This window comes from Rhodovulum sp. DZ06 (genome assembly GCF_050586345.1).
Taxonomy (GTDB): Bacteria; Pseudomonadota; Alphaproteobacteria; order Rhodobacterales; family Rhodobacteraceae; genus JBOCEF01.
Genome location: NZ_JBOCEF010000029.1, coordinates 1 through 56,128, shown reverse-complemented (window position 1 = coordinate 56,128; position 56,128 = coordinate 1). Strand labels below are relative to the sequence as shown.

The following is a 56,128-nucleotide window of genomic DNA, read 5'->3' as shown; positions in this document are numbered from 1 at the left end:
CCGCGAGGTCGCCCTCCAGCCCGTCGGCATAGACCGGCTCGGCCCGCATCCGCGCGCCGGGGCCCGAGAGATAGGCGCGCCCGGTCTCGGAGCGGGGCGGTTCGGCGCGTTCGGTGATGGTGTAGCCGTCCTGCCCCGCGGCGTCCTGCGCCGGGGCGGAGAGGGGAAGGACGAGAAGCGGTCCCAGCGCCAGCGCGGCCGCGGCGGCGCGCCTTGCGGGGAACCGGCCCGGGGGCCGTGCCGAAACGTCGGCGAAGGGGTCGGTCATGTCTGCGCCGCTCCGCCGAAGGTTTGGGCCGTGGCCCCAATAGAAGCGCTCGCCCCGCCCGTTTCAAGGGGCGAGGCGTGGCTGCAGTACTTGTGGAATTGTTCGCGCCCCCGCCGCGGGTCCGGGCCGCGGGTCAGACGACGGCGAGGTGGTTGTCCCAGGCCAGCGCGTGGCCCCGCGCCGCGCCGGTCCCGCCCGGGAAGGCGATGCGCCCGGCGCCGCTGCTGGTCATGAAGCCGGGGCCGCGCCCCGGCGCCACGCCGCAGACGTCGGGGTCCAGCACCGCCTCCTGGAACGCGCCGTCCGCGGCGGCGAAGACATGCATCCGCCCGCCGCGGGGCGAGGTCACCGCCACCCGCGTCCCGTCGCCGGAAAACGCGACCGAGCCGCCATAGCCCTGCATCGCGAGATGCTCCGCCCCCGGCGCGGCGCAGAGCCGCGCCTCGCTTTCGCCCGCCGGAACCAGCCCCAGCAGCGGCGCGTCCCGCCGTTCGTCCTGGCGCTGCATGGCGAAGGCCACCAGCCCGTCGCCGCGGACCGAGAGGTGGCGGATCGAGCTGAGCCGCATCTCCTCAGCCAGCGCCAGGGCGCCGGTGATCCCGCCCCCCGGCGACAGCCAGGCCAGGTTCGGTTCCATGAAGGGGATGTTGAGCTTGGCCCGCCCGCTGTCGGGATGGGTCATGATCCCGCCATTGGCCACCGCGAACCCGCCCGAGGGCAGGCGCAGGATCTCGTGCGGGCCGACCCCGCCCGAGGGGAGCTCGTCCACCCGTTTCCCGTCCTGCCAGATGCCGATCCGCCCCTCGCCCGCCTCGTAGTCGTTCTCGGGGGTCAGGAGCGTCGCGCCGTCAGCGGTGAAGGCGCCGTGGCCGTAGAAATGCCGTCCCGCGGGGGCGTCGAGGCGCTGCACCACCTCGCCGGTCAAACAGTCGATCACCAGCGCGAAGGAGCCCGGGCGGCGGGCGAAGGCCACCGCGAGGGGCTTTCGCGGGTGGGCGGCGGCGGCATGGCCGCGGCCGGGCAGGGGGAGCGAGAACAGCGACTCGCCCGCCGCCGACAGCCCGTGCAGCCGGTAGGCGCCGCTCGCATCCCGCCCCGCGGCCAGCACCGCGGGCGCGCCTGCCGCGGCCCAGCCGAGGCGCGGCGCGATGGCGGAGGAGAGGGCGGCGACGAGGAACCCGCGTCTTGTGGTCATGGGAATGTCCCTTCTGTGACGAGGGGGGCCGCGCCCCTCAGTCCCCGTCCAGCGCGTTGAACCCGGCCGAGACGCCGAGGCCCTTGCCGATCTCCTCCGCCGCCGCGGCGCGGGCGTCCTCGACCGCGGTTTGCAGGGCCTCGAGGCGGAAGCGCCCCATCGGCTCGGTCACCTTGGCGAAGGAAGGGTCGTTCAGCTCCGCCGCCGCCTTGCGGGCGCGGGCGAAGGCGGAGGCGGTGCGCGGGGCGCCGCCCAGCGGGCCGGAGAGCGCGGCGTGCAGCTCGTCCAGCGCGGCCAGCGCCGCCTCGACGTTATGCTGCGCCCGCCCCGAGCGATGCGCCTCGGCCCGCATCGGGCGGGGGCGGTCGAGCGTGCCGAGGGGGCGGCCCAGCCGCACGTCGGCGATGAACTGGAGGCCCGCGTCGAGCGCCTTGTAAAGCTCGCGCGCGGCGTCCTCGGCCGCCGGGTAATCGCCGCCGTCATGGGCGATCAGCATCGGGCCTCGGGTCGCGCGCCAGGCGGCGTCCAGCTCGGCCGCGATGCGGGCGATGTCGGCGGCCTGGGCGCGGACCAGGGCGCAGGCGCGCTCGGGGGGCGCGGCGGAGACGTCCTTGTCGAACATCAGCCGCTCCATCGCGTAGAAGCCGCGCCCGGCGATCGAGCTTTCGGCGAAGGCCGCGGGATCAGCCAGCGGGTCGGCCCCCTCCGGCGCCTTCAGCAGCTTGCCCAGCGTGCGCGGGGTGAAGCCCTTGGCGTCGGGCCAAAAGGCGAGGGCGAAGGCCCGGTGCCCGGCCTCGGTCGGGCCGAAACGCAGGTGAGACACGGCCAGCCAGGCGTCGAACGCCGCCCCCCAGGCGGCGCGCAGGGCGGGGGCGTCCGGGGCGCAATCCGCCCGCGCCGCGGCGTCCAGCGCGGCGGCGGCCTCGGCGAAGCGGGCGAAGCCGGGCAGGGCGTGGCGGTCCACCGCGGCGCGGATCGCGGCGTCGCGGGCCTCCTGCCGCTGCTGCACGGCGGCGGGCGCGGGGGCGGGGGCGTCTGCGGCGGCGAAGGCGGGCGCCCCGGCCAGCAGCATCAGCGCGGCGAGGGCGGCGGCGGGGCGGCGGGCGTTTGCGTACATCACAGCGACTCCAGGAAGGCGATCAGGGCGGCGCGGTCCTCGGGATCCGCTTCGGCGACCGCGTCGCGGGCGGCCTCGGCCTCTCCGCCATGCCACAGCACGGCCTCGAGCAGCGACCGCGCCCGCCCGTCATGCAGGAAATAGCTGTGGCCCGAGACCTGCTCGGTCAAACCGATGCCCCAGAGCGGCGGCGTGCGCCATTCGCGCCCGTTCGCGCGACCCTCGGGGCGGCCGTCGGCCAGGCCCGGGCCCATGTCGTGCAGCAGAAGGTCCGTGTACGGCCAGATCAGCTGGAAGCTCTGCTCGGGCCGGTCTTCGAGCCGCGCGGTGACGTGCTTGGGGGTGTGGCAGGCGGCGCAGGCGAAGGCATGGAACAGCGCCTTGCCGCGCAGCACCTGGCTGTCCGCCGCGTTCCGGCGGGCCGGGACGGCGAGGTTGCGCGAATAGAAGGTCACGAGGTCCAGCCCCTCGGCGTCCACCTCGAGCCCGCCCCCGACGCCGCCCGGATCGCCGCCATGGGGGGCGGTGCGGCAATCGGCCTGCGCCTCGGTGCACTCGCCCCAGCCGCCGGGGTGGAGGGGGTTGGAGATGCCGATATCCCCGGTGAAAGCGTCCGCCGATTGCTGGCGCACGGTCGGCGCGCCGGCCTTCAGCCCGAAGCGGCCCAGCATCGGGACGCCGTATTCGCTGCTGATCGCCACCTGCACGCGGCCCGAGATGCCGTCGCCATCGGCGTCCTCGGGGTCGGCGCGGGCGATGATCTCGGCCGCCGGGATGGCTTCGAGCAGCCCGAGCCCCAGCATCTGCGGCGCCACGCGCGGCGACAGCATCGCGTCTTCGGCGAGGGGACCGTAGCCCAGGTCCTCGGCCCGCCAGTCGGGGCGGCGCAGGGTCGCCGTCTCGCCGCCGCCGAGCGTCACCTCTTCCTCGGTCCAGCTCACGGCCAGCCGGTATTCGGGGGCATGGCCGGGCAGGGCGAAATCCTGCATCTGGCGGCCATAGACCGGCTCGGGCGCGTCGGCGATCCAGCCCTCGATTTCTTCGGCCAGCGTGTCATCCGAGGCCGCGGGGACCGAGACGCGCAGGAAGATCGACACCGCCGAATCCTCGGGCCCCTCGGGCGGATGCCCGCGCCCGTCCTTCAGGTGGCACCGCTGGCAGGCGCGCGCGTTATAGAGCGGCCCCAGCCCGTCCGACGCCTTGGTCGAGGACGGCGAGGACACCCAGATCTTGCGGAACAGCCCGTTGCCGACCTTGAAGCGCAGCTCATCCTCGAACGCCAGGTTGGCCGAGGGCTGGGAGAACGCGTCGCGATTGGCGCGCGCGCGCACGGTCGCGGCCCCGCCGGAGTTTTCCTCGAACGGCTCGGGGGCGCTGAAATCTTCGGGGGCGGCGGTCACGGCGGCGATCCGCGCCGCCTCTGCCGCGTCGCGCGGGATGGCGGAGAGGTGCAGGTCCTGCGCGACGGTCTGGGGAAGGGACGCGGGCCCGGCGAGGGCCGGAAGGGACTGCGCCCCGGCCAGGACGGCCAGGGCGCAGATCGAACGCGTAGCGGGGCGCATGGTCACTCGGCCTCGTCCATCTTGGACGCGTTGAGCAGCGCGTAGTTCTGCCCGCCGAGCCGCCCGTAGAGGTCCAGCTGGGTCTCGAGGAAGTCGATATGGCCTTCCTCGTCGGCCAGGAGCTCGTCGAAGAGCTGCTTGGACACGTGGTCCCCGACCTCGTGGCAGTATTCGCGCGCTTCCTTGTAGAGGGCGCGGGCCTCCTGCTCGGCCGCGAGGTCCGCTTCCAGCGTCTCCTTCGGGTCCTGGCCGATCCGCAGCGGGTCGAGCTTCTGCAGGTTCGGATGCCCTTCGAGGAACAGGATGCGCTGGATCAGCCGGTCGGCGTGGTGCATCTCCTCGATGCTTTCCTCGCGGCTCTTCTTCGCCATCGCGCCGAGGCCCCAGTCTTCCTGCAGGCGGTAATGCAGCCAGTACTGGCTGACCGCCGTCAGTTCGCTGCGCAGGGCGCGGTTGAGATACTCGATGACCTTTTCGTCGCCTTTCATCGGGCGGGTCCTTTCGTCTGGCTGCCGCGCCGCCGCCTGAACGGCGCGCCGGCGGGTGGCTGGGGCCCCCGGCTTGCGGGGGCGGGAGTTAACAGATGGTTTAAAAGCGGCGCTCAGCCAGCCGCCGCCTTCGCCTTGCGGCGCAGGTTCCGCAGCTCGGCCGGAACCGGGTGGTTCGGGTTCGCCCGCATGGTCTTCACGAACAGCTTCATGCAGTCGCCGCAATCGGCCTTGCGGCCCAGCGCGCGGTAGATCTTGCCGGGGGTGATGACGCAGTCCGGGTCCGACTGGCGCATCCAGTCGATCGCGGCGTTGATCTGCGCGTCGGTGGTTCCGGTGCAGGAGCAGACGATCATGCGGGGCAAGCCTTTCTGGCGCTGGGCTGGAGAGGGAGGGGCCCCGCCCCCGCCGCGCCCAGGGGAGAGCGCGCGGCGGGGGCGGGGCTGCGCCCGGGCGGGCGCAAGGGACGAAGCCCGCCCGGGATCGGCCCGCCCGGCCCTCCGCGCCAGGGGGGGAAGCGCGCGGCGGCCGGGGGGCGATGGGATCAGCGACGCCGGGGGCGGGTCACTGGAACACGGCCGAGGGGCTGTCGAGGCTGTCGGAGCCTTCCACCGTGAGCCCGCCCGCGGCGCCCAGCGCCTCGGCGATCTTCTCGATGGTCCCGGTCTGGTCGATCAGCGCGTTCACCGCGCCCATCACCAGCGCCTCGCCGCGCGCGTTCCCGGCGGCCAGCATCCGGTCATAGGCGTAGCCCGCCTCGGCCGCGGTGCGGATGTCGCCCAGCGCCAGCATGGTCGTCGCCAGCTTCGCCTGCATCTCGGCGTCCAGCGCGGGGTCCGCGGCGGCGGCGAGGTCCGACAGCGACGGGCCTTCCGTCACCGTGCCGTCCACGCCCACGTAACGGCCCAGGTACACGTTCCGGATGCCGAGCCCGTCGTAGTAGTGGCTGTTATGGGTGTTGTCCGAGAAGCAGTCATGCTCCTCCTCCGGGTCGTTGAGCATCAGCCCGAGGCGCATCCGCTCGCCCGCCTGCTCGCCATAGGACAGCGAGCCCATGCCGGTCAGCATGGCCGAGATCGCGGCGTCCGGGTCGGCCAGCAGCGCGGCGCGGGCGGCGCCCTCCGCGGTCCACTGCCCGGCCATCCAGCCGAGGTCCGAGATCAGCAGCTCCACCGCGGCGCGCAGGTAGTCGGCGCGGCGGTCGCAATGGCCGCCGGTGCAGGCCTCGCCCGCCGCGTAGTCCGTCCAGGGCCGCTCGCCGGCGCCCGGGCCGGTTCCGTTGAGGTCCTGGCCCCAGAGCAGGAACTCCACGGCGTGGTAGCCGGTGGCCACGTTCGCCTCGATCCCGTCGGCCTCGTGCAGCGTCTCGGCCAGCAGGGTCGGGGTGATCTCGGAGGCGTCGATGGACTGGCCCGACAGGGTGAAGTCCGGCGTCGCGATCACGTTCAGGGCGCGCAGCGCGTTCTCGTCCGAGGCGCCGCCATAGCCGCCGTCCACGTAGTCGATCAGGCCTTCATCCAGCGGCCAGGCGTTCACCTTCCCCTCCCAGTCGTCGACGATCGGGTTGCCGAAGCGGAAGGCCTCGGTCTGCTGATAGGGCACGCGGGCGGCGATCCAGGCGGCGCGGGCGGCGGTCAGCCCCTCGGGGGAGGGCGCGGCGAGGAAGGCTTCGACGGCCTCCTGCAGGGTCTTCGCGGTCGCGAGGCTGTCGCCATAGGCGGCGGCGGCGATGTCGGCATAGGCCGCGGCCACGGCGGCGCGGTCCGGGGCCTCGGCCAGCGCGGGGGCGGCGAAGGCGGCGGGCAGGGCGGCGAGGGCGAAAAGGCGGGGCGTCGGCATGGGCGCGGCGGCTCCTGTCAGTCTGGGCTGGGGCGCCGCGATCCTCGCGGCCGCTCCCTGGCGGTTGGGTCTTGCGGCGCGCCGGGGGAGCGGCGCGCCGGGGTGGGAAACCTTCAGTGCACCCGGCGCGGGACCGGGCGGCGGGGGGCTTCGGCGCGGCGGCGCGGCTCGGGCGCGGCGCGCAGCGCGAGGCGGCGCAGGGCCACGGCCAGCTCCTCGGCCACCGCCAGCGCCAGCGGCGCCATCTCGGCCCGGATCAGCAGGCTGGCCATCAGCATCGCCTCCTCCCGCTCGCCCTCGGCGGCGCGGGACAGGAAGGCGGCCACGACCGCCTCGTCCGAGCCGACGCAGGAGCAGGACTTCGAATGGCGCATCAGCGGGCGGCGGCCATGGGCGCCGAGCAGCGCGCAGAGCCGGTCGAGCGCCTGCACCGCCGCGGCCCCGTGCCCGAGGCCGAGCAGGGCGGCGAAATCGGCGGTGGCGCGGGCGCGCCCGGCCTCGCCGTCATGCCAGAGGCGGAAATACATCACCGCCGCGGTCTCGAGCGGCGAGAGCTCTTCCATCCGGCTCACCGGGGCGGCGCCGCGCGGGGGGCGGGCGGCGGACTCGGCGGCGTTCGCGTCGAACGGATCGGGGGGGAAGGCGCCGTCAGGCATGGTGCGGACCTCGTCAGCCATTGGGGGGATGGGCGATCTGGTCTGGCTGTCCCCCCTCCGGCCTGGGCCGGATCGGGGCTTGGCTTGACGGGGCTATTTCTGACTGAAACGCTCGGATACGTCAATCCGATAATTTTTGTCGGGATTGCCGCGCCGCCGCTTCGCGCGCCCGCGGAGACGCGCGGGGCGGGCGGGGAAGCGTGGCGCGGCGGTCAGGGCGGTCCCCCGAACGCAAACCGCCCGCGCCGGGGGAAACCGGCGCGGGCGGCGTGGCGCCGGGGCGGGGCGGGCTCAGGCGGCCTGCAGCGCCTCGGGCGAATCGAAGGCATAGGCGTCCATGGCGATCACGCCATAGTTGGTCGAGGCATGGATCCGCTTGCCCGCGGCCCCCTCGCCCCCCGCGCCCATGGCGACATAGAGCGGCAGGATGTGGTCGTCCGAGGGGTGATTCCACCGCCCCCCTTCCAGCCCGTCGGGCCCGGCGAGCACCGCGTCCCAGTCCCCGCCCTCGAGCGCCCGGCCGAGCGCGTCGGCGAAGCCGCGGGCCTCGTCCCGCTCATCCTCGATCCGCGGGCGGGACATCATGAAGGCGCGCAGGTTATGCGTCGCGGCGCCTGAGCCGATGATCAGCACGCCCTCGTCCCGCAGCGGCGCCAGCGCGCGGCCATAGGCGTAGTGCCAGGCGGCGCTCTGCCCATGCACGACGGAGAGGGACGCGACGGGGATCGTCGCGCCGGGGTCCATCAGCTTGAGCGGCGTCCACACCCCGTGGTCATAGCCGCGGGCGGGATTCTCGCGCACCGATCCGCCCGCCTCGCGCAGCAGCTCGGCGGCGCGGCGGGCCACGTCGGGGGCGCCGGGGGCCTTGTGGGTCATCTGGTAGAGCGCGGGCGGGAAGCCGCCGAAATCATAGATCGTCTCGGGCGTCTCGGCGGTCGACACCTCCGGGCTCATCGTCTCGTAATGCGCCGAGACCACGAGAATCGCCTTCGGCCGCTCGGGCAGGGCGTCCAGCAGCCCGCGCAGGAAGGTCGAGGCGGGGCGGTCCTCGAGCGGCAGCGTCGGCGCGCCGTGGGACACGAACAGGGCGGGAAGGGCATGGGTCATGGGCTTGGTCCTCCTTTACGGAACCACGCCCCCAAGGTCGGGTCTGGGCGGCCGTTGCGCAATGGGCCGCGCGCCGTCGCGGCGGGCAAGGATCGTCCTCCATGTGGAAACAATGACCCTTAGACCTTCGTCGCGCTTGCCCGGACGCCTCGCCTCCCCGAAGCTGCACATCAGACCGGGGCGCCGCCTCGCGTCCCTGACCTGCGACCATATCTGGGAGGATAGAGCTATGGCCTGGACCGCGCCGACGATCGAAGAATTCGCCTGCGGCATGGAGATCAACATGTACTTCCCCGCCGAGGGCGAAGACGACCTGTTCTGATCTTCCGGCAGGCTGACAGCCGGCCCCACGGGAGTCCCGCGCGATGAAGATCATCGTCCTGGGCGCCGCCGCGGGCGGCGGCCTGCCGCAATGGAACTGCGGGTGCCCCAACTGCGTCGCTGCGCGGTTGGGGCGCCTGCCCTCGCTCAGCCAGTCCTCGATCGCCGTTTCGGCGAACGGGGAAGACTGGGCGATTCTCAATGCATCCCCGGACATTCGCGCCCAGATGCAGGCGACGCCGGCGCTTCACCCCACGGGGCCGCGCGTGTCGCCCCTCAAGGCCGTGCTGGTGACCAATGGCGACATCGACCATGTCGCGGGCCTGTTCACCCTGCGCGAACGCCAGCCCTTCACCCTGTTCGCCACCGCCGGGATCCACGAGGTCCTCGCCGCCAACCCGATGATGACCGCCGTCGCCCCCGACGTGGTCCCGCGCGCCCCCGTCGCGCTGGGCGTTCCGTTCGAGATCGTCGCGGGCGTGGAGGCGGAGCTGTTCGCGGTGCCCGGCAAGGTGCCCCTCTACCAGGAGGGGGAGGTGGTCGACACCCAGCTTGAGGGCGAGAACACCGTCGGCGTGCGCCTCTCTGCCAACGGCAAGACCGCCTTCTACATCCCCGGCTGCGCCGCGCTGACCCCGGCGCTGGCCGAGCGAATCCGCGGCGCCGCGCTGGTGATGTATGACGGCACCCTCTTCGAAGATGACGAGATGATCCGCATGGGCCTTGGCGTCAAGACCGGCGCCCGGATGGGTCACATGTCGATGACCGCCAGCCTCTCGGCCTTCGAGGGCCTCGGCGTCGCGCGGCGCGTCTTCGTCCACATGAACAACTCGAACCCCGCCCTCGACCCGGACTCGGAGGCCCGCCGCGTGGTGGAGGCCGCCGGCTGGACCGTGGCCCAGGACGGGATGGAGATCACGCCATGAGCCTCGACGACGCCATGAGCGGGGGCCGCCCCGCCCCCCGCGCCCCCCAGTCCCGCGAGGCGTTCGAGGCGCGGCTGCGCGCCATCGGGGCCGAGCGGTACCACGACCTGCACCCGTTCCACGACCAGCTCCATGGCGGCGGCTGCACCCCCGACCAGGTGCGCGCCTGGGTGCTGAACCGCTGGCAGTACCAGGCGACGATCCCGATGAAGGACGCCGCCTTCATGTCCCGCGTCGAGGACCCATCCCTGCGCCGCGCCTGGCGCTCGCGGATCGAGGATCATGACGGCACGGACGAGAACCCGGGCGGCATCGTGCGCTGGCTGAAGCTGGCCGAGGCGGTGGGGCTGGACCCGGATTACGTGGCGTCGGGGCAGGGCGTGCTTCCGGCGGTGCGCTTCGCCTGCGACGCCTACCTGCATTTCGTGCGCGAGAAGCCGCTGCTCGAGGCCGTCGCCTCCTCGCTGACCGAGCTCTTCGCCCCCAAGATCCATGCCAACCGGATCGAGGGGATGCTCCAGCACTACGATTTCGCGAACGACGTCTCGATGTCCTATTTCAAGAAGCGGCTGACCGAGGCGCCGAAGGACGTCGCCTTCGGCCTCGACTGGGTGCTGACCCATGCGGACACGGCTGAAAAGCAGGACGCGGCGGCTGCGGCGCTGGAGTTCAAGACCAACATGCTGTGGGCCCAGCTCGACGCGATCGAGCACGCCTATGTCACCCCCGCCCGCATCCCGCCGGGCGCCTGGCGGCCGGGCGAGGGGATGCTGTGAACGCGCCGGCTTCCGCTCCCGTGTCTGGGACCGCCCCGCCCCCCGTCATCGACGCCGCCGCCCGTCCCGCCCTGCTGCGCGGCGTTCGGGTGCACCGGGACGAGGTCCGGGGCGTCTGGGCGCTGCTGGCGCCGGAACGGGTGCTCAAGCTCGACCCCATCGCCGCCGCCGTGCTGTCCGAGATCGACGGCGAGCGGACTTTCGGCGAGGTCGTGCAGGCGCTGGCCGACAAGTACGACGCCCCGGCGGAGCGCATCGCCGCCGACGCCTCGCGCCTGATCCTGACGCTGGCCGACCGCGTGATGGCGGAGGTGCGGGCATGAACGTCGCCGCCCCCACCCCCGAGGCGGATCGCGTGATCCCCGCGCAGCCGCCCATGGCGATGCTGGCCGAGCTGACCCATCGCTGCCCGCTCTCCTGCCCCTATTGCTCGAACCCGCTGGAGCTGGCGAAGAAGGACGCGGAGCTGACGGCCGACCAATGGGCCGACATCTTCCGCCAGGCCGCCGCGCTGGGCGTGCTGCAGCTCCATCTCTCGGGCGGGGAGCCCGCGTCCCGGCGGGACCTCGAGGAGATCCTCAAGGCCGCGGTCGATGCGGGGCTGTACACCAACCTCATCACCTCGGGGATCGGCCTGACGCCGAAGCGGCTGGCGCGGCTGGCGGAGATCGGGCTCGACCACGTGCAGCTCTCGGTGCAGGGCGTCGAGGCGGCGGATGCGGATGAGATCGGCGGCTACAAGGGCGGTTTCGCCCGCAAGATGGCGGTGGCCGAGGAGATCGCGCGGCTCGGCCTGCCGCTGACGCTGAACGCGGTGATGCACGCGAAGAACCTCGACCGGCTGGAAGAGACGGTGGCGCTGGCCGAACGGCTCGGCGCGCGGCGGCTGGAAGTGGCCTGCGTGCAGGTCCATGGCTGGGCGCTTCGAAACGTCGCGCAGCTTCTGCCGAGCCGCGAGCAGGCCATCGCCGCGCGCGACATCGTGCGGGCCGCGCGGATGCGCCTGAAGGGCCGCATGGTGATCGACTTCGTGCCGCCCGACTACCTGTCCGAGTTCCCCAAGGCCTGCATGGGCGGCTGGGGCTCCACGGGTCTCAACGTGGCGCCGGACGGAAAGGTGCTGCCCTGCCATGCCGCCGAGACGATCCCGGGCCTTCGGTTCGAGAACGCGGCCGAGACGCCGCTGAAATGGATCTGGGAACGCTCGGCGGCCTTCAACGCCTATCGCGGCGACGACTGGATGCAGGAGCCGTGCAGCAGTTGCGAGCGCAAGGCGCAGGACCATGGCGGCTGCCGCTGCCAGGCGATGGCGCTGGCCGGGGATGCGGCGGCGACGGATCCGGTCTGCTCGAAATCCCCCCACAAGGGCGCGGTGCTGGAGATGGCCCGCAAGGGCGATCCGGCGGCCCCGCTGGTGTACCGCGAGGCGGCGGGCTGAGGGCATGGACCCGGCGCGGCGTGCGGCCCTCGGGGCGAAGCGTGCGGCGGCGGGGCAGGCGCGGGAGGCGGCGCGGGATGCGCAGGCGCTGCGCCTGCCCGTCTTCCTGTCCGAGGCGCTGGGCCCGGCGGTCCGCCCGATCCCGCCTGCCGAGGTGCGCGCCCTGTGGCAGGCGCTCGGCGACCGGGCGGGGTTCGGCACGCATGGCCTGTGCTTCGTCCCACCCGAGGCGCCCGGCGCGCTGGTGCAGAGGGACGGGGAAAGCCGCGCGGCCTTCCTGGCCCGCATCGCGCCGCTGGTCGCCGGGGAGCCGCCCTGCGCGGTGATCGAGGACCTGCGCGACGCGGGCCTGCGCTGCGCCCCCGAAACCGCGCTTGGGGAATTCGACACGCTCTGGCGGGAGCTCCCGGGCCACATCGCGATCATCGGCGCCGGGATGCGCTGGGCGCTGCTGGTTCGCGGGACCCTGCCGGTGGAATTCGTGCGCCTCGACCCGCCCGCCGCGGGTGCGGGTGCTCAGGGGGGCGAGGCCCCCCATTCGCGCCCGCAAGGCGGCTGACGCCGCCCGCGCGCCGCCTGAAGCCGGGCGCCCGGCGGCGGGGTTGGAGGGGGGAGCGCGAGGGGGGAGGAAGGGGCCGGCGAGGCCCCTTCCTCCCCCCTCGCATTCACCGCGCCGCCGCGGCCTCCAGCGCCGGCCCGAGGAACTCCATGCTGACCTTCACCGGCAGCCGCCAGGCGTCGAAATCGTTGTAGAGCCCGGCGAAGACCACCATCACCAGCCCCATCCCGGGGTTCACCGAGAACCGCTGCCCGCCATTGCCGAACCCCGCCACCCAGGCGCCGCCGCCCGCGGGCATGTACCAGTGCAGCCCGTAGGACAGCTCGCCCAGCGGCACGTGGGGGTGGAAGCTCTCCTCCAGCCAGGACGCGGGCACGACCTGCGCCCCGTCCCACGCGCCGCCCGCCAGGATCATCTCTCCGATCCGGGCCAGCCCGCGCGCCGTCAGCCGCAGCCCCGAGGCGGCGGCGGGCGTGCCGTCCGGGCCCTCGGCCCATTCCCACCGGGTGATCCCCAGCGGTTCCAGCAACTTCGCCGCCGCGTAGTCGGGCAGCTTCATCCCCGATCCGCGCTCGATCAGCCCGCCCAGCAGCGCCGTCGCCCCGCCCGAATAGGTCCAGCGCCCGCCGGGCGCCTCGATCACGTCGCGCGACAGGACATAGGCCAGCGGATCGGGCGACAGCACCATCGCGATCTCGGAATTGCGCGGGTCGGTATAGGGCAGGCTCTCGTCCCAGTCCGTGCCCATGGTCATGGTCAGCGCGTGCCGCACCAGGATCCCGGCGCGGCGCGGATCGGCCTCGAGCAGCGCCTCGTGCCCCGGGAACCCGGCGTAGAGGGGCGCGTCGAGGCCGGGCACGATCCCCTCCTCCAGCGCGATGCCGTAGAGCAGCCCGGTGATCGACTTGCTGACCGAGCGCAGGTCATGGAGCGTGTCCGGCCCGTGCGCCACCACCCCCAGGTCCCGGCCCCAGGCCTCGTCGGCGCCGTCGAAATAGGCCTCGGCGAAGACCGCGCCGTCCTTCAGGACCAGCACCGCGTGCAGGCCCTCCAGCTCTCCGGCCGCCTGCGCGGCGCGCAGCGCTTCCTCCATACCGTTCTCCCCCGCGGGCGCGCGCAGCGGCGCGCCCAGAGCCAGACCCGCAGCAAGCGCGGCGATGAAAAGCGTCTTCAACACGTGGCTGTCCCCCTCGGCGTCGCCCGGCGAAATGCGCCGGGGCGAGGCCGCGGCGCCCGGCGGGCGCGCAAGGGCGGCCGCGGGCGCGGTCCCACATCCGCCGCCCGCCGGGCCGGGGACGGCCCCGTCCCGGCCCGGGCCCCTGCGAGCGCCCGACCGGGATCCGGATCGCCCGGCCCCCTGCAACCATAAGGCCCGCGCGGGCCCCGAGTCGCAAGGGGCCGCCCGGATCCCCTCCGGGCGGCCCCCTCTCTCATCCGCGGCGCGCCCCGCCTCAGAACGGGATCTTGCGCATGTCCAGCGTCGCCGCCCCGACCGGGTGCGACCAGGGCGAGCGCATGTTGATCCAGCCCGGGGTGTGCGCCATCGGGTCGAACCGCGCCAGCAGCCGGCCCTCGGCCTCGAGCGCATTCACCGGCCGCGTCTCGGGCGCCCTTCCGCCGGGGTGGTAGGTGCGGTAGGTGCAGCCGCCGAGGGAGCGCCCGTTCTCCCGGTCCACGATGTCGAAGACCAGCGGCGCGTGCGGCGGGATCGTCGGGTGCAGGCAGCTCGGCGGCTGCCAGGCGCGGAAGCGCACCCCGGCGATCCAGTTCGACCCGCCCGCATGGGTCAGCGGCACCTCGATCCCGTTCACGGTCAGCGCCGCGCCCGGGGGCAGGTCCTGGTCGATCTTCACCTGCACCCGCTCGACCGAGCTGTCGACATAGCGCACCGTGCCGCTCGAGGATCCCTCCTCGCCCAGCACCAGCCACGGCTCCAGCGCGGTGCGCAGCTCGATCTCCACGCCCTCCACGCTGGCGCGGCCCGCAAGCGGGAAGCGGAACTCGTGCTGCGCGGCGAACCAGGCCGGGTCGAAATGCACCCCCAGCGCGGTCGAAAGCTCGGACAGCACGTTGCAGAAATCCTGCCAGCAGAAATGCGGCAGCAGGAACTTGTCATGCAGCTCCGGGCCCCAGCGCTTGAGGGGCAGCCCGCAGGGCTCCTCCCAGAACCAGGTCAGCAGCGCGCGGATGATCAGCGCCTGCGCCGAGGACATGCGCGGATGCGGCGGCATCTCGAAGGCGCGGAACTCCACCAGCCCCAGCCGGCCCGCGGGCCCGTCCGGGGAGAACATCTTGTCGATGCAGATTTCGGTCCGGTGGGTGTTGCCGGTCACGTCGCACAGAAGGTTGCGGAACAGCCGGTCCACCAGCCAGGGCGGCGTGTAGGCCCCCCGCGGCGGCATCTGGTTGAGCGCGATCTCCAGCTCCTCCACCAGGTCGGCGCGGCTCTCGTCCGTGCGCGGGGCCTGGGAGGTCGGGCCGATGAACAGCCCGTTGAAGAAGTAGGAGAGCGACGGGTGGTTGTTCCAGTACCGGATGATGCTGGCGAGCATGTCCGGGCGGTTGAGGAACGGCGACTGGTCCGGCGTGGCGCCGCCCACGACGATGTGGTTGCCGCCGCCCGAGCCCGTCGGCTTGCCGTCGAGCTGGAAGGACGACGCGTCGAGCCCGAGCTGCCGCGCCTCCTCGTACACCGCCTCGGTGATGCGGACATGTTCATCCCAGGAATGGGACGGGTGGATGTTGATCTCGATGACGCCGGGATCCGGGGTGACCATGATCTTGTTCATCCGCCAGTCCGAGGGCGGGGGATAGCCCTCGACATGCACCGGCATGCCCAGTTCCTCCGCCGTCTCCTCGATGGCGTTCAGCAGGTCGGCGTATTCGGCGCCCGAGCCGGTCGGGGGCAGGAACACGCAGAGCGCGCCGTCCCGCGGCTCCACCGTCAGGGCGGTGCGCACGGCCGGGGCGGTCAGGAAGCTTCCCATCGGCACGCCGACGGTGGGGATCTGGGCGCCCTTCCTGACGCGGATGGTCTGCGCCTCGCCATGCTCGTCGATGACGTCGATCTCGTCATACTCGACCGCGCCCGGCTCGGCGCCCGCCGCCATCACGTCCTCGATGGACATGTCGAGCGGGATCCAGCCCGGCGTCCCGTTGGCGCCGTAGCCCCAGACATAGCCGAAGGGCGAATCGCCGGCCGGGCCCGCGACGTAATCGGCGCCCTCGGGGCCGGTCGCGGCGGCCTCTTCCCAGACCTCCTTGCCGCCCTTGATCACCTTGCGGCGCACGCGGCGCTGCATCCGGCGCGGGGTGGGCATGTCGTCGGACATGTCGAACGGGTCGCGCTGGGTCTGCACCTGGCGCTCGTCCTCGGGCAGCCAGGTCAGCGAGCCGAGCGGCAGGCGGAAGCCCGCGGGGCTGTCGCCCGGGACCAGCATCAGCTTGCCGCGGCGGGTGGCCCATTTCTCACTCCACCAGCGGAAGCGGCGCCGGGGCCGCTTGCGGATCCGCCCGTCCGAGGCCTGCGCCAGCTGGATCGGCAGCACGTAGGCGCTGGGCGTGGTCAGCCCGCGGCCGAACACCTTCGCCAGGCGCGCGCGCTCCTCCGGCTCCTCGAGCTTGCTGTCCTCGGGGTCGACATTGAGCGGCAGCTGGCTTTCGCGCAGCACGAAGGCGGCGCCGTCCTCCCAGGCGGGCTGGCCGGCGTCGGAGGGCAGGTCGAGATTCTCGCACAGCCGCTCCATGAACCGGCGCGCGTCGTCTGCGGGCGGCGGCGGGGCGCCTTCCTCGGGGACCGAGGCGATCAGGTCCGGGTTGGACCACATCGGGATCCCGTCCGTGCGCCAGTAGAGCGAGAACGCCCAGCGCGGCAGCTGCTCCCCGGGGTACCACTTGCCCTGGCCGTAATGCAGCATCCCGTCGGGGGCGAAGTGGTCGCGGAACTTGCGGATCAGCCGGTCGGCATAGGAGCGCTTGGTCGGCCCCACCGCGTCGGTGGTCCATTCCGGCGCGTCGCGGTCATAGGCCGAGACGAAGGTCGGCTCGCCGCCCATGGTCAGGTTCAGCCCCGACTGCCGCATCCGCGCGTCGATGGCCTTGCCCGCCGAATCGATGCTGCGCCACTGCATGTCGGTCAGCGGCTTGGTCACCCGCGGCGGCTCGCGCAGGCGGGTCACCTCCATGAAGTGACCGAAGTGAAGCTCCTCGGGCTCCAGCTTCTCATGCGCGCCCGACACCGGGGCCGCGGTGCGCGGCTCGGGCGTGCAGGCGAGCGGGATGTGCCCCTCGCCCGCGAACAGGCCCGAGGTGGGGTCGAGGCCGATCCACCCGGCGCCGGGCATGTAGACCTCGGTCCAGGCGTGCAGGTCGGTGAAATCCTCGGTCGGACCGGCCGCGCCGCCGTCGATGGGCGCGAGGTCGGCGGTCAGCTGGATCAGGTAGCCGGACACGAAGCGCGCGGCGTAGCCGTAGTGGCGCAGCATGTTGACCAGCAGCCAGCCCGAGTCGCGGCAGGACCCGGTGGCCTTGACCAGCGTCTCCTCGGGCGTCTGCACGCCCGGTTCCATGCGGATGTTGTAGCCGATGGCGCGCTCGACATACTGGTTGATCGCCACCAGCCAGTCGATGGCGCTGCCGCCCGGCTGCGGCGCGTCCTTCACGAACTGGGTGAAGCGCGGCGTCATCTGCGGCTTGCGCAGGTAGGGCGCGAGGTCGTGCAGGTCGTCCTCGGCGTATTTCGCCGGAAGCTCCTGCCAGTCCTCCTCCAGGAAGAAGTCGAACGGGTTGATCGCGTCCATCCGCGCGATCAGGTCCACCGTGATCTCGAGGTGGTCGACCTTCTCGGGGAACACCAGCCGCGCCATCCAGTTCGAGAACGGATCCTGCTGCCAGTTGATGAAGTGATCGTCGCCCACGTCGATGTTGAGAGAGTAGCTCTCGATCGGCGTTCGGGCGTGCGGCGCCGGGCGCAGCCGCACGATATGCGGCCATAGCTTGATGTGGCGGTCGTAGCGGTAGGTCGTCCTGTGCGTCAGCGCGACGGAAATGGCCATGCCCTTGCGTCTCCTTCGATGCGGCGGCGTTCACCATAGCCCACGTATCGCGGCGCCGCAAAACAAGGCGCCATGACGCAGGTGCGAATATCTATGGCGCCCGCCGGGCCGTGTTGCTAGCGTCAACGACATGTGGAACGAGATGGGCACATTGAGCGCGCCGCGGCCCGAGTATCGGGAGGTCGCGCGCTGGATCGAGGAACACGGGATCGAGGCGCTTACGGCTCGTCGAGCCGAGGCCGAGGCCCTGTTCCGACGGGTTGGCATCACATTCGCCGTCTATGGCGAGGGGGGGGATCCCGACAGGTTGATTCCCTTCGACCTCATCCCCCGCGTCTTCGGCGCGGCGGAATGGGACGTGATCGAGAAGGGATCTATTCAACGCGCGAAGGCGCTGAACGCCTTCCTTGTCGACATCTACAACGACGCGGCCATCGTCGCCGACGGGAAGATCCCCGGCGACCTGGTCTTCCATAACGAGGCGTTCCTGCCCGCGATGAAGGGCGTGCGCCCGCCGGGCGACGTGTTCAGCCACATCATCGGCGTCGACCTGGTGCGCACCGGGCCGGACGAGCTGTTCGTGCTCGAGGACAACTGCCGCACCCCCTCGGGCGTCTCCTACGTGCTCGAGAACCGCGAGGCGATGACCCGGCTGTTCCCGGACATGTTCGCCTCGGGGCTGATCCGGCCGGTGGACACCTATGCCGACATGCTCGCCGACGCGATGGCCGAGGTGGCCCCGCCCCTCTGCGACGACGAACCCACGCTGGCGATCCTGACGCCGGGGCATTTCAACTCGGCCTATTACGAACATTCCTTCCTCGCCGACCAGATGGGCATCTTCCTGGTGGAGGGGCAGGACCTCTTCGTCGACAAGGGCCGGGTCTGGACCCGCACCATCGACGGGCCGCAGCGGATCGACGTGATCTACCGGCGCATCGACGACGAATTCCTCGACCCCAAGGCCTTCAACCCCGACAGCGTCCTGGGCGTGCCGGGGATCATGGAGGTCTACAAGAACGGCGGCGTGACCATCGTCAACGCCCCGGGCGCGGGCGTCGCGGACGACAAGGCGGTCTACCTCCACGTCCCGGACATGGTGGAATACTATCTCGGCGAAAAGCCGATCCTGCCGAACGTTCCGACCTGGAAATGCGGCGAGCCGGACGACTGCAAGCACGTGCTCGCCAATCTCGGCGACCTCGTGGTGAAAGAGGTCCACGGCTCGGGCGGCTACGGGATGCTGGTGGGCCCGCGCTCCACCGACGCCGAGATCGCCGCCTATGCCGAGCGGATCAAGAACAACCCGGCCGGGTTCATCGCCCAGCCGACCCTCAACCTCTCCACCGCCCCGACGCTGACCGATGACGGCATCAAGGGCCGCCATGTCGACCTGCGCCCCTTCGTCATCACCGGCAAGGAGACGCAGCTGATCCCCGGCGGCCTGACCCGCGTCGCGCTGCGCGAAGGCTCGCTCGTGGTCAATTCCAGCCAGGGCGGCGGGGTCAAGGACACCTGGGTGCTGACCCGCTGAGGGTCGCCCCGCGAAAGAGAGAGGAGGCCGCACATGCCGATGCTCAGCCGCACCGCCGAGGGCCTGTTCTGGATGTCCCGCTATGTCGAGCGGGCCGAGAACGTGGCCCGCCTGCTCGATGCCGGACGCCGCATGAACACCCTGCCGAGCCCGGGGGGCGAGGCGACCCATGAATGGACCTCGGTGGTCATCGCCGCCGGGTGCTCGGACACCTATCCGCGCCCGCTGAACCAGGCGGACGAGGCGTCGGTGGCCCATCACCTGATCTTCGACCGGGACAACCCGTCCTCGATCCGGTCCTGTTTCGAGATGGCCCGGTCCAACGCCCGCGCCATGCGCACCGCGATCACCGCCGACATGTGGGACGCGGCGAACGAGGCCTGGTCCTCGATGCGCGCGCGGTCCCCGGCCGTGGTGGCGGGGGGCGGGCTGGCCCCGTTCCTCGACTGGACCAAGGCGCAGGCCCAGCGGTTCCGCGGCGCCGCCGACGACACCATGCTGCGCGACGCGGGCCACCATTTCGTCCGCCTCGGGCAGTATATCGAGCGGGCCGACGCCACGGCGCGGATGCTGGACGTGAAATACCACGTGCTGCTGCCGCGCGGGGCGGAGGTCGGCGGCGCGCTCGACCACGTGCAATGGGTGCAGATCCTGCGCGCGGCCAATTCCCAGCGCGCGTTCCGCCATGTCTACCGCCAGCGGGCGCGGCCGGACCTGGTGGCCGATTTCCTGATCCTCAACCGCGCCTCGCCGCGGTCGATGGCGCATTCCTACAAGATGCTGGTCCGGCATCTCGACGGGATGGGCGAGGATGACGGGCGCACGCGCGCCAGCCTCGAGGAAGCGGCGGCGACGCTGACCCGCCTGAAGGCGATGAAGATCGAGGAAGTGTTCGAGATCGGCCTGCACGAATTCCTGACCGAGTTCATCGAGGGCAACCACCGGCTCGCGGTGGCCATCGCCGACGATCACGGCTTCGGCCCGAATTCGGCCCGGGCCGCCCGACCGGCGGCGCGCGTCCGGGCCGCGGGGCTCCGGTTTCGTCCCCCGGCCCGGTTCGGGCCGCCTTCCACGCCCCGGGCGCATCTGCTAGGGGAGGCGGGCCTTCCCGAAACCAACCCAGGTTGGACTGACCGATGACCTATTGCGTGGCCCTGAAGCTGGACGAGGGGCTCGTCTGCCTCTCCGACACCCGCACCAATGCGGGCCTCGACAACATTTCCAAGTATCGCAAGATGCACACCTGGAGCGTCCCGGGGGACCGGGTCATCGTGATGATGACCGCCGGCAACCTCGCCGTGACCCAGGCCGTGGTCAGCTCGATCCAGGAGGCGATCGACGCGGACAAGGAAGGGATCGAGACGATCTACACCGCCCCGACCATGTTCCGGGTGGCCGAGGTGGTCGGGACCGAGATGCGCAACGTGTGGAACACGCACAGCCAGATGCTGGGTTCGGCCGCCGATGCGACGATCATCCTGGCCGGCCAGCGCGCCGGGGGGCCGCTGCGGCTGTTCATGGTCTACTCGGCGGGCAATTTCATCGAGTGCTCCGAAGACCATCCCTTCCTGCAGATCGGCGAGCACAAGTACGGCAAGCCGATCCTGGACCGGGTGATCCGCCCCGAGACGCGGCTGAACGACGGGGTGACGGCGGCGCTGCTGTCGATGGATTCGACGCTGCGGTCGAACCTGTCGGTGGGGATGCCGCTGGACCTGGCGGTGATCCGCAGGGACGCGTTCGTGTTCGATCCGCTGGTGCGGATCGAGGAGGACGACGAGTCGTTCCGGGAGCTGAGCGGGGCCTGGTCGAACGCGCTCCGCGACAGCTTCGTGAAGATGAGCGGGATTTCCCCTGCGGCCTGGCGGGCGGAGGAGCACGAGCAGACGCTTCTGCCGCTGGGCGATTACGTGGCCCCGCCCTCGGAGTCCCCGGCCCAGATGGAGAGCGGCCAGCGCTTCGACGACGCGCCGGTCTTCGTGGACCCGGACGATCTTCCCCCGCCGTCGGCCCCCGCGGGCGGGGACGTTCCCCGGGGCTGATCGGGGCAGGCGCTGGCCCTGGCCTGGTCTGGCCTGAACTGATCTCGCCTGGCCTCGGCTGGGCGGGAGCGGGCCGGGGAGGCTTTGAGCCTTTCGCCGGCCCTCCGCGTCCAGTGCGGGCTGCGCGGGGCGGTGCGATGCGGCCTCCGCGCGTCGGGCCGCACCTGGCCTCCGCGCCGCCTGTCGGTGCGTTCCCCCTTAGATACGTCTAGATACGTCTCCGGTCTGCCCGGCGCTTGTCGCGCGGCGCCGGACCGCGCCGGGAACATGGACCGCCCGGCGCTGCGCCCGGGGCAGGTCGCCACGCCACGCCACACCTCTCCTGTGCGGCGCGGTGCGCCGGCCTCGGGGCTGGACCCGGCTCCCCCGACGCCCGGGGCCGCGCCTCTGCCAGGGCATGATGATGGGCGCCGCGCCGCTTGTTGAGCGGGGCGCTTGGCGGGCGCGACCGGGCCTGCGGGAGAGGCAGGGCCGTGCAGGGCGGTTGCGCCACCCGGCCCAGCTTCGGCGCCGGCGGCCCCCGCCGTTTCGCGCGGCTCGCGGGAACACGGGGCAGGGCAGGCGTGCGGCTTGAAACTGCGTCGCCGCCCAAGGCGGGATGCTCGGCCAATACGGCGCGGCTCCGGGAGGGGCGTGGGCAGGACCTGGCCGGCGAGCCTGCGGCGGCGGCGCTTGTCGGTCTGTCGCGCCGTCGCCCAGGGTGGCCGGCGCAGCCCTCAGCGGATCACGAAGTCGGTGTGGATCAGGCCCGAGGCCTTGATCGTCTGCAGGATGTCCATGATCTCCAGCGCGCTGAGGCCGATGGCGCTCAGCCCCTCGACGACGTCCTGGACCGTCGCCTCCTCCTCGGGGCGCAGGGTGGCGGTCGGCCCTTGCTGGATGTCGACATTGTCGATCGGCAGCACCACCGTCTCGCCCTCGGCGAAGGGGTTGGGCTGTGCGGCGACGAACTGGCGCTCTGCGTTTATCTTGATGCCGCCGTGGGTGATGCTCATGTCCGGCAGCGGAATGGCGCCGCCGACCACGATGGTTCCGGCGCTCTGGTCCATCACGATCACCGCGCGGCTGTCGGGGCGGACCTGCACCCGCTCGACCCGCGCGACCAGCTCGGTCAGGGACATGCCGGCGCGCTGGGCGCGCAGCTCGATCGTGCGGGAGTCCACGGCCCTTGCGGCGACGCCCAGCCCCGCGCGCTCGATCGCCTCGGCGGCGGCCATGGCGGTGGTGAAGTCCGGGTTGCGCAGCGACAGGGTCATCTTGTCGAGCGTCTCGAACCCGAAGGCGACCTCCCGCTCCACCGAGGCGCCGCCGGGAATGTCGCCCACCGTCGGCACGCCGATGCGCTGCGCGGCGTTCTCGGTCTCGGCCGCGATGCCGCCGGCCACGATGGGGCCCTGCGCCACGGCGTAGATCTGCCCGTCGGCGGCGTTCAGCGGGGTCATGATCAGCGTCCCGCCATGAAGCGAGCTCGCATCCCCGATGGCCGAAACCGCCACGTCGATGCGCCCGCCCGCCCGTGAGAAGGGCGGCAGGTTGGCCGTCACCAGCACGGCGGCGATGTTCTTGGGACGGAAATTCTCTCCCGTCACGTTGACCCCGAGGCGTTCGAGCAGGTTGGACAGCGCCTCCTCCGTGAAGGGGCTGTTGCGAAGCGAATCGCCCGTGCCCGCCAGCCCGACCACCAGGCCGTAGCCGACCAGGTCGTTGCCGCGCACGCCCTCGAAGGTCGCGAGATCCTTGAGGCGCACCGGCGGCCCGGCGCCGAAATCCATGAAGCCGCGCGGCGCGGCCTGTCCGAAGCGTGCGCCGGCCTGACCGGGGCGGGCGCCGTCCTGCATGCCCTCTTCCGCCGCGGCGACATCTGCATGGGCGGGCAGGGCGATGCTCAGGACAAGGGCCGCCAAGGCGGCGAGGAGGCGGTGCATGCGGCTCACTGGATGAATCGGACGAAGCTGAGGGAGCGGGTCATGTTCTGGACGGTCAGCGCGGTCTCCAGCGCGCCCTGGATGCCGGTCAGGCGCGAGGCGGCCTCGTAGGGGTCGATGCCGACCACGTCGTTGAGGCGCATCTCCATCTGGGTGCGGGTGGTTTCGGCGTCGGTCTCGGCGCGCACGGCCTGTTCCTGCAACCCGCCCATGTCCGCCGACAGGTCGACCAGCCCGGGCTGGGCGCCGATCAGCGAGGCGGCGGCGAGGCTGAGGCTGTCGCCGACATCGGCGTCGGCCTGGGGCAGCCGCCCCTCCACCGTGCCGACCGCGAGGGCGAGGCCGAACAGCGCGCGCCGGAACGGGATGTCGAGGGCCGAGACGTCGAAATCCGCGTACTCGCCGTCATTCACCTGCATGCGGGTCGCCGAGGCGTCGCCGTTATAAGCGTCCGTTTCGTAGCCGCCGCCGGCGCCCAGGAACCAGTCGCGCAGCTGGTTGCGCATGTCGGCCGCGTCGGCCGCGCCGGACACGGCGGTGAAAGCGGCGTCGAGGATCTCCTCGGGCGGTTTCAGCGCCGCCTCGCCGACATTCGCGCCGGCGAACAGGCTGCGCCCGGCATACCGGGTGTTCAGCGCGCGCACCGAGGCGCCGAAGGCGTTGCGCGCGGTGTCGGCATGGCGCTTGGCGGTGGCGAGGTCGCCGCGCTGGGTCGCCGCCTCGATGTCCACGGCCAGGCCGTCGGTCGAGGCGCGCACCTGTTCGATGGCGTTGAGCGTCGTCTCGGCCCGTGCGCCGGCGCGCCGGGCCGCGGCGCTGAAGGCGGCCTTCGAGGCCGCGCCGGTTTCCAGGAGGTAGAGCTTGCGCATGTCCCCCCCGGCGGCCGCCGACAGGTCCTCGCGCTGGCCGGTGGTCAGCTCCCGCCCCGCGGAGGCGAGCTGCCTGGAGAGGTTGCTGGTCCGCAGGCGGAACAGCTGGTTGGAGAGGAGGTCGGGGACGCCGAGATTGGACATGATCAGATCTCCAGAAGGCGCTGGATCAGGGTGTCGACGGTCTGCAGAACCCGCGCGTTGGCGGCATAGGCCTGTTCGACCAGCAGCAGTTCGGCCAGCTCCTGGTCCGTGTCGACGCCGATCAGCGCGGCCTCGGCGGTGGCCGCGACCTCGAGCTGGGCGGTGCGCGAGTTGCGCATGTCGGTCGCCGCGGCGTTGGATTCGGCCACGGTGGCGGCAAGCTCGGCCGCGAGATTGCTGGAGGAATAGTCGCCGCCCACGCCCGCGTCGGCGGGGGCCGTGCGGGTGTCGGTCAGCGCATCCAGCATGCTGCGCAGGATCGAATCGTCGCCGGTCGGTCCCTCGGACACCGCGTTCACACCGTCGCGGATGCGCCAGGCCAGCCCGCCTTCCGCGGGGTCGACCGCGGCGTTCAGGCTGATCTGCCGGGCCGCGCCCTCGGGGCTCAGCGGGTCGAGCGCGAGGCTGCCGACGGTGAACAGGCCCGGGTCGCCGGGGGCCAGCGTCGGGTCGGCCGCCGGGTCCTGGAAGCGCGAGATCAGGTCCGCGGCATAGGCGTCGATCCGCGCGCCTTCCTCGACCCCGATCACGTCGCGCACTGTGAAGCTGGCTGACAGCGCGCCGCCGTCCAGCAGCCCGCCGCCGCGGCCGATCTCGATGGTCTCGCCGTTCAGCGTCAGGCCCGAGAGCGCGCCGCTTTCGACCGTCATGTCCTGGGTGATGACGCCGGTGGGCTGGAAGCCGAGCTCGTAGGACTTGCCGTCCACCAGCGCGCCGCCGCCCTTGCCGTAGACGGCGATCTGGCCGCCGCCGCGCGGGTAGGTCTTGATCGGGATCAGGCTCGAGACCTGGTCCACCAGGCGCTGGCGCTCATCCTCCAGCGCGGTCAGGTCCCCCCCGGAGGCGGAGCGGATCTGGATCTCCCGGTTGATCTGCTCGATCTGCTTGAGCGAGCTGTTCACGATGTTCACCTGCCGCGCGATGGTCGCGTCCGCGTCGACGCGGATCCGCGCGGTCTCGGTGGAGATGTTGTTGATCGTGCGCGTCAATTCCCGCGCGGCGCCGGCCACGCGGGACTGGAGAGACGCGCTCTCCGGGCTGTCGGCGAGATCGCGCAGCGCGATCTCGAACCCCGAGGCGCGGGCGGCGAGGCTGGTGCTCGACCCCGGCGCGCCCCAGGCGTCGGCCGCGCGCGCCCGCGCGGCCGCCACCACCCCCGCCTCGCCGTTCTCGGCCTCGAGGCGGCGGCGATCGGCCGTCGCCCGCGGGTCCGCGGCGCGCTGCATCCCCTCGACCCTGACCCCCGCGCCGATCCCTTCGAGATTTGCGGCGCCGAGCACCAGCGACTTGCGCGTGTACCCTTCGGTCATCGAGTTGGCGACGTTGTTGGAGATGACCTCGGCCGCCCTGGAGGAGGCGGTCAGGCCGCTATAGGCGTTATGGAGGGCGGAGGTGATGCTCATGACGTTCTCCGTGATACGGCCGGGACCTCAACCGGGCCGTCAGCGCTTGATGTTGGTCGTCTCCTGCAGCATCTCGTCCACGGTCTGGATGACCTTGGCGTTCGACGAGTAGGCGCGCTGGGTTTCGATAAGGTCCGTCAACTCGCCCGCGATGTCCGCGGTCGATTCCTGGAGCGCATAGCCGACGATGCTGCCGGTGGGGCCGCCGCCTGCATCCCACAGGTAGAGGGAGCCGGAGGCCTGCGTGAGGGAGAAGGTCTGGTTGTCCTCGGCCTTCAGCCCGTTCATGTTCGGCACGTCCGCAACGGGGATCTGGTAGATCACGCGCGTGTAGCCGGTGTCGTAGATCGCCGAGAGATACCCGTTCTCATCCACCTCGACCGAGGTGAGGGTGCCGACCGGCGTGCCGTTCTTGGTCACCGAGGTCGGCGCGAATTCCGCCGACAGCTGCGTCAGGTGCGAGGACGAGCCGGGCGAGCCGATCTGCAGCTGCATCGGGCCGCCCTCGACATTCACCTCGATCACGCCGTCGATCGGGTCGTAGGTGCCGCCCGAGAGCGGCGTGACGGAGAGCACGGCGCCGCCGGTGCCGCGGCTGTCGTCGAACACCACCTCGAACTCCGCGATCGGGTTCAGGGCCGGATCGGTGGCGCTGTCGTTCAGCGACATCGTCCAGGTGTTGGACGACCCGGTCGCCGGGATCGTCGGGGTGAAGGAGGCGTTCAGCGTCTGCGACGCGCCCACGTTGTCGAAATATTCCACCGGCACCGACAGCGTCGCGCCGGACGCGCCCGCCTGGGTCTGCGAGGCCGGAAGGTTCACGCCCAGTTCCATCTCCGTGGTCGGAGAGGCGGCGAAACGTTCCGAGTAGATCTCCACCGGCACCAGGCCCGCGGAGCTGTCGCGCGCCTGCACCGGGATGTTGCCGTCCGCATCCGCCGGCCAGCCGAGCAGCGCCAGGCCCGGCCCCGAGGAGGTGCGCAGCAGGCCATCCTTGTCCGGCCGGAACGACCCGGTCGGCGTCAGCAGCAGCGGCAGCTGGCCGACCGCGCCGTTCACCGCCGCCACCTGCGCCACGGGCAGCATGCCGCGGCCGGAAATCGCGATGTCGAGGGGGTTGTCCGAGGAGATCAGCGCGCCCTGCGCGTCCACTTCGCGAATCGCGGAGGAGCGGACGCCGCCGGCGGTGTAGGTGCCGCCGCCGCCATTGCCGATGGCGAGCGAATAGAAGTCCACGTCGGCCCGCTTGTAGCCCTTGGTCTTCGAGTTCGCGATGTTGTCCGCGATCGTCGCGAGCTTGCTGGCATTCACGCTCAGGCCCGTAACGCCCGCATTGAGCGAAGATGAGATGGTCATCGCATTCCCTTGGCTGCTCCGCCGACATTGTGTCGGCCCACATTCTGCGGAAGAGGACGCGGCGAACCCGTCGTCCCCTCGGCGCAAGGAAAAGCGACTCGGGGGCGGCGGGCGGTTCAGGCGCCACGTCCTGACGCACCGAAGCTGCGCGAAGAGTCTTTATCCCGCGTTAAGTCGCCTTGCGGCGTATCTCGAATGCGATGGAAGCCGCCGGGAAGGCGGTCAGAACAGCGAGCCCTGCGGATCGTCAGGCCCGGCTTTTTTCGTTGCCGCACGGGGCTTTCGCCGCGGCCTGGGCGGGGCTGGAACGGGCGGCTCGGCGGGCGCTTCGCCCGCCGGTTCGGGGGGCGGTCCCGCGGGCGCGCCCCCGTCGCCCGCCACCGCGCGCAGCGGGGCGCCCTCGGCCAGGTCGATCCGCAGCGCCGTTCCTTTCGGAGCCTGCGCCGCCGACTTAACCACGATCCCGCTTTCGGTGCGCACCACGGCGAATCCGCGGGCCAGCGTCGCCTTGTGCGAATAGCCCACCAGCAGCCGCGAAACCGCCCCGAGACGCTCCCGCCGCCGCTCCGACAGGCGGGCCAGCGCCGGGGCCATCCGCTCGGCCCGGTCCGCCAGGCGGTCGCGCCGCCGGGCCAGCGCGCCGGTCAGCAGCGCCGGGCCGAACCGCGCCGCGGGGCCGCGCGCCGCCAGCGCCCGGCGCCGCGCGGCGAAGGCCGACAGCGCCGCGGGCAGCCGCTGGGACAGGTGGTCGAGCCGCTGCGCCCGCTCGGCCAGGATCGCCTGCGGCCGGGGCAGGGCGCGGGACAGGTCCCGCAGCCGCCCCTTGCGGTCGGTCAGCATCCGCGCCGCCGCCCGCCGCCGCCGGTCCTCGAGCGCCGAGACCGCGCCCAGCAGCTCGGCCCGCACCGGCACCGCCATCTCGGCCGCCGCCGTCGGCGTCGGGGCGCGGACATCCGCGGCGTGGTCGATCAGCGTGGTGTCCGTTTCATGCCCGACGGCGGAGATCAGGGGAATCGCGCTCTCGGCCGCGGCGCGGACCACGATCTCCTCGTTGAAGCCCCAGAGATCCTCGATCGAGCCGCCGCCGCGCGCGACGATGATCACGTCGGGGCGCAGCGGGTGCCCCTCGGGCAGCGCGTTGAAGCCGCGGATGGCGGCGGCGACCTCGGTCTTGCAGCGCTCGCCCTGCACCGCGACGGGCCAGACCAGCACCTCGCGCGGGAACCGGTCCGAGACGCGGTGGAGGATGTCGCGGATCACGGCGCCCGAGGGCGAGGTGACCACGCCGATCCGCCGCGGCAGGAAGGGGGGGCGGCGCTTGGCGGAGGCGTCGAACAGCCCCTCGGCGGCCAGCGCCTGGCGGCGTTTTTCGAGCATCGCCATCAGCGCGCCGACCCCGGCGGGGGCGACGGACTCGATCACCAGCTGGTAGCGCGACTGGCCGGGGAAGGTGGTCAGGCGGCCGGTCGCGACCACCTCCATCCCCTCTTCCGGCTGCACCTCGAGCCGCGCGGCGACGCCCTTCCAGCACACCGCGGCCAGCACCGAGCGGTCGTCCTTCAGGTCAAGGTAGAGGTGCCCCGAGCGCGGCCGCGACACCCGCCCCACCTCGCCGCGCACGCGGACATGGCTGAAGGCGCCCTCGACCACGCGTTTGACCCCCTGCGACAGCTCGGAGACGCTGAATTCAGGGGCGTTGCCAGGGGGGGCGTCGGCCTCGGGGCCGTCATCGTCGAAGAGGTCGATCATGGGGGCGGAGCCTAGCCGCGCGCCGCCCCGGGGGCCAGAGGGGATCGGCGGGATCAGCGCCCCGGAAGCGCCACCGTGAGCGTCGTCGGCGCCCAGCCATGGACGCTGTCGCGCGCCTCGATCCGCACCTCGGAGACGCCGGCGGGAATGCGCACGCCGGAGAGGGCGCGGGTGAAGGGCTGCTCCGTCTCGTGCGGGTGCAGCAACGTGCGCGTGCCCAGCACCGCGCCGTCCGGGCCCAGCACCCGCCAGGCGTCGGCGTAATGGTCCCAGCCCGTGTCGCCATGGCGGAGCGTCACGTCGAAGCGCCAGCCCCCGGCCCCCTCGCGGGCTTCGGCGGCGACGATCTCCACCTCTCCGGCGAGGGCGGGCAGGGGCAGCAGGGCGAGGAGAAGGACGAGGCGCATGGGATCGGCTCCGGCGGTTGCGATGCGCGCAGACTACCGCGCCAGGCGCCCACGGCGCGCTCACGGATGGGCGAGGCGCGGTTTGCGCTTCCCCGCCGCCGCGCCTGCGGGCATCTTCTCGGCCATGGACGGGTTCGCCATCACCGCGCCGCTGCCCGAGAGGTTCCGCGAGGACGCCGCGGCGCTCTATCTCTCCGCCTTCGAAGGCAAGCTCGGCCCGCTGCTCGGGCGCGGGGGGCGGGCGCGCGCCTTCCTCGCCGACTGCATCCGCCCGGCCAACGGCATCGCCGCGCTCAGCCGCGACGGGACGGTCCTGCTCGGCGTCGCCGGCATCCAGGACCGGCGCGGGGGCTTCATCGGCGGCGGGATGCCCGAGCTGATCCGCCATTACGGCGCCCTCGGCGGCCCGGTCCGCGGCTTCGCGCTGACGGCGCTGGAGCGGGAGGCGCGGGCGGGCGCCTTGCAGATGGACGGGCTGTGCGTGGCCGAGGCCGCCCGCGGGCAGGGGGTGGGGGGCGCCCTGCTGCACGCCGTGGCGGCCGAGGCGCGGGCGCGGGGGCTGCGGCAGGTCCGGCTCGACGTCATCGACGCCAACAAGCGGGCGGCCGCCCTTTATCGCCGCCATGGATACGAAGACGTGGGCCGGACCGAGCTGGGCCCGCTGCGGCACCTGTTCGGCTTTCGCGCCGCGACCACCATGGCGCTCAGCGTCTGAAAACGCCGCGCGCCCGCACCCGCGTCCACCCGCACCTGCCCGCGCCCGCGCGCGACCTAGCCCGCCGCCGCGCCGTTGCAATCGCGCCATTGTGCGGCGCCGCGCGCGCGCGCCGCGCAGGCGCCCCCTGTCAACCCGCCGCGGGAGCGTGTAGAAGGCTCCGCCAATCCAAAGTTACAGGAGCAGGAGATGGGTTACCGGATCGCCGTCGTCGGCGCCACGGGCAACGTGGGCCGCGAAATGCTGAACATCCTCGCCGAGCGCGAGTTCCCCGTGGACGAGATCGTCGCCCTGGCGTCGCGCCGTTCGCTGGGCACTGAAGTCAGCTTCGGCGACAAGACCCTCACCACCAAGGACCTCGACGCGTTCGACTTCACCGGCTGGGACATGGCGCTCTTCGCCATCGGCTCGGACGCCACGAAGAAATACGCGCCCATCGCCGCCAAGGCCGGCTGCGTGGTGATCGACAACTCGTCGCTCTACCGTTACGAGCCCGACATCCCGCTGATCGTGCCCGAGTGCAACCCGGACGCGGTCGAGGGCTATTCCAAGCGCAACATCATCGCCAACCCCAACTGCTCCACCGCGCAGATGGTCGTGGCGCTGAAGCCGCTGCATGACCGCGCGAAGATCAAGCGCGTGGTGGTGTCGACCTACCAGTCCGTCTCCGGCGGCGGCAAGGACGCGATGGATGAACTCTGGCTCCAGACCAAGGGCATGTACGTGCCCGGCCAGGAGGTCGAGGCCAACAAGTTCACCAAGCAGATCGCGTTCAACGTGATCCCGCATATCGACAAGTTCATGGAAGACGGCTCCACCAAGGAAGAGTGGAAGATGGTGGTTGAGACGAAGAAGATCGTCGACCCGTCCATCAAGGTCACCGCCACCTGCGTGCGCGTGCCGGTCTTCGTCGGCCACTCGGAATCGATCAACATCGAGTTCGAGGAGTTCCTCGATGAAGACGAGGCCCGGGACATCCTGCGCGAGGCGCCGGGGATCCTGGTCGTCGACAAGCGCGAGGACGGCGGCTACACGACCCCGGTCGAATGCGTGGGCGATTTCGCCACCTTCATCAGCCGCATCCGCCAGGACTCGACCATCGAGAACGGCCTGAACCTGTGGTGCGTCTCGGACAACCTGCGCAAGGGCGCGGCCCTGAACGCGGTGCAGATCGCCGAGCTGCTCGGCCGCCGCTGCCTGAAGAAGGGCTGAGGCCCCGCGGGCCCGCCGCCCGCACGGCGCGGAAACACGGGCCGGGAACGCGGACCGGGAACGCGGACCGGAACAAAAGAAGGGGGAGCGCGGCGACGCGCTCCCCCTTTTCGCGTTCCGGGCGGCCCCCTCGACCGCCCGGAACCCCCGCCGGGCCCGGACGAGGCCCCCCTCGGCCCCCGTCCGGTCCGCCCGCCCGGCGCCGCCCATGGCCCCCCTCGGGCCCGGGCCGCATCCTGGCGGCGGGGCGGATCCCCGGCGGGATCCGCATGCCTCGCCGGGCGCCCCCTCGCGGGCGGCCCGGCCCGGCGCCGGTCAGGCGCCGTAATCCTTGCCGCCGCAGAACAGCGGCCGGTCGCTCGTCTCGATGGTCAGGGTCAGCTTCTCCGGCCCGGTCTCGAGCCGCGCCAGCACGGTGTCCTCGTCGCGGCGCATCGACCAGCAGATCTCCTCGCCCGGCGCATCGGCATATTGGAAACAGGTCCGGTCCGCGCGCGCGGCCAGCCGCCCGTCGACGCAGATCCCGGTGGGCGAGCTCCAGATCACCCGGTCGCCCCCGAGATGCTGCTCCGCCCCGATCACTTCCCCCGAGGCGTCGCGGTAGATCAGCGTTTTCGCAGCGGCGAAGCGCACGAATTCTTCGGCGTTCATTGAAATGGCGTCCGCCGGGCCGGCGGCGGCGTTCATCTGTGTGGCGGCGGCGCATACGGTCGCGACGGCCAAAATCCGTCCGACCGAGCGCCGGACTGCGCCCGTTCTGCATGTCATTCTTGTCGGTCCCTCTTCCCGCTTCCCTCAAAGCGATCCGATACATGAACAATAGAATGCACGCGGGGGGACGCCACAGTGAAATGGATGCAACGTCAATTTTAACGTTTTCGCGGCGGTGCAACTCGCCTCTTGGTGGTTCGCTTCACCACCTTCGCATTCGAAAAGGGGGTATGACGGGCGCCCGTATGGGCCGCCCGGTTTCTAAAGTCGCGCTGAAGCCAAGGAAACTGGCATGAGCGATACGCGAATCAACGCGCCGCCGTCTCCGTGCAATCGCGGGACGGGGTTCCGCTCCCCGGAACGTAAGGCTCCGATATTAATGAATCATTTCTCAGCCGCACCCGCATCACCCGTTCGTGGGAGAGGTCGGGCAGGATCAGCGCCGCGCCGTCGCCGCAGGGCGCGACCGCGCCCGCGATCCGGTCCTCGCCGATGCGGTGGTTCGAAAACCCGGCCCGGGCCGCGACCGGGACCAGCGCGTCGCCTTGCAACCGGAACACGCGCAGGATGCCGCGCAGGTGCGGGGTCTCGACCCAGGCGATCTCCACCGCGCCGTCGCCGTCGAGATCGCCCCACCCCGCGGGGGCGAGCCAGCGGAAGCCCCGCCCGATCGGCGGCGCGGCGGCGAGGCGCGCCAGGCGCGGGGTCCCGTTCGCCGCCCGCTCCAGCACCCACAGCGCCAGCCGCGCGCCGACCCCCGGCGCGCTTTCGACCGCGACCAGCGCGAGGCGGCCGTCGGGCAGCGGCAGGGGGCGGGGGGCCAGGTCCTCGAACACCGCCGGGGCGGGGAGCTCGGCGAAGGCGGTCTCGCCCGAGGAAAAGCGCAGCAGGATGCGGCTCCATTCCGGGGTGGGGCCGAGCACGTCATGGCCGTAGCGCCGGACCGCCCCGCCATAGCAGGCCGCCGCGGCGGGGGGCGGGGCGGGGACGCAGTTCTCCGGGCCGACGCGGGCGGCGGCCTCGGGGCCCCAGGCCGCCGCGTCCCAGCGGTCCCGGGCCGGGTCCTGCGCGGCGGCGGCCCCCGGACATGCAAACGCCGCCGCCATCAGGACGGCGGCGGCGCGTCGGCGCAGGCGCGCCCCCTGTCCCGGCGATGCGGGGCGGGGGGCGGGGCGCGTCATCAGATCTGCTTCTCGGGCATGCGGACCACCAGGCCCTCCAGCTCGGGCGTCACCCGCAGCTGGCAGGTGAGGCGGGAGTTCGGCTTCGGCTCGAACGCGAAGTCGAGCATGTCCTCCTCCATGCCCTCGCGCGCGGGCAGCTTCTCCACCCAGGCCGGGTCCACGTAGACATGGCAGGTCGAGCAGGCGCAGGCGCCGCCGCAATCGGCCTCGATGCCCGGCACGTCGTTGTCGCGCGCGCCTTCCATCACCGTCAGCCCCTCGGGCACGTCCACGACATGCTCGGTCCCGCCGAACTCGATGTAAGTGATCTTGACCATACCGTCCTCCTGTCCCTCCGGCGCCGAAAGCTATGGCGGCGGAGGGTTGTCATGTCAACACGCCGGGGCGGTCCCGACGCGCCCGAGTCGGGTTCTTCTGTGACCGCAGCCCGGCCCGGCGTCAATGGGACCCGGCGCTGCGCCGCAGGCGGAAGCGCCGGCGCGGCGCGGCGGCGACAGGATGGGGCGGGGGCAGGTCCTTCAGGAAGCGCCAGCCGAGGGGCACGGCGACGACGCCCACGGTCAGCGCCGCCAGCCCTTGCGCATAGACCGCGCCCGCGGCCCCGAAGGGCGCCGACAGGGCCAGGATCCACAGCCAGGTCGCCGCGCCGTCCCGCGCCCAGTTCACCGCCGAGGCGTAGATCGGACGCCCCAGCACGTTGTAGGCCGAGTTCACCACGAAGATGCAGCCCGCGAACAGGAAGCCCCCCGCGCCCAGCCAGGCGAAGGAGAGCAGCACCTCGCGCCCAGCGGGGGGCAGGTTGAACCAGCCCGCCGCCGCGTCCGCGCCCAGCGCCAGGATCGCCCAGGCGACGCATATATAGAGACAGCAGAACAGCAGCCCGTCGCGGAAGGTGCGCCGCACCCGCTCCATCTGCCCGGCGCCGTAGTTCTGCCCGAAGATCCCCCCGACCGAGGCCGAGAGCGCGAAGATCCCCCCGAAGGCCAGCACCGACAGGCGCACCGTCACCGACCAGCCCGCCATCGCGTCGGTCCCGTGCGCGGCCACCGCGTCGGTCAGAAGATAGTTGCTCACCGGCGTCGACATCTGCGTGAGGGTCGCCGGACCCGCCACCGCCATGATCGGCCCGAGGTTGCGGCGCAGCGCGCAGAGGGACGGGCGGGCGCAGAGGTCATGCACCTTCACCACCCCCCAGAACCCCAGCGCGCAGGAGGCCGCGCGCGCGAACACCATCGCCCCCGCCGCCCCGTCGATCCCGAGGCCCATGCCGATCGGCAGCCCGAAGATCTCGTCGAAGATCATCAGCGGGTCGAGCGCCACCGACACCAGCGCCGAGGCCGAGGTCACCAGCATCGCCCGTTTCGCATCCCCCTCGGCCCGCATGATCGACCCGCCGATCATCGCCAGCCCCATCAGCGGCATCGAGGGGGCCGAGATGGCGAGGAACCGCGCCGCCGCCTCCAGCGCCTCGCCTTCCGCGTTCAGCGCCCGCAGGATCGGGTAGCGCAGCGCCACCGCCGCCGCCGACAGCAGGGCGATGGCCAGGAAGGTGATGACATAGGCGGCCGAGGCGGCCTCGCGCGCCCGCTGCCGGTCGCGGGCGCCGAGCGCGCGCGACACCAGCGCCGTCGCGGCGATGGACGCCGCCAATCCCAGCGAGACGATGAAGAACTGGATCGTCCAGGCGAAGCCGACCGCGGCGGTCAGCGCCTCGTCCTGGAGCTGCGCAATGTAAAGGAGCGTCACCCCGTCCACGAGGAACATCAGCGTCAGCCCGACCGCCCCCGACAGGGTCATCACCGCCACGTGGCGCATGATGGACCCGCTGGTGAAGCGCCCCTCGGGCGCCATCGGCGGAGGGGGCGGGGCAGGGCTCGCGGTCGGCGCGGCGCCCGCCAGGTCGCTGTCGCTCATGCCCCGCTCACTCCGCCGCCGCCGCGGGCAGGGGACGGGCCAGCGCCGTCTGCATCCCCGGCGCCGGGTGGCGCGGGACCAGCAGGGCGAGCCCGAGGCTGCCGCAGGCCAGGATCGCGGCCAGCCCGAACACCGCGGCCGGAGAGCTCATCCACAGAAGGCCCAGCGCCGCGGGCAGGAACACCGCCGCCACGTGGTTGATCGTGAAGGCCACCGCCGCGGTCGGCGCGATGTCCCCGGGCGCGGAGATCTTCTGGAAATAGGTTTTCTGCGCGAAGGCCATGGCGAAGAGCAGGTGGTCGATGACATAGAGCGCGGCCGCCAGCCAGGCGGGCCAGTCGAAATAGTAGATCCCCGCATAGGCGGCGAAGACGGTGATCAGCCCGGCGTATTCCAGGCTCAGCGCCAGCCGCTCGCCGAACCGGGCGATGAACCGGCCGACCACCGGCGCGAAGACCATGTTCGCGACGTAGTTGATCAGGAACAGCGCCGTGACCTCGTGCACGTCGAAGCCGAACTTCTCGACCATCATGAAGGCCGCGAACACCACGAAGATCTGCCGCCGCGCCCCGGCGAAGAGCTGCAGCGCGTAATAGAGCCAGTAGCGCTTGCGCAGGATCATCTTCTTTTCCTGCGGGTGCGGCGACTGGAACTGCGGGTAGAGCGCCCAGGCCGCCAGCGCCACCGCGCAGGTCGCGATCCCGCCCGCGGCGTAGACGAAGCCGTAAGACAGGTCGAACGCCTTCCACGCGCCCACGATCAGCCCGTAGGCCACGAGGCTGCTGGCCGAGCCCGCGGCCAGGATCCAGCCCAGCGCCTTCGGGGCGTCCTCCTTCGGAAGCCATTGCAGCTGCAGCGACTGGTTCACCGTCTCGTAGTAGTGGAAGCCCAAGCTGCCGATGAAGGTGGTGATCAGCAGCCCCCCGAAGGTCGGGAAGGCCGCCGTCACCGCCGTCGCCGCCCCCAGCATCAGCAGGGAGATCAGCGCCAGCGCCTGTTCGCGCACGAACAGGATCACCGCGATCACGCCGATCGCCGCGAAGCCCGGGATCTCGCGCACCGATTGCAGCCAGCCGATGTCCTGCCCGTCGAACCCCGCCGCCTCGATGACGAAGTTGTTCAGCAGCGCGCTCCAGGTCGCGAAGGCCAGCGGCATCCCCGCCGCCATCAGGATCAGAAGGCCGAGCGGGCGGCGCCAGGCGGGAAGCGCGGCGGCGTCGGCGAGGGTCATCGGTTGTCGGGTCATAAGGCTCCCTTACTCCCGAATCCCGTTTCTGGCGAGCGGGTTTTTCGCCGCTGGCCCGGGGCGCCCGCGAGCATGGTTAATAATCCGAATCATGAATGTGAAATAATTCGTGGTTTGAAATCTGGTGTGGAATGCCTCACCTACCCTTCACGAAGTGGAAAATGTTCCGCGCCGAGGGGCGCTGATGGGGAATCGGAGGGACGCATGTTCGAAGATCTGGGTCTTGAGGGCTGGACGCCCGTCGAAGCCGCGCTGCTGCTCGGCGCCGTGCTGGGGCTGGTTTTCGGGCTGCTCGCGCAGCGCTCGCGCTTCTGCCTGCGCCGCGCGCTGGTCGGCGAGACCGGGGAGCGCCGCGGCGCCGCCGCCGTCTGGCTCACCGCCCTCGCCACCGCGATGATCGGGATGCAGGTCGCCGTCGCGCAGGAATGGATTTATCTCGAGGACACGCGCTTCGCGGCCGAGACCCTGCCCCTGGGGGCGCTGATCGTCGGCGGGCTGATGTTCGGCGCCGGGATGGTGCTGACCCGCGGCTGCGCCTCGCGCCTCACGGTGCTGGCCGCCTCGGGCAACCTGCGCGCGGGGCTGTGCGTGCTGGTCTTCGCCGTCGCCGCGCACGCCACGATGAAGGGGGCGCTGGCCTGGTTCCCGCCGCTGCTGGCGGGGGGCGAGCTGGAGATGGCGCCGACCCTCGACGCCGCGACCGGCCTGCCGGGCTGGGCCTTCGCCGCCGCGGTCGCCGCGCTGGCCGTCCTCGCCGCCGCGGGGCGCAAGGCCTCCGTGGGCGCGCTGGCCGCGGGCGCGGTGATCGGCCTGCTGGTCCCCGCGGCCTGGGTCGGCACCGGCTACGTGCTGCTCGATGATTTCGACCCGATCGCCTTCGAATCGCTCGCCTTCACCCGCCCGGGGACCGAGGCGCTGTTCTGGACCGTCGCCGGCACCGCCGTGCCCGCGGGCTTCGGCGTGGGCTTCATCGGCGGCGTGCTGGGGGGCGCCTTCCTCGCCGCCGCCGGATCGCGCGAGCTGCGCTTCGCCAGCTTCGAGGCGCCGGGCCAGGCGGGCCGCTACCTGCTGGGCGCGCTGCTGATGGGCGTGGGCGGCGTGGTCGCGGGCGGCTGCACCGTGGGCGCCGGCCTTGCGGGGGTTCCGACCCTCGGGGTCTCGGCCCTCGCGGCGCTGGTCGCGATGGCGCTCGGCGCGGTGCTGACCGATTTCGCCCTGGGCCTCGGCGCCCCGCGCGGCGCCCGGGCCGTCGCCGCAGAATAACCGCCATAACCGCCCCCCTGCACGCACCCGCTTCGATGATGTCGCGTCCCCGCCCGGGGGCGCGACATTCTCATTTCTGCGCATGTGATCTGAATCAAGGCGGGCCGCGCGGCCGCGATGGTATCCCCCGGCAATCGTTTTGAGCGGGCGCAGCACGTCGCCCGCGCCTTCGGGGGGACGCGCCATGGATCTCGAACCCATCATCGAGCTTGTCGGAGAGCCCGCGACCGCGGCGCTCGGCGGCCTTGTCCTCGGGGCCGTGTTCGGGGCGGCGGCGCAGCGGTCGCAGTTCTGCCTGCGCGCCTCGGCGGTCGAATTCGCGCGCGGACGCCTCGGGCCGCGCATGGCGGTGTGGCTGCTGACCTTCTCCACCGCGCTGTTCTGGACGCAGCTGTTCGTCAACATGGACGTGCTGAACCTGTCCGAGGCGCGGATGCTGGCCCAGCCCGGCTCGATCTCGGGCGCCGTCATCGGCGGGCTGATGTTCGGGGGCGGCATGGTGCTGGCGCGCGGCTGCTCGGGGCGGCTGCTGGTGCTGTCGGCCACCGGCAACCTGCGGGCGCTGATCGCGGGGCTCGTGTTCGCCGCCGTCGCGCAGATGAGCCTGCGCGGCGCCCTCGCCCCGGCGCGCGAGGCGATCGCGGGGCTGTGGATCACCGGCGGGTCGAATATCGAGCTGTCGGGCGCGCTCGGCCTCGGGCCGCGCGCGGGGCTGCTGTTCGGGGTGCTGTTCGCGGGGGTGGCGCTGGTGATCGCGGCGAAGAACAAGGTGAGCTGGATGACCCTGCTCGGCGGCTCGGGCGTAGGGTTCACCGTGGCGGCGGGCTGGTGGTTCACGCAGACGCTGTCCTACCAGGCCTTCGACCCGGTGCAGGTCGAGAGCCTGACCTTCTCCGGCCCCTCGGCCGACACGCTGATGTGGTTCCTGACGCCGGAGCCGGAGCTTGATTTCGACGTCGGCCTGGTGCCGGGCGTGGCCCTCGGGGCCGCCGTCTCGGCGCTGCTGGCGCGGCAGTGGCAGTGGCAGGGCTTCGATCAGAGCCACGGGATGCCGCGCTACCTGATCGGCGCGGCGATGATGGGCTTCGGCGCGATGCTGGCCGGGGGCTGCGCCATCGGCGCGGGGGTCACCGGCGGCTCGGCGCTGGCGCTGACGGCCTGGGTGGCGCTGACCTGCATGTGGCTGGGCGCCGTGGCCGCCGACCGGCTGGTGGACCGCGGCGGCGCCCCGGCGCCCGCGCCCGCGGCGGCCCCGGCGGAGTAAGCCGCGCGGACAGGGACGGGAAGGGGGCCGCGCGCCCCCCTTTCGCGTCGCGTTCACGTCGCGGGGGCGGCGCCTGTCCCCGCTTCGGAAACGGTTCGCCCACGCGCCCGTGATCGCGCGCCCCGCGCCCCCGCGCTAGGCTGAGCGGCGAAGGAGGGCCCGCCCCATGCCGCACCGACCGATCCTCGCCGCCGCCCTGGCCTGCGCCCTCGCCGCCCCGGCCCTGGCCGAGGGCCCCGCCGCGCCGCCCTTCGCCGCCTTCGACGGCGCCTCGGAGCAGGTCCTCGCCGACCCGCATGACCTGGTGATCGGCCCGGACGGGCGGCTCTATGTCGCCGACAAGTTCGCGGGCCGCATCGCGGTGTTCGACCCCGACACGCTGGAGCTGGTCGACAGCATCGGCGGCGGCGCCCTGGTCGCGGTGCGCGATGTCGGCTTCATGCCCGACGGGCGCATGGTGGTCGCCGCCTCCGGCCTCGGGCAGGTGCTGGTCTATGACGTCTCCGGCGAGGCGCCGCAGCTGGTCGAAAGCCTGCCCGCCCCGGGGACCGAGGGCGCGCTGGCGCATTCCAACGGCCGCATCTACGCGATGGTCAACGGCGCCTGCGCCGTCGCGGCCTATGAGGGGGACGAGGTGGTGAAGGCCGTCCGGGTGCCCTGCGGCGGGCATGACGTGGCCGAGGGGCCGGACGGCTCGATCTGGGCGCCGGACCTGCGCACGGGCTTCGTCGCGCGGTTCTCCCCGGATCTCGACTATCTCGGCGGGGTCGGCGGGCCGCACACGGGCTGCATCGGCGCGCGCTACCTGGCCTTCGACTTCGCCGGCCGCATGGCGGTGACCTGCCAGGAGGGGCACGCCGTGGTCCTGATCGACCCGGCGACCGACACGCTGGTCGGCGCCATCGGCGACGGGACGCCCGGCATGGGCCCGGGCAAGTTCGACGACCCGGAAGGCGCGGCGAATGATGGCGCGCGCTGGTTCTTCTCGGACAGCGACAACAACCGGATCGTGCGCTACGCGGTGGTGACGAACTGAGGCGCGGCCCGGGAAACCCCTTGGCCGCGCGGCGCCCGGCGCGTAGGGTTTACGAACCGCAGCGCTTGGGGAGTTTCCGATCATGGTCTACGTCGCGCAGGCGCTTTTCACCCTCGTCGCCCTCGGCCTGGCCGGGCTGGCGGCGAGATACGGGCGCGGCCCGGTCCCCCAGGCCTATCACGCCGAGATCATGAAGCGGGACGGCGGCCTGCCCGGGCCGGGCGCGCTCCGGGTGCTGCGCGCGGTCTACCGCAGCCTCGCCGGGATCCTGGCGGCGCTGGCGGTGATGGTGCTGGGCGCCGCGCTCTGGCTGCTGCCCGGGGCGCCGGGGGCGACGGGCGCGCTCCTCGCGCTCGGGGCGCTGGTCGGCGCGGTCCCGACGATGATCGCCACAAGGCGGGTCGAGGCCGAGAGCGGCGTGCGCACGCCCTGGCGCGCCGCCGCCGCGCTGGGCGTGGTCGGCGCGCTCGGCGGCCTCGCGGCGCTGTCGGCGGGCTGAGCGCGCCCTCCCTCGCACCCCCGCCAGGCCCCTCTCAGGCCATCGCCCGGGCATCCTCCAGGATCATCTGCGCGGCCTTCTCGGCGATCATCATGGTGGGCGAGTTGGTGTTGCCGCTGGTGATCGTCGGCATGATCGACGCATCCGCCACCCGCAGCCCCTCGACCCCGCGCAGCCGCAGCCGCGGGTCGACGCCCGAGGCCTCGTCCGGCCCCATCCGCACCGTCCCCACCGGGTGGAAGATGGTCGAGGCGACGTCCCCGGCGCCGCGCACCAGCTCCTCGTCCGTCTGGTACTGGGCGCCGGGCTTGAACTCCTCCGGCGCATGGGGGGCCATGGCGGCCTGGTCCATCACCCGGCGGGTGAAGCGGATGGCGCGGGCCGCCACCGCCCGGTCGCCCTCGGTCGACAGGTAGTTCGGCGCGATCACCGGGTGGTCCTGGAAATCGGGCGAGGCGATCTGCACCGTCCCCCGGCTTTCGGGCCGCAGGTGGCAGACCGACATGGTGACGGCGGGGAAGTCGTGCACCGGCTGGCCGAACGCCTCCAGCGTCAGCGGCTGGATGTGGTATTCGAGGTCCGGCGTTTCCACGGCCTCCGAGCTGTGCACGAAGGCGGCGAGCTGGCTCGGCGCCATCGACATCGGCCCGCCCCGGCGCAGCGCGTATTCGGCGGCGATCTTCGCCTTGCCGATCAGCGAATGCGCCATGGTGTTCAAGGTCTTCGCGTTCTGCACCTTGTAGGCGCAGCGGATCTGCAAATGGTCCTGCAGGTTGGCGCCGATGGCGTCGCGCTCGGCCACCACCTCGATCCCCTTGTCCTGCAGCAGCCCGCCCGGTCCGACGCCCGAGAGCTGCAGGATCTGCGGCGAGCCGACGGCCCCCGCCGACAGGATCACCTCGCCGCGCGCGGTCGCCTCGGCGAAGCCCATGTCGTCCTTCCAGCGCACGCCGGTGCAGCGCCGCCCGTCGAACAGCAGCCGCTCGGCATGGGCATGGGTCATGATCGACAGGTTCGGCCGCCCGCGCGCCGGGCGCAGATAGGCCTTGGACGCGCTCCACCGCCAGCCCTTGTTCTGGTTCACGTCGAAATAGCCGACGCCGAGATTGTTCCCGGTGTTGAAATCCTCGGATTTCGGGACGCCCGCCTGCTCGAACGCCTCCATGATCGTGTCGAGGATGTCCCAGCGCAGGCGCTGTCTTTGCACCTTCCACTCGCCCCCCTGGCCGTGCTGGTCGGAGGCGCCGCGCCAGTTGTCCTCGGACTTGCGGAACAGCGGCAGCACGTCGTCCCAGCCCCAGCCCGGATTCCCCATCTGCCGCCAGCCGTCATAATCCGCCGCCTGGCCGCGCAGGTAGAGCATCCCGTTGATCGAGGAGCAGCCCCCCAGCACCCGGCCCCGCGGGTAGAGCAGCTTGCGGTTGTTCAGCCCCGGCTCCCGCGCCGTCTGGAAGCCCCAGTCGGCCTTGGGGTTGCCGATGCAATAGAGGTAGCCGACGGGGATGTGGAACCAGATCCAGCGGTCCTCGCCGCCCGCTTCCAGCAGCAGGACGCGGTTGCGCGGATCCTCGGAGAGCCGGTTGGCCAGGGTGCAGCCCGCCGTGCCCGCGCCCACCACGATGTAATCGTATTCGCCCTGATCGCGCGCCTCGGCCATGGCCGTCTCCTCCGCTCCGCCGCCGGTTGATCCCGGCCCTTGTCGCGACAGGGGACCCGAGCGGGTCCGCAGCGTCAAGAACCCCGCGCGCGGGCAAAGGCGGCCCGCGCGGGCGGGTTTCGGGTCAAGCCCTTGGCGGGGCAGGGAGTGGCTGTGCGCAAATCCCAATACAATTCCGCAGACCCGCAAGGCGGCGGCGCGGATTTCGGCAGGGCGGGGCGGGGGGGCGGGCCTCAGCCGCCCGCCAGCTTCTCCACCGCCCGGCGGGCGGCGGAGAGGGTCGAGGGCGCCTCGACCGTCGCCATCCGCCCCTCGCGCACCACGGCGCGGCCGCCCACGAACACCTCGCGCGCGCGCATCGGCCCGCACAGCACGAGGGCGGCGACCGGGTCCCAGGCGCCCGCCGTCTCGAAGCCGCCCAGGTCCCAGAGCACCAGGTCCGCCTGCTTGCCGACCTCCAGCGCGCCGACATCGCGGCGGCCCAGCACCGCGGCGCCGCCCAGCGTCGCGATCTCCAGCGCCTCGCGCGCGCTCATCGCATCGGCGCCCAGCGTCGCGCGCTGCATCAGCATCGCCTGCCGCGCCTCGCCCACCAGGTGGCCCGCGTCCGACGACGCCGAGCCGTCCACGCCCAGCGCCACCTTCACCGATCCATCCCGCATCGCGCGCACCGGCGCGACGCCCGACCCGAGGCGGCAGTTCGAGCAGGGGCAATGCGCGACCCCGGTGCCGGTGCGGGCGAAGAGGGCGATTTCCTCGGCGTCCAGCTTCACGCAATGGGCGTGCCACACGTCCTCGCCCACCCAGCCGAGATCCTCGGCATAGCGGCCCGGGCGGACGCCGAATTTCTCGAGGGAATAGGCGATGTCCTCGTCATTCTCGGCGAGGTGGGTGTGCAGCATCACGCCCTTCTCCCGCGCCAGGATCGCGCTGTCGCGCATCAGCTCGCGGCTGACCGAGAAGGGCGAGCAGGGGGCGAAGCCGATCCGGGTCATGGCGCCGTCCGCCGGGTCGTGGAAGCGGTCGGCCAGGTCGGCGCAGTCGCGCAGGATCGCGTCCTCGCCTTCGGTCAGGATGTCCGGCGGCAACCCGCCCTTGCTCTCGCCGATGCTCATCGACCCGCGGGTGGCGTGGAAGCGGACCCCGACCTCGCGCGCGGCGTGGATGCTGTCCGACAGGTGCGACCCGTTCGGGAACATGTAGAGATGGTCCGAGGAGGTGGTGCAGCCCGCCAGCGCCAGCTCGGACAGGCCGAGGGTGGTCGAGAGGGCGATCTCCTCCGGGCCCATCTTCGCCCAGATCGGATAGAGCGTGCGCAGCCAGCCGAACAGCAGCGCGTCCTGCCCGCCGGGCACCGCCTTGGTCAGCGTCTGGAACAGGTGGTGATGGGTGTTGACCAGGCCGGGCGTGACCACGCAGCCCATGGCCGAGACGCTTTCCTCGGCCGCCGGGGGCTCGCCGGTCCCGATCGCCTCGATCACGCCGTCCCGCGCCAGCAGCCAGCCGCCCGCGATTTCGCGGCGGGCGCCGTCCATGGTGACCAGGACCTCGGCGTCGCGGATCAGGAGCGTGGACATGGGGGGCCTCCAATGGGTCAGGGGGGCTTGGTGAAACGACAGGCGGCGGCGCCCGGGGACGCCGCCGCCGATGATGCCACGGATCGGGCGCTTACGGGGCCTTCTCGCCGCGCATGCCGCCCGATAACTCCTCGGTCTGGTCATCGGTCAGCTCGTGCGGCAGCACGAGGTTGAGCACGATGGCGATCAGCGCCGCGGGCAGGATGCCCGAGGCCCCGAGGATGCGCAGCGTGTCGGGCAGGTGCTGCAGCGCGTTGGCCGAGCCCGGCGCGGTGTTCATCACCTCGAGCTGCAGCCCGAGGCCGACCGACAGCGCCACCGCGAAGATCACCATGTTGCGCCGGTTCCAGACCACGTCGGACAGCATCGAGATGCCCGAGGCGACGACCATGCCGAACATCACGATCACGCCGCCGCCCAGCACCTCGATCGGGATGGTGCGCACCACGCCGCCGACCTTGGGGATCAGCCCGCAGACGATCAGGAAGATCGCGCCGATGGTGACGACATGGCGCGACATCACGCCGGTCATCGCGATCAGGCCCACGTTCTGGCTGAACGAGGTGTTGGGCATCGCCCCGAACGCGCCCGCGACGGCCGACCCGACGCCGTCCGCGAAGGTCGCGCCCTCGATCTCCTTGTCCGTCGCCTCGCGGCCCGCGCCGCCCTTGCAGATGCCCGAGACGTCGCCGACCGTCTCCACGGCGGACACGAAGGCCATCAGGCAAAAGCCGATCAGCGCCGCGAAGGAGAATTCAAACCCGTACTTGAAGGGCTGCGGCAGGCCGAAGGCGGCCGCGCGCTCCCAGCTTTGCGCGATGGCGTCGACCGACAGCATGCCGATGGCGAGGCAGTAGACATAGCCGACGATGATCCCCACCAGCACGGCCGAGACCGAGAGCATCCCGCGCGCGAAGAACTTGAGGCCCAGGGTGACGAAGATCACCACCAGCGCCGCGGACCAGGACGTCAGGCCGCCATAGCTCTCGAGCCCGCGCGCCTTGGCGGGCACGCCGCCCGCCGCGTATTCGATCCCGACCTTCACCAGCGCGAGGCCTATCATGGTGACGACAAGGCCGGTGACCAGCGGCGGCAGCGCGAAGCGGATCTTGCCGATCACCAGCCCCAGCGCGCCGTGGAACAGGCCCCCAGCAGCACCCCGGTGAAGAGGGCGGCGAGCCCGTCGACCCCCTTGCCCGCGACCAGCGGGATCATGATCGGCAGGAAGGCGAAGCTCGTGCCCTGCACCACCGGCAGGCGGGCGCCCACTGGGCCGACCCCGACGGTCTGGAACAGGGTGGCGATGCCGGCGAACAGCATCGACATCTGGATCATGTACAAAAGCTCGGGGAAGTCGGGCGAGTTCGAGCCGAAGCCGAACCCTGCCGCCCCGGCGACGATGATCGCCGGGGTCACGTTCGAGACGAACATCGCCAGCACGTGCTGGATGCCGAGCGGAATGGCCTTGTGGATGGGCGGCGTGAAGTTCGGGTCGCGCAATTGCGCCGGCGTGCCGATGGATACGTCGGCCATGGGTCGGTTCCCCTGTTGCTGTCGGTGCGGCGCGGCCGGTTGATCGGGCCGTCATTCGCATGTGGATCCCCGAAAGCGCCCCACGGAATCCGCCCGATCCGGGCGCGGCTGTTCAGACCTCGGCGTTTCCCGTCGTCAGGACGCGCCCGCGGGTCGTTGATCGCCCGCGGATCGCATGAGTCTCAGCCCGCCGGATCGGTCGTCACGATCCAGGGGCTGTCATAGGTGTATTCCTCGAGGTTCTCGCCCGGCCCGTCGCGGTCGACGATCAGGAAGTCCCCCGCCGCGCCCAGGGGACGCAGCGGCGCGTGCCAGACCCCGGCGCGGTAGTTCACGCCCTGGCGCGGGGCGGTCAGGAAGGCGACCGGCGTTCCCGGCCGCCCCCCCTCATCCGGCGCCGCCACCACCGCGAAGGGCCGGTCGTGGAGCGGGATCCATGCCTGGCTCCCGAGCGGGTGACGCTCCACCAGCCCGATCTCCAGCGGCTCGGGGTAAGGGCGGCCATGGCCGATGGAAATGATCCCCCGCGCGCCCTCGCCCAGCAGGTCCATCACCGCCAGCGCGTGGTGCCGGTCGCACATCCCGCCATTGATCGGGAAGGACGGCTCGGCCCGCTTGGCGATGATCTCGCCGAAGGGCGCGAAGGCCTCCTCGGTCAGGGGCAGGAGGGGGATCGTCCGGCTCATTCCACCTTGCCCCAGAGCTTCAGGCGGCTGATGCCCCCGTCGGGGTGGATGTTGAGGCGCACATGGGTCACCGGGCCGATATCCTTCAGCCCCCCGGTCACGTCATGCTCGTGATCCGCCATCAGCTTCTGGGGCGGCAGCAGCTCTTCCCAGAACATCGAGGCGACGGTGACGGCGCGGTCCATCTCCGGGCCCATGTCGCGGCCCATCGCGGACATGTCGGCGGCCTGGATGGACGCGCTGTCGGGGAAGTTGCCCTTGAAATGCGCGGTGTCGATCAGCGCCCGCTCGATGCGCCCGCGGGCGGCGAGCTGGATGACGATCCAGTCCGAGCCCGGCTCGCGCCGCCGCCGCGTCTCCCAGCCGTCGCCCATGTTCTCGCCCCGCCCGGGGGCCAGCAGCCGCCAGGGGTGGCCGTAATGGGCGTCGGAATAGCCGATGATGCGCGCGCCGCCGAGGGCGGCGGCGAGTTCCACCTCCTCCCCGCCGGTCTCGAGCGCGGGGCGCCCGTAGACGCGCAGGCGGCCGACGCCGCCGTCGGGATGGATGTGGAGGCGCACATGGGTGAACGTCTCGCGCGACTCGCAGGTGAAGAAGTGGTGGGCCGAGGCGCCGAGGGGGCTGACGGGCAGGATCTCGGCCCAGTCCTTGTCGGTCGGGACCCCGTCCACGCAGGCCCCTTCGATGCGGCAGGCGGGCGGGTAGTTGCCGGTGAAATGCGCGGTGTCGACGTCGAAGCCGAAGATCCGCCCCGGCGCGGCGAGCTTGACGACGCACATGTCGTGCCCCGGCCCGCGGCGGCGGCGGCTTTCCCAGCCGTCCATCCACTTGCCGTTGTCGTCATAGAGGTCCGGGTAGAAGATCGCCGGCGCGTCGGCGAGCATCCGCGAGGCGGGGGCGAAGAACTCGTCGGTGGCGGCGATGGCCTCGGCGCCGAGCCCCGCGGAGGCGAGGTTGATGCCGGAGCGCGCCCATGCGGGCGGGTTCTCCGCCTCGGGCTGGATCACGCCGTCGGAAACGGGGGGAAGGGTCATGCGGACTCCGCGAACAGATCGGCGAGCCGGAGCCGCGCGATGCGCTCGACCTGGGCGCAGGCGGTCTCGAACTCGGCCTCGGGGGAATTGGCGATGCGGGCCTCGAACGCGGCCAGGATGGCCGTCTTGTCGAGGCCCTTCACCGCGATGATGAAGGGGTGGCCGAACCTGGCCTTGTAGGCGTCGTTGAGCGCGGTGAACCGGGCGCGTTCCGCGTCCGTGAGGGCGTCGAGCCCCGCGCCCGCCTGCTCGGCCGCGCTTTCGGCGGTCAGGCGCTTGGCCGCGGCCAGCTTGCCGGCGAGGTCGGGATGGGCGCCCAGCACGCCGAGCCGTTCCGCGTCGGAGGCGGTGCGGAACACCCGCGCCAGCGCCGAGGCGACGCCCGCGGCGCAGTCATGGGCGGGGCCGAGCTCCAGCCCGTGCGCCCGCTCGGCGATCCAGGGCGAATGCTCGTAGATCGCACCGAAGGCCTCGACGAAGGCCGCCTGGTCCATGGCGCTGGGCCGCAGGCCCGCGCGGGGCGGATGGGTCTTCGCCCAATGCTCGGCGATGTCGATGCGGCGGGGGACCCAGACGCGGTCATGCCCGGCGATGTAGTCGAGGAACCGGGCCAGCGCCGCGGCCCGGCCCGGGCGGCCCGCAAGGCGGCAATGCAGGCCCACCGACATCATCTTCGGCGCGCCCGCCAGCCCCTCGGCGTAGAGCGTGTCGAAGCTGTCCTTGAGATAGGTGTAGAACTGGTCGCCCGAGTTGAAGCCCTGGGGCGTCGCGAACCGCATGTCGTTGCAGTCCATGGTGTAGGGGATCACCAGCTGGTCGCGCCCGGCGTGATGGCGCCAGTAGGGCAGGTCGTCGGCGATGTCGTCCGAGACATAGTCGAAGCAGGCCATCTCGGTCGCGATGTCGACGGTGTTCATCGAGCAGCGCCCGGTGTACCAGCCGCGCGGCGCCTCGCCGGTGACCTCGACGTGCAGGCGCACCGCCTCGTCCATCACCGCCCGCTCCTCGGCCGGGTCCATGTCCTTGTGCTCGATCCATTTCAGCCCGTGGGAGGCGATCTCCCACCCCGCGTCCTGCATCGCCTCGACCTGCTCGGGGGAGCGGGCCATGGCGCTGGTCACGCCGTAGACGGTGACGGGCATGCCTCGTTCGGTGAACATGCGGTGGAGCCGCCAGAACCCGGCGCGGGCGCCGTATTCATAGTTCGATTCCATGTTCCAGTGGCGCTTGCCCGGCCAGGGCTGGGCGCCGACGATCTCGGACAGGAACGCCTCGGAGGCGGGGTCGCCATGCAGCAGGCAGTTCTCGCCGCCCTCTTCGTAGTTGATGACGAACTGGACGGCGACGGCGGCGCCGCCGGGCCACTGGGCGTCGGGCGCGGCGGGGCCGTGGCCGCGCAGGTCTCGGGGATAACGCATGGGGCTCGCTGGGGTCGGTTTCCTGATCCAACCAGCCTATAGGCAAACAATCAGCCCCGCTTTCAAAAAAATGATGAAAGAGCCTTCGCCGGGGGCGCGGATGCGGCGCCGCAGCATGGGGCAGGATGGGGCGCGGCGCCTAAGCCTTGGGCGGCGTCAGCACGGCGTCGAGCGCGCTGCGGCAGGCGGCGGTCATGAAGTCGATGAAGAGCCGCGATTTCGCATCCTGGTGCCGCTTGTGGGGGTAAAGGCAGACGAGGCGCACCGGCGCCGGCGGCGTCTGTTCCGCCACCTTCACCAGCCGCCCGGCGCGCAGATGCGCGGCGACCTCGAACAGCGGCTTGTTGACGATGCCGTGCCCGGCCAGCGCCCAGTCGGTCAGCACGTCGCCGTCATCGGATTCGAACGGCCCGGAGAGGGGGAAGGCCCGCTCGCCCTCCTCCGTCTCCAGCAGCCAGCCGATCTCCTGCGCGCCCGGGAAGCGCAGCATCAGGCAGTCGTGGTTATGCGCGGCCAGGTCCTCGCCCCGCCGCGGCATGCCCCGCCGGGCGATGTATTCCGGCGCGGCGCAAAGGGCGCGCTCGCAATCCAGAACCACCCGTTGCCGCAGCCCGCTGTCCTCGGGGCGGCCGAGGAAGAAGGCCACGTCCAGCCCCTCGCCCATCACGTCAATGCGCCGGTCCGTCAGGCGCAGGCGCACGTCGATCTCGGGCCAGCGCGCCTTGAACTCGGGGATCTGCGGCGCGATCAGCCGCCGCCCGATGCCGAGGGGCGCCGCCACCAGCAGGCTGCCGCGCGGGTTCAGCGACACGTCCGCCACCGCCGCCTCGGCCTCGGCCACCGCGTCGAGGATCTTCATCGCGCCCGCGTAGAAGATGCGCCCCTGTTCCGTCGGCTGCAGCATCCGCGTGGTGCGGTTGAACAGGCGCGCGTTCAGCCGCCGCTCCAGCTCCGCGATGCGGGCGGACACCACGGCGGGCGAGACACGCTGGTCGCGGCCCGCGGCGGACATGGATCCGAGTTCATAGGCGCGCACGAACACGCGCAGGGCGTCGAGATAAGCCATGGCGCCCAAGGGATCATCATTCGGGATTTTTTGAAAGCGCCTTCGCTTCTTCGGCGTTTGCGCTGGCGGCGGGGCGTGCCATGCTGCATCGCACATCGAACGGAGGGGCTGCGCGCGCATGCATGATTTCGCGATTTTCTGGGAGTGGCTGGCCTTCGCGGTCCGCTGGGTCCACGTCATCACCGCCGTGGCCTGGATCGGGTCGAGCTTCTATTTCATCGCGCTGGACCTCGGCCTGCGCAAGGCGCCGGGCCTGCCCGAGGGCGCGTATGGCGAGGAATGGCAGGTCCATGGCGGCGGCTTCTACCACGTCACCAAGTTCCTCGTGGCCCCGGCGCGGATGCCCGAGCACCTGACCTGGTTCAAGTGGGAGAGCTATTCGACCTGGCTCTCGGGCGCGGCGCTGCTGGCGGTGGTCTACTGGGCGGGGGCGGAGCTGTACCTCGTCGACCAGACCAAGCTGGAGATGTCGGGGACCATGGGCGTGGTCGTCTCGGCCCTGTCGCTGACCATCGGCTGGATCTGCTACGACCTGCTGTGCAAATCGAAATTCGGCCAGCATGCCAACCGGTTGATGGGGCTCCTGTTCGTGCTGCTGGTGCTGATGGCCTGGGGCTATCAGCAGGTGTTCACGGGGCGCGCCGCCTACCTGCATCTCGGCGCCTTCACGGCGACGATCATGACCGCGAACGTGTTCTTCATCATCATGCCGAACCAGCGCAAGGTGATCGCGTCGCTGAAGGCGGGCGAGGCGCCCGACCCGGCGCTGGGCGCCGAGGCCAAGCAGCGCTCGACCCACAACAACTACCTGACGCTGCCGGTCATCTTCCTGATGCTGTCGAACCACTACCCGCTGGCCTTCGGGACCGAGTATTCCTGGCTGATCGCCGCCTTCGTCTTCCTGATGGGCGTGCTGGTGCGGCACTTCTTCAACTCGATGCATGCCGGAAAGGGCGAGCCCTACTGGACCTGGGGCGTCGCGGGCTTCCTGTTCCTGCTCTGCATCTGGCTCAGCTCGGTCGGATCGCCCGAGGTGGAGGAGGTCGACCTCGCCGATGCCGGGCCGGTCGCCCAGCGTTTCGCCGCCGCCGCGGGCTTCGAGGACGCGGCCGACACGGTGATGGGGCGCTGTTCGATGTGCCACGCGGCCGAGCCGGTCTGGGACGGGATCGTGGTCCCCCCCCGCGGCGTGATGCTGGAGACCGAGGAGCAGATCGCGCGCCAGGCGCGGGCGATCTACATCAACGCGGGCCGCTCCCACGCCATGCCGCCGGGCAACATCACGTCGATCTCGCCCGAGGAGCGGGGGCTGATCGTGGCCTGGTACGAGGCCGGGATCGCCGACTGAGCCGCGCGGGCCGGCAATGCGAAAGGGGCGCCCGGTTGGGCGCCCCTCTTGCGTTTCGGCGCCCGCTCAGACCTTGGACAGGGCGTCGGCCAGCTCGGTCAGCGAGAAGGGCTTGGGCAGGAAGTGGAAGTCGGTCAGCCCCTCGAGGTTGCGGCGGAACGAATCCTCGGCATAGCCGGAGACGAAGATCACCTTCACATGCGGCCGCTGCTCGCGCGCCTTCTTCACCCAGGTCGGGCCGTCCATCCCCGGCATCACCACGTCCGAGATGATCACGTCCACCTCCAGCGCCTTGTCCTCGAGGATCTCGAGCGCGGTTTCGGCGTTGTCGGCCTCCAGCACCTCCCAGCCGCGCAGTTGCAGCGCGCGGATGGCGAAGGAGCGGACCGGGGCCTCGTCCTCGACCAGCAGGGCGACGCCCGAGGCGCCGGTCTTCTCGGCCTCGGCCGGGGCGGGCGCGGGGGCGGCGGCGACCTCCTCCTCCCTCTCCGCCTCGCGCTCCAGCCGCGGCAGCCAGATGGAGAACACGGTGCCTTCGCCCGCCTGGCTGTCGGCGAAGATGAAGCCGCCGGTCTGCTTGACGATGCCGTAGGCGGTGGAGAGCCCCAGCCCGGTGCCCTCGCCGACCTTCTTGGTGGTGAAGAACGGCTCGAAGATCGACGCGATCTTGTCCGGCGGGATGCCGTGGCCGGAATCCGCGACCTCGACCAGCACGTAATCGCCGGGGGGCACCACGGCGCGGTCGCGGCGCAGCTCCTGGTCGAGGCTCATGTTCCGGGTGCGGATATGGACGTCGCCGCCCTCCTGCATCGCGTCGCGGGCGTTGACCACGAGGTTCATCACCACCTGTTCGAACTGCCGCTCGTCCACCCGCACCAGGCCCAGCTCGCCCTCGTGCTCGAGATGAAGGCGCACCTTTTCGCCCAGCAGGCGGTTCAGGAGGTGGCTCAGCTCGGCCAGCGTGTCGACCAGCGACAGCACCTTGGGGCGCAGCGTCTGCTTGCGGCTGAAGGCCAGCATCTGGCGCACCAGCGAGGCGGCGCGGTTGGCGTTCTGGCGGATCTGGGTGAGGTCGGCGTGGTCCGGATCGGTGGTGTCATGCCGCATCAGCAGCAGGTCGCAATGCCCGTTGATCGCGGTGAGCAGGTTGTTGAAGTCATGCGCGACGCCGCCCGCAAGCTGGCCGACCGCCTGCATCTTCTGGCTCTGGACGAACTGGGCCTCGAGCGTCTTCAGCTCGGTCGCGTCCGAGATCACGGCGATCAGCGAGGGCGCGCCGTCGAGCACCACGCGGCTCAGCGAGATCTGCAGGAACGTCTCCCGGTCGTCGCGCCGGGCGCGGGCGACCTCGGACCGGCCCGAGGAGAGGCCGCGCGCGGCCTCGAACACCCGGTCGGCGACCGAGCGGCCGAGCCCTTCCACCAGGTCGTCGAAGGGCAGCCCGGCGCGGGCATGCTCGCCCAGCAGCGCCTGGGCGGGCGGGTTCACCCCGAGGGTCATCCCGTCGAGATCGAGCCGCGCCAGCGCCACCGGCAGGCTGTCGAGCGTGCGCGCCAGGCCGCGGCCCGGCTCGGCCCCCGCGTCCTCGTCGGCGCAGGGCAGCACCAGCAACGTGGTCTCGGCCGAGGGCCCGGCGCCCGGGGGCGCCCCGAGGGTCACGATCCGGCGCAGCGGGTCGACGCCGGGGGCGGGCGAGGCGAGGCGGCGCAGGCAGATCTCCCCCTCCGGCGGGGCCGAGAACACCTCGTCCAGCCGCTCGGCCACGCCGCCGGTCAGCGCGCCCATGGCGGCGTTGGCGTGAAGCTCCCCGTCGCGCAGGCGCAGGGCGGCGATGTCGGGGGGCAGGTCCGACAGTTCGGACCCCGCGCCTTCCTCGGCCATGCGCAGGCGCCACAGCACCCGCCCGGCGCCGAGATCGGCCGCGACCGCGTCCCACCAGCCGCCCGCGGGTTCTGGCAGGCGGCGGCGGGAGACGCCGCCGCGGCGCATCTCGCGCAGCATCACGTAGATCAGCTGTTCCGCGCGCTGGCGCGGGGCGCGCAGCAGGCCCGCGACGCGGGCCCCCGGCGCGGCGTCGCGCCCGCAGGCCTGGGCGGCGGCGTTGGCGGCGATGATGACCCCGTAGGCGTCCGACAGCACCGCGGGGGCCGAATCGGCGTCGAGCAGCGCGGCGAAGGCGCCTTCCTCGCGCCCCTCGCGCCGGCGCGAGACGACGGCGTAGGCCAGCCCCAGCGCGCCCATGGCCACCGCCCCGGCGACCAGCGCGACCGCGGCCAGCGCCAGCGGCGGCAGCGTGTCGGGGATGTCGGTCGAGGCGAGCAGGGCCAGCGTCGCGCCCAGCCCGAAGGCCAGCGCGGCGGAGAGGAGCGCGGTGCGTCGCGGCAGGGCCGAAGCCTCTTCCAGCATCATCTTGGCCTGGCCCTCCCGCTCCTGCGGCGCGGGGCGTCCCGCGGCCGCTGTCTCGCCATCCGCAACTAAACGGCGCGAAACCTACGAAACAGTAAACCGATGGGCGAGTAAACCGGGCGCGACGGGCGGATGGGTCAGCCGCTGCGGGTCATGACGGCGCCGAAGAACCCGTCGCCGCCCTGGCGCGGGTCGAGGCGCAGGCGCGGCCCCTGCGCGAAGCCGGGCGGGGGGGCGCCCGCGACGTCCTCGTTCTCGGCCCGAAGCAGCGAGCAGGTGGCGTAGACCAGCCGCCCGCCGGGGGCGACGAAGCGGGCGGCCTCGGCCAGGATCTGGGCCTGGAGGGCGGCGAAGCGGGCGACGTCCCCGGGCGCCAGGGTCCACTTGCCGTCCGGGTTGCGCCGCCAGGCGCCGGTCCCCGAGCAGGGCGCGTCGATGAACACCAGGTCGCAGGCGCCGATCAGCGCCTTCGGGGGCGCGCCGCGCAGCGCCTCGACCGTCAGCCCGGCGCGGGCGGCGCGGGCGGGCAGGTCCTTCATCCGGTTCGGGTCCGCGTCATGGGCGATGAGCCGCCCGCGCCCTTCCATGGCGGCCCCCAGCGCCAGCGTCTTGCCGCCGCCGCCGGCGCAGTAATCCAGCACGGTCTCGCCGGGACGCGCGTCCGCAAGGGCGGCGACGGCCTGGCTGGCGGCGTCCTGGATCTCGACGCGTCCGTCCTGGTAGGGGGCGGCGTTGCGCAGGCGGCGGGCGCCCCCGGTGACCCGCAGGCAGGCGGGGGAGAGGGGGCCGGGTTCGGTCTGGACCCCCTCGGCGGCGAGGGCGGCGGCGGCGGAGGCGACGTCGGTCTTCAGCGTGTTGACCCGCAGGTCGAGCGGCGCACGGGCCTGGAGCGCGGCGGCCACCTCGGGGAGGGCGTCGCCGAGGGAGCGGGACAGCTCGGGCATCAGGTCGTCGGGGAGGTCGAGGCGCGCGGCCTCGGGCGCGTCGGGCAGGGGGGCGGCGAGGGCGGCGGTTTCCTCGGGCGAGAGCGGCTCGGGGGCGAAACGCTCGCCGGTGAAGATGGCGGAGAGGCTGTCATCCTCGGCGGCGAGGGCGATCATCAGGGCGCGGCCGTCGGGGTCGTCCCGGCCCATGCGCAGGCCGAGCGAGCGGCGGCGGCGGATGGCGTCGTAGACGAGGTCGGCGATGGCGGCGCGGTCCTTGGACCCGGCGAAGCGGTTGGCGCGGCCCCAGGCGGCGAGGGCGCGGTCCGTGCCGCGCCAGTCCGCATCGCGCAGGGCGGTGAGAAGCTCGGCGGCGGCGGAGATGCGGGCGGCGGGGGTGATGGCGTCTCTCCTCGGGCGGCGTGGGGGGCGTCATTGGGGCGGGGCCGGTTGGGGCGATGCATGGCCTGAACCGGGCGCGAAGGGAAGCCTTTTGGGCGCATTGTCCTGGGCTGGGCGCCGCCGCGCGGATGCGCGGCCGGGCGGGCGCGCGGGAGGGCTCGTCCCTCCCCAAGCCCGCCCGCGCCCCGGGTCGAGGGAAGGCGCGACGGCGGCCACCATCCCAGAAACAAAAGAAGGGGGATGCAAGGGGGATCCCCCCCTTGCGCGGGGGACCGGGGGCGGCAGCCCCCGCAATGGCCTTCGCAACGCGCCCCCGCCACCACGCCTCACCCGATCGTGTGCCGCGCGGCTTGCGTTCCGCCCGTCCCCGCGCCGATGCTTGCCGCGACGAACCAAACGGGAGACCTCCATGCCGCTTCGCGCCGCCGCGTCCGCCCTGGCCCTTCTTCTCGCGCCGCCTGCCGCCGCCCAGCAGGCGGCCGCGCCGCCCGCGGCGTCGCAGCCCGAGGCGACGCATGACCGCGCCGCAGCCGCCCGCCGGGCCGAGGCGCCCACCTTCATGGCCGTCGCCGCGCATCCCGAGGCGGCGGCGGTGGGACGCGACGTGCTGGCGGCCGGGGGCACGGCCGCCGACGCGGCGGTGGCGATGCAGATGGTGCTGGGGCTGGTGGAGCCGCAGAGCTCGGGCCTCGGCGGGGGCCTTTTCATCCTCTACCGCGACGCGGAGACGGGGCGGATCGTCACCTATGACGGCCGCGAAACGGCGCCGATGGCGGCGGATGAGAGCTACTGGCTCGGCGAAGACGGCGCGCCCATCGGCTGGTGGGACGCGGTGATGACCGGGCGCTCGGTCGGCGTGCCCGGGGCGGTGGCCGGGGTCGCGCGGCTGCATGCGGATTTCGGCGACCGCGGCTGGTCCGGGCTGCTCGCCCCCGCCATCGCGCTGGCGGAGACGGGGTTCCCGGTCTCGCCCCGCCTCGCCGCCTCGGTCGAGAAGGCGGCCGAGCGGGGGCTGCGCGACGCGCCCGACGCCGGGCGGTACTTCTTCCCCGACGGCGCCCCCCTCGCCGCCGGGGACAGCCTGCGCAACCAGGCCTACGCCGACACGCTGCGCCTGCTGGCGCGGCAGGGGCCGGAGGCCTTCTACCAGGGCGCCATCGCCCGCGGCATCGTCGACGCGGCCAACGCGCCCGGCGGCAAGCTGGCCGGGATGCTGACCATGGAGGACCTCGCGGGCTACGAGGCCAAGGTCCGCCCGCCGGTCTGCATCGACTACCGCGACTGGGAGGTCTGCGGCATGGGCCCGCCGTCTTCCGGCGGGCTGACGGTGGGGCAGATCCTCGGGATGCTCGAGGGGCATGACCTTTCCGCCCTCGGGGACGGGCCCGAGGCCTGGCACCTCTTCGCCGAGGCGTCGAAGCTGGCTTACGCGGACCGGGGCCTCTACATGGCCGATGCCGACCAGGTGGAGATGCCGACCGAGGGGCTGCTGGACAAGGCGTACCTGGCTGAACGCGCGAAGCTGATCGACCAGGCGGCGGCGATGGCGAAGGCCGAGCCGGGAGTTCCGCCGGGCGCCGGCGCCCAGGCGCCCGACACGGATCCGGAGCGTCCCGGCACCACGCATTTCGTGGCCGTCGATGCGGCGGGGAACATGGTCTCGGCCACCTCGTCCATCGAGACCGGCTTCGGCAGCCGCCGCATGACCGGGGGGTTCCTTTTGAACAACGAGCTGACGGATTTCTCCCGCGCGCCGGTCAAGGACGGGCTGGCGGTGGCGAACCGGGTGGGGCCGGGCAAGCGGCCGCGCTCCTCCATGGCGCCGACGATGGTGCTGAAGGACGGCGCGCCGGTGCTGCTCATCGGCTCCCCCGGCGGGTCGCGCATCATCGAATACGTGGCCGCGGCGCTGGTGCGGATCCTCGATTTCGGCATGGACCCGGCCGAGGCCGTGGCGGCGGGCCACGTGGTGTCCCGCGGCGGTCCGGTCGAGTTGGAAGAGGGCACGGAGGCCGAGCGCCTGGCGGACGCCCTGCGCGCGCTGGGGCACGAGGTGAAGACCCGCGACCTGAACTCGGGCCTGCACGTGATCCAGGTGCAGGAGGACGGGACCCTCGTCGGCGCGGCGGACCCGCGGCGGGAAGGGGCGGCCTACGGGGGGTGATGGCGGGGGGGGGGGGGGGGGGGGGGGGGGGGGGGGGGGGGGGGGGGGGGGGGGGGGGGGGGGGGGGGGGGGGGG

The 56,128-nt window shown here is 72.3% G+C and carries 46 protein-coding genes and 2 pseudogenes (1 of these 48 cut by a window edge); 17 read left to right on the top strand and 31 right to left on the bottom strand.

What is annotated here, in order from left to right; all coding sequences use genetic code 11:
• The 9 genes from ACQ5SO_RS13465 to ACQ5SO_RS13425 form a co-directional block, all read right to left on the bottom strand.
• Window positions 1–268, bottom strand: partial view of a hypothetical protein gene (locus ACQ5SO_RS13465; RefSeq protein WP_430942130.1) — the beginning only. 536 nt of this gene lie to the left of the window's left edge; the window shows 268 of its 804 coding nt (coding positions 1–268); it begins with the start codon at window positions 266–268; the stop codon falls past the left edge of the window.
• Window positions 269–401: 133 nt separating this feature from the next.
• Window positions 402–1,463: a DUF1513 domain-containing protein gene (locus ACQ5SO_RS13460; protein ID WP_430942129.1), complete on the bottom strand. Its 1,062-nt coding sequence runs from the start codon at window positions 1,461–1,463 to the stop codon at window positions 402–404.
• Window positions 1,464–1,500: 37 nt separating this feature from the next.
• Window positions 1,501–2,580, bottom strand: coding sequence for an imelysin family protein (locus ACQ5SO_RS13455; RefSeq protein ID WP_430942128.1), 1,080 nt, complete (start codon window positions 2,578–2,580; stop codon window positions 1,501–1,503).
• A complete protein-coding gene (locus ACQ5SO_RS13450) occupies window positions 2,580–4,142 on the bottom strand; it encodes a di-heme oxidoredictase family protein (protein ID WP_430942127.1) in 1,563 nt (520 codons plus the stop codon). The genes ACQ5SO_RS13455 and ACQ5SO_RS13450 overlap by 1 nt, the downstream gene beginning before the upstream one ends.
• Window positions 4,143–4,144: 2 nt before the next feature.
• Window positions 4,145–4,630, bottom strand: a complete 486-nt coding sequence (gene bfr, locus ACQ5SO_RS13445; protein ID WP_430942126.1) for a bacterioferritin — start codon at window positions 4,628–4,630, stop codon at window positions 4,145–4,147.
• Between the two features lie 113 nt (window positions 4,631–4,743).
• Complete coding sequence (locus ACQ5SO_RS13440) at window positions 4,744–4,986, bottom strand: (2Fe-2S)-binding protein (RefSeq protein WP_430942125.1); 243 nt, start codon at window positions 4,984–4,986, stop codon at window positions 4,744–4,746.
• 208 nt (window positions 4,987–5,194) lie between these two features.
• A complete protein-coding gene (locus ACQ5SO_RS13435) occupies window positions 5,195–6,469 on the bottom strand; it encodes an imelysin family protein (RefSeq protein ID WP_430942124.1) in 1,275 nt (424 codons plus the stop codon).
• A gap of 113 nt (window positions 6,470–6,582) precedes the next feature.
• A complete protein-coding gene (locus ACQ5SO_RS13430; protein ID WP_430942123.1) occupies window positions 6,583–7,125 on the bottom strand; it encodes a hypothetical protein in 543 nt (180 codons plus the stop codon).
• A 291-nt stretch (window positions 7,126–7,416) separates the two neighbouring features.
• The gene (locus ACQ5SO_RS13425) at window positions 7,417–8,232 is read right to left on the bottom strand and encodes a DODA-type extradiol aromatic ring-opening family dioxygenase (protein ID WP_430942122.1); all 816 of its coding nucleotides are present in this window, start codon (window positions 8,230–8,232) and stop codon (window positions 7,417–7,419) included.
• Window positions 8,233–8,461: 229 nt separating this feature from the next.
• Here ACQ5SO_RS13425 and pqqA point away from each other — a divergent pair, with 229 nt between their 5' ends.
• Genes pqqA through ACQ5SO_RS13395 form a run of 6 tightly spaced genes read left to right on the top strand, consistent with a single transcriptional unit; the run spans window position 8,462 to window position 12,252 of the window.
• The gene (gene pqqA / locus ACQ5SO_RS13420) at window positions 8,462–8,554 is read left to right on the top strand and encodes a pyrroloquinoline quinone precursor peptide PqqA (RefSeq protein ID WP_430942121.1); all 93 of its coding nucleotides are present in this window, start codon (window positions 8,462–8,464) and stop codon (window positions 8,552–8,554) included.
• A gap of 43 nt (window positions 8,555–8,597) precedes the next feature.
• Window positions 8,598–9,479 carry a pyrroloquinoline quinone biosynthesis protein PqqB gene (gene pqqB, locus ACQ5SO_RS13415; RefSeq protein WP_430942120.1) on the top strand — a complete coding sequence of 294 codons (882 nt, stop codon included), beginning with the start codon at window positions 8,598–8,600 and terminating at the stop codon, window positions 9,477–9,479.
• A complete protein-coding gene (pqqC, locus tag ACQ5SO_RS13410; protein WP_430942119.1) occupies window positions 9,476–10,255 on the top strand; it encodes a pyrroloquinoline-quinone synthase PqqC in 780 nt (259 codons plus the stop codon). The genes pqqB and pqqC overlap by 4 nt, the downstream gene beginning before the upstream one ends.
• A 20-nt stretch (window positions 10,256–10,275) precedes the next feature.
• Entirely contained in the window at window positions 10,276–10,578 is a 303-nt protein-coding gene (pqqD, locus tag ACQ5SO_RS13405; protein WP_430942118.1) for a pyrroloquinoline quinone biosynthesis peptide chaperone PqqD, read from the top strand.
• Window positions 10,575–11,693 (top strand): pyrroloquinoline quinone biosynthesis protein PqqE, encoded by a 1,119-nt coding sequence (gene pqqE, locus ACQ5SO_RS13400; protein WP_430942117.1) that lies wholly within the window; start codon window positions 10,575–10,577, stop codon window positions 11,691–11,693. The genes pqqD and pqqE overlap by 4 nt, the downstream gene beginning before the upstream one ends.
• A gap of 4 nt (window positions 11,694–11,697) precedes the next feature.
• The gene (locus ACQ5SO_RS13395) at window positions 11,698–12,252 is read left to right on the top strand and encodes a hypothetical protein (RefSeq protein WP_430942116.1); all 555 of its coding nucleotides are present in this window, start codon (window positions 11,698–11,700) and stop codon (window positions 12,250–12,252) included.
• 106 nt (window positions 12,253–12,358) lie between these two features.
• Here the strand turns inward: ACQ5SO_RS13395 and ACQ5SO_RS13390 are convergent, their stop codons facing one another.
• Together ACQ5SO_RS13390 and ACQ5SO_RS13385 are read right to left on the bottom strand one after the other, a co-directional pair.
• Entirely contained in the window at window positions 12,359–13,345 is a 987-nt protein-coding gene (locus tag ACQ5SO_RS13390) for a serine hydrolase domain-containing protein (RefSeq protein ID WP_430942115.1), read from the bottom strand.
• Window positions 13,346–13,703: 358 nt separating this feature from the next.
• Window positions 13,704–17,306, bottom strand: coding sequence for a DUF2126 domain-containing protein (locus tag ACQ5SO_RS13385; RefSeq protein ID WP_430942114.1), 3,603 nt, complete (start codon window positions 17,304–17,306; stop codon window positions 13,704–13,706).
• A gap of 142 nt (window positions 17,307–17,448) precedes the next feature.
• Between ACQ5SO_RS13385 and ACQ5SO_RS13380 the strand changes: the two genes are divergently transcribed.
• The 3 genes and pseudogenes from ACQ5SO_RS13380 to ACQ5SO_RS13370 form a co-directional block, all read left to right on the top strand.
• Window positions 17,449–18,840 (top strand): circularly permuted type 2 ATP-grasp protein, encoded by a 1,392-nt coding sequence (locus tag ACQ5SO_RS13380; RefSeq protein ID WP_430942113.1) that lies wholly within the window; start codon window positions 17,449–17,451, stop codon window positions 18,838–18,840.
• 33 nt (window positions 18,841–18,873) lie between these two features.
• Window positions 18,874–19,980 (top strand): alpha-E domain-containing protein, encoded by a 1,107-nt coding sequence (locus tag ACQ5SO_RS13375; protein WP_430942112.1) that lies wholly within the window; start codon window positions 18,874–18,876, stop codon window positions 19,978–19,980.
• Window positions 19,977–20,681: pseudogene (locus ACQ5SO_RS13370) on the top strand (peptidase); the annotation flags it as partial. The gene ACQ5SO_RS13375 and the pseudogene ACQ5SO_RS13370, both read left to right, overlap by 4 nt.
• Before the next feature lie 917 nt (window positions 20,682–21,598).
• On the opposite strand, the gene ACQ5SO_RS13365 reads toward ACQ5SO_RS13370, so the two are convergent.
• The 6 genes from ACQ5SO_RS13365 to ACQ5SO_RS13340 form a co-directional block, all read right to left on the bottom strand.
• Window positions 21,599–22,807 carry a flagellar basal body P-ring protein FlgI gene (locus ACQ5SO_RS13365; RefSeq protein WP_430942111.1) on the bottom strand — a complete coding sequence of 403 codons (1,209 nt, stop codon included), beginning with the start codon at window positions 22,805–22,807 and terminating at the stop codon, window positions 21,599–21,601.
• Between the two features lie 5 nt (window positions 22,808–22,812).
• The gene (locus ACQ5SO_RS13360; RefSeq protein ID WP_430942110.1) at window positions 22,813–23,820 is read right to left on the bottom strand and encodes a hypothetical protein; all 1,008 of its coding nucleotides are present in this window, start codon (window positions 23,818–23,820) and stop codon (window positions 22,813–22,815) included.
• 2 nt (window positions 23,821–23,822) lie between these two features.
• The gene (flgK, locus tag ACQ5SO_RS13355; RefSeq protein WP_430942109.1) at window positions 23,823–25,283 is read right to left on the bottom strand and encodes a flagellar hook-associated protein FlgK; all 1,461 of its coding nucleotides are present in this window, start codon (window positions 25,281–25,283) and stop codon (window positions 23,823–23,825) included.
• 39 nt (window positions 25,284–25,322) lie between these two features.
• The gene (locus ACQ5SO_RS13350) at window positions 25,323–26,639 is read right to left on the bottom strand and encodes a flagellar hook protein FlgE (RefSeq protein WP_430942108.1); all 1,317 of its coding nucleotides are present in this window, start codon (window positions 26,637–26,639) and stop codon (window positions 25,323–25,325) included.
• Window positions 26,640–26,861: 222 nt separating this feature from the next.
• Entirely contained in the window at window positions 26,862–28,388 is a 1,527-nt protein-coding gene (gene xseA / locus ACQ5SO_RS13345; RefSeq protein ID WP_430942107.1) for an exodeoxyribonuclease VII large subunit, read from the bottom strand.
• A gap of 53 nt (window positions 28,389–28,441) precedes the next feature.
• Window positions 28,442–28,795: a hypothetical protein gene (locus ACQ5SO_RS13340; protein ID WP_430942106.1), complete on the bottom strand. Its 354-nt coding sequence runs from the start codon at window positions 28,793–28,795 to the stop codon at window positions 28,442–28,444.
• A gap of 82 nt (window positions 28,796–28,877) precedes the next feature.
• Between ACQ5SO_RS13340 and ACQ5SO_RS13335 the strand changes: the two genes are divergently transcribed.
• Both ACQ5SO_RS13335 and ACQ5SO_RS13330 read left to right on the top strand, forming a co-directional pair.
• On the top strand, window positions 28,878–29,510 hold the full coding sequence (locus tag ACQ5SO_RS13335; protein WP_430942105.1) for a GNAT family N-acetyltransferase: 633 nt from the start codon (window positions 28,878–28,880) through the stop codon (window positions 29,508–29,510).
• A 189-nt stretch (window positions 29,511–29,699) separates the two neighbouring features.
• On the top strand, window positions 29,700–30,722 hold the full coding sequence (locus tag ACQ5SO_RS13330; protein WP_430942104.1) for an aspartate-semialdehyde dehydrogenase: 1,023 nt from the start codon (window positions 29,700–29,702) through the stop codon (window positions 30,720–30,722).
• Between the two features lie 315 nt (window positions 30,723–31,037).
• Here the strand turns inward: ACQ5SO_RS13330 and ACQ5SO_RS13325 are convergent, their stop codons facing one another.
• The 5 genes from ACQ5SO_RS13325 to ACQ5SO_RS13305 all read right to left on the bottom strand — a co-directional run bounded on the left by ACQ5SO_RS13325 (window position 31,038) and on the right by ACQ5SO_RS13305 (window position 35,777).
• Complete coding sequence (locus ACQ5SO_RS13325) at window positions 31,038–31,373, bottom strand: hypothetical protein (RefSeq protein ID WP_430942103.1); 336 nt, start codon at window positions 31,371–31,373, stop codon at window positions 31,038–31,040.
• Between the two features lie 368 nt (window positions 31,374–31,741).
• Complete coding sequence (locus tag ACQ5SO_RS13320) at window positions 31,742–32,614, bottom strand: VCBS repeat-containing protein (protein ID WP_430942102.1); 873 nt, start codon at window positions 32,612–32,614, stop codon at window positions 31,742–31,744.
• Window positions 32,614–32,934, bottom strand: a complete 321-nt coding sequence (locus ACQ5SO_RS13315) for a 2Fe-2S iron-sulfur cluster-binding protein (protein ID WP_430942101.1) — start codon at window positions 32,932–32,934, stop codon at window positions 32,614–32,616. The genes ACQ5SO_RS13320 and ACQ5SO_RS13315 overlap by 1 nt, the downstream gene beginning before the upstream one ends.
• 121 nt (window positions 32,935–33,055) lie before the next feature.
• The gene (locus tag ACQ5SO_RS13310) at window positions 33,056–34,531 is read right to left on the bottom strand and encodes an MATE family efflux transporter (RefSeq protein ID WP_430942100.1); all 1,476 of its coding nucleotides are present in this window, start codon (window positions 34,529–34,531) and stop codon (window positions 33,056–33,058) included.
• Window positions 34,532–34,538: 7 nt separating this feature from the next.
• A complete protein-coding gene (locus ACQ5SO_RS13305; protein ID WP_430942099.1) occupies window positions 34,539–35,777 on the bottom strand; it encodes an MFS transporter in 1,239 nt (412 codons plus the stop codon).
• Window positions 35,778–35,981: 204 nt separating this feature from the next.
• Between ACQ5SO_RS13305 and ACQ5SO_RS13300 the strand changes: the two genes are divergently transcribed.
• The 4 genes from ACQ5SO_RS13300 (at window position 35,982) to ACQ5SO_RS13285 (ending at window position 39,839) form a co-directional block, all read left to right on the top strand.
• Window positions 35,982–37,040 (top strand): YeeE/YedE thiosulfate transporter family protein, encoded by a 1,059-nt coding sequence (locus ACQ5SO_RS13300; RefSeq protein ID WP_430942098.1) that lies wholly within the window; start codon window positions 35,982–35,984, stop codon window positions 37,038–37,040.
• Window positions 37,041–37,224: 184 nt separating this feature from the next.
• Entirely contained in the window at window positions 37,225–38,304 is a 1,080-nt protein-coding gene (locus tag ACQ5SO_RS13295; RefSeq protein WP_430942097.1) for a YeeE/YedE family protein, read from the top strand.
• Between the two features lie 166 nt (window positions 38,305–38,470).
• On the top strand, window positions 38,471–39,340 hold the full coding sequence (locus ACQ5SO_RS13290) for a hypothetical protein (RefSeq protein WP_430942096.1): 870 nt from the start codon (window positions 38,471–38,473) through the stop codon (window positions 39,338–39,340).
• 82 nt (window positions 39,341–39,422) lie between these two features.
• Window positions 39,423–39,839 carry a hypothetical protein gene (locus ACQ5SO_RS13285; RefSeq protein WP_430942095.1) on the top strand — a complete coding sequence of 139 codons (417 nt, stop codon included), beginning with the start codon at window positions 39,423–39,425 and terminating at the stop codon, window positions 39,837–39,839.
• A 34-nt stretch (window positions 39,840–39,873) separates the two neighbouring features.
• Here the strand turns inward: ACQ5SO_RS13285 and ACQ5SO_RS13280 are convergent, their stop codons facing one another.
• The 7 genes and pseudogenes from ACQ5SO_RS13280 to ACQ5SO_RS13250 form a co-directional block, all read right to left on the bottom strand.
• Window positions 39,874–41,496: a GMC family oxidoreductase gene (locus ACQ5SO_RS13280; protein ID WP_430942094.1), complete on the bottom strand. Its 1,623-nt coding sequence runs from the start codon at window positions 41,494–41,496 to the stop codon at window positions 39,874–39,876.
• 233 nt (window positions 41,497–41,729) lie between these two features.
• The gene (locus ACQ5SO_RS13275; RefSeq protein ID WP_430942093.1) at window positions 41,730–43,073 is read right to left on the bottom strand and encodes an 8-oxoguanine deaminase; all 1,344 of its coding nucleotides are present in this window, start codon (window positions 43,071–43,073) and stop codon (window positions 41,730–41,732) included.
• Between the two features lie 91 nt (window positions 43,074–43,164).
• Window positions 43,165–44,606 (bottom strand): annotated as a pseudogene (locus ACQ5SO_RS13270) (uracil-xanthine permease family protein).
• Window positions 44,607–44,788: 182 nt separating this feature from the next.
• Window positions 44,789–45,292, bottom strand: a complete 504-nt coding sequence (locus ACQ5SO_RS13265; protein ID WP_430942092.1) for an ureidoglycolate lyase — start codon at window positions 45,290–45,292, stop codon at window positions 44,789–44,791.
• Window positions 45,289–46,326: an allantoicase gene (gene alc, locus ACQ5SO_RS13260; protein WP_430942091.1), complete on the bottom strand. Its 1,038-nt coding sequence runs from the start codon at window positions 46,324–46,326 to the stop codon at window positions 45,289–45,291. Before alc ends, ACQ5SO_RS13265 begins: the two co-directional genes overlap by 4 nt.
• The gene (gene puuE, locus ACQ5SO_RS13255) at window positions 46,323–47,744 is read right to left on the bottom strand and encodes an allantoinase PuuE (protein WP_430942090.1); all 1,422 of its coding nucleotides are present in this window, start codon (window positions 47,742–47,744) and stop codon (window positions 46,323–46,325) included. The genes alc and puuE overlap by 4 nt, the downstream gene beginning before the upstream one ends.
• A 139-nt stretch (window positions 47,745–47,883) precedes the next feature.
• Entirely contained in the window at window positions 47,884–48,810 is a 927-nt protein-coding gene (locus ACQ5SO_RS13250; protein WP_430942089.1) for a LysR family transcriptional regulator, read from the bottom strand.
• 118 nt (window positions 48,811–48,928) lie between these two features.
• Between ACQ5SO_RS13250 and ACQ5SO_RS13245 the strand changes: the two genes are divergently transcribed.
• Window positions 48,929–50,158 (top strand): urate hydroxylase PuuD, encoded by a 1,230-nt coding sequence (locus ACQ5SO_RS13245; protein ID WP_430942088.1) that lies wholly within the window; start codon window positions 48,929–48,931, stop codon window positions 50,156–50,158.
• Between the two features lie 66 nt (window positions 50,159–50,224).
• On the opposite strand, the gene ACQ5SO_RS13240 is transcribed toward ACQ5SO_RS13245, so the two are convergent.
• Window positions 50,225–52,567, bottom strand: coding sequence for an ATP-binding protein (locus ACQ5SO_RS13240; protein ID WP_430942087.1), 2,343 nt, complete (start codon window positions 52,565–52,567; stop codon window positions 50,225–50,227).
• A 134-nt stretch (window positions 52,568–52,701) separates the two neighbouring features.
• On the bottom strand, window positions 52,702–53,697 hold the full coding sequence (locus tag ACQ5SO_RS13235) for an RsmB/NOP family class I SAM-dependent RNA methyltransferase (protein ID WP_430942086.1): 996 nt from the start codon (window positions 53,695–53,697) through the stop codon (window positions 52,702–52,704).
• Between the two features lie 601 nt (window positions 53,698–54,298).
• On the opposite strand from ACQ5SO_RS13235, the gene ggt reads away from it, so the two are divergent.
• Window positions 54,299–56,053 (top strand): gamma-glutamyltransferase, encoded by a 1,755-nt coding sequence (gene ggt, locus ACQ5SO_RS13230; RefSeq protein WP_430942085.1) that lies wholly within the window; start codon window positions 54,299–54,301, stop codon window positions 56,051–56,053.
• Window positions 56,054–56,128 lie beyond the last annotated feature (75 nt).

Coding starts and splice junctions, on each gene's coding strand:
- ACQ5SO_RS13460 (WP_430942129.1), bottom strand. CDS start 1,463: ATGACCACAAGACGCGGGTTCCTCGTCGCCGCCCTCTCCTCCGCCATC.
- ACQ5SO_RS13440 (WP_430942125.1), bottom strand. CDS start 4,986: ATGATCGTCTGCTCCTGCACCGGAACCACCGACGCGCAGATCAACGCC.
- ACQ5SO_RS13300 (WP_430942098.1), top strand. CDS start 35,982: ATGTTCGAAGATCTGGGTCTTGAGGGCTGGACGCCCGTCGAAGCCGCG.
- ACQ5SO_RS13275 (WP_430942093.1), bottom strand. CDS start 43,073: ATGTCCACGCTCCTGATCCGCGACGCCGAGGTCCTGGTCACCATGGAC.
- ACQ5SO_RS13325 (WP_430942103.1), bottom strand. CDS start 31,373: ATGAACGCCGAAGAATTCGTGCGCTTCGCCGCTGCGAAAACGCTGATC.
- ACQ5SO_RS13265 (WP_430942092.1), bottom strand. CDS start 45,292: ATGAGCCGGACGATCCCCCTCCTGCCCCTGACCGAGGAGGCCTTCGCG.
- ACQ5SO_RS13350 (WP_430942108.1), bottom strand. CDS start 26,639: ATGACCATCTCATCTTCGCTCAATGCGGGCGTTACGGGCCTGAGCGTG.
- ACQ5SO_RS13240 (WP_430942087.1), bottom strand. CDS start 52,567: ATGATGCTGGAAGAGGCTTCGGCCCTGCCGCGACGCACCGCGCTCCTC.
- ACQ5SO_RS13365 (WP_430942111.1), bottom strand. CDS start 22,807: ATGCACCGCCTCCTCGCCGCCTTGGCGGCCCTTGTCCTGAGCATCGCC.
- pqqA (WP_430942121.1), top strand. CDS start 8,462: ATGGCCTGGACCGCGCCGACGATCGAAGAATTCGCCTGCGGCATGGAG.
- ggt (WP_430942085.1), top strand. CDS start 54,299: ATGCCGCTTCGCGCCGCCGCGTCCGCCCTGGCCCTTCTTCTCGCGCCG.
- flgK (WP_430942109.1), bottom strand. CDS start 25,283: ATGAGCATCACCTCCGCCCTCCATAACGCCTATAGCGGCCTGACCGCC.
- ACQ5SO_RS13285 (WP_430942095.1), top strand. CDS start 39,423: ATGGTCTACGTCGCGCAGGCGCTTTTCACCCTCGTCGCCCTCGGCCTG.
- ACQ5SO_RS13390 (WP_430942115.1), bottom strand. CDS start 13,345: ATGGAGGAAGCGCTGCGCGCCGCGCAGGCGGCCGGAGAGCTGGAGGGC.
- alc (WP_430942091.1), bottom strand. CDS start 46,326: ATGACCCTTCCCCCCGTTTCCGACGGCGTGATCCAGCCCGAGGCGGAG.
- ACQ5SO_RS13290 (WP_430942096.1), top strand. CDS start 38,471: ATGCCGCACCGACCGATCCTCGCCGCCGCCCTGGCCTGCGCCCTCGCC.
- ACQ5SO_RS13235 (WP_430942086.1), bottom strand. CDS start 53,697: ATGGGCCGGGACGACCCCGACGGCCGCGCCCTGATGATCGCCCTCGCC.
- ACQ5SO_RS13430 (WP_430942123.1), bottom strand. CDS start 7,125: ATGCCTGACGGCGCCTTCCCCCCCGATCCGTTCGACGCGAACGCCGCC.
- pqqB (WP_430942120.1), top strand. CDS start 8,598: ATGAAGATCATCGTCCTGGGCGCCGCCGCGGGCGGCGGCCTGCCGCAA.
- ACQ5SO_RS13375 (WP_430942112.1), top strand. CDS start 18,874: ATGCCGATGCTCAGCCGCACCGCCGAGGGCCTGTTCTGGATGTCCCGC.
- pqqC (WP_430942119.1), top strand. CDS start 9,476: ATGAGCCTCGACGACGCCATGAGCGGGGGCCGCCCCGCCCCCCGCGCC.
- ACQ5SO_RS13250 (WP_430942089.1), bottom strand. CDS start 48,810: ATGGCTTATCTCGACGCCCTGCGCGTGTTCGTGCGCGCCTATGAACTC.
- ACQ5SO_RS13280 (WP_430942094.1), bottom strand. CDS start 41,496: ATGGCCGAGGCGCGCGATCAGGGCGAATACGATTACATCGTGGTGGGC.
- ACQ5SO_RS13385 (WP_430942114.1), bottom strand. CDS start 17,306: ATGGCCATTTCCGTCGCGCTGACGCACAGGACGACCTACCGCTACGAC.
- pqqE (WP_430942117.1), top strand. CDS start 10,575: ATGAACGTCGCCGCCCCCACCCCCGAGGCGGATCGCGTGATCCCCGCG.
- ACQ5SO_RS13295 (WP_430942097.1), top strand. CDS start 37,225: ATGGATCTCGAACCCATCATCGAGCTTGTCGGAGAGCCCGCGACCGCG.
- ACQ5SO_RS13310 (WP_430942100.1), bottom strand. CDS start 34,531: ATGAGCGACAGCGACCTGGCGGGCGCCGCGCCGACCGCGAGCCCTGCC.
- ACQ5SO_RS13330 (WP_430942104.1), top strand. CDS start 29,700: ATGGGTTACCGGATCGCCGTCGTCGGCGCCACGGGCAACGTGGGCCGC.
- ACQ5SO_RS13380 (WP_430942113.1), top strand. CDS start 17,449: ATGGGCACATTGAGCGCGCCGCGGCCCGAGTATCGGGAGGTCGCGCGC.
- ACQ5SO_RS13305 (WP_430942099.1), bottom strand. CDS start 35,777: ATGACCCGACAACCGATGACCCTCGCCGACGCCGCCGCGCTTCCCGCC.
- ACQ5SO_RS13435 (WP_430942124.1), bottom strand. CDS start 6,469: ATGCCGACGCCCCGCCTTTTCGCCCTCGCCGCCCTGCCCGCCGCCTTC.
- xseA (WP_430942107.1), bottom strand. CDS start 28,388: ATGATCGACCTCTTCGACGATGACGGCCCCGAGGCCGACGCCCCCCCT.
- puuE (WP_430942090.1), bottom strand. CDS start 47,744: ATGCGTTATCCCCGAGACCTGCGCGGCCACGGCCCCGCCGCGCCCGAC.
- ACQ5SO_RS13360 (WP_430942110.1), bottom strand. CDS start 23,820: ATGTCCAATCTCGGCGTCCCCGACCTCCTCTCCAACCAGCTGTTCCGC.
- ACQ5SO_RS13455 (WP_430942128.1), bottom strand. CDS start 2,580: ATGTACGCAAACGCCCGCCGCCCCGCCGCCGCCCTCGCCGCGCTGATG.
- ACQ5SO_RS13425 (WP_430942122.1), bottom strand. CDS start 8,232: ATGACCCATGCCCTTCCCGCCCTGTTCGTGTCCCACGGCGCGCCGACG.
- ACQ5SO_RS13245 (WP_430942088.1), top strand. CDS start 48,929: ATGCATGATTTCGCGATTTTCTGGGAGTGGCTGGCCTTCGCGGTCCGC.
- bfr (WP_430942126.1), bottom strand. CDS start 4,630: ATGAAAGGCGACGAAAAGGTCATCGAGTATCTCAACCGCGCCCTGCGC.
- ACQ5SO_RS13395 (WP_430942116.1), top strand. CDS start 11,698: ATGGACCCGGCGCGGCGTGCGGCCCTCGGGGCGAAGCGTGCGGCGGCG.
- ACQ5SO_RS13315 (WP_430942101.1), bottom strand. CDS start 32,934: ATGGTCAAGATCACTTACATCGAGTTCGGCGGGACCGAGCATGTCGTG.
- ACQ5SO_RS13320 (WP_430942102.1), bottom strand. CDS start 32,614: ATGACGCGCCCCGCCCCCCGCCCCGCATCGCCGGGACAGGGGGCGCGC.
- ACQ5SO_RS13450 (WP_430942127.1), bottom strand. CDS start 4,142: ATGCGCCCCGCTACGCGTTCGATCTGCGCCCTGGCCGTCCTGGCCGGG.
- ACQ5SO_RS13340 (WP_430942106.1), bottom strand. CDS start 28,795: ATGCGCCTCGTCCTTCTCCTCGCCCTGCTGCCCCTGCCCGCCCTCGCC.